Origin of the sequence: Sphingomonas crocodyli, assembly GCF_004005865.1 — a bacterium.
Taxonomy (GTDB): Bacteria; Pseudomonadota; Alphaproteobacteria; order Sphingomonadales; family Sphingomonadaceae; genus Rhizorhabdus; species Rhizorhabdus crocodyli.
On the sequence record NZ_SACN01000005.1, the window covers coordinates 167,318 to 222,246 of the forward strand.

56 protein-coding genes and 2 tRNA genes (2 of these 58 running past the window's edge) are annotated in these 54,929 nt (G+C 65.8%); 31 read left to right on the plus strand and 27 right to left on the minus strand.

Annotated features, from left to right (window positions below):
* Positions 1-595, minus strand: the beginning of a protein-coding gene (locus tag EOD43_RS22150) for a methyl-accepting chemotaxis protein (RefSeq protein WP_127746552.1). It extends 965 nt beyond the left edge of the window; 595 of the gene's 1,560 nt are visible here — the first part of the coding sequence; the start codon lies at positions 593-595; its stop codon lies off the left edge, out of view.
* A 4-nt stretch (positions 596-599) separates the two neighbouring features.
* Positions 600-923 (minus strand): hypothetical protein, encoded by a 324-nt coding sequence (locus EOD43_RS22155; protein ID WP_127746554.1) that lies wholly within the window; start codon positions 921-923, stop codon positions 600-602.
* A 188-nt stretch (positions 924-1,111) separates the two neighbouring features.
* Between EOD43_RS22155 and EOD43_RS22160 the strand changes: the two genes are divergently transcribed.
* Genes EOD43_RS22160 through EOD43_RS22175 form a run of 4 tightly spaced genes read left to right on the plus strand, consistent with a single transcriptional unit; the run spans position 1,112 to position 3,349 of the window.
* Positions 1,112-1,411, plus strand: a complete 300-nt coding sequence (locus tag EOD43_RS22160) for a hypothetical protein (protein WP_127746556.1) — start codon at positions 1,112-1,114, stop codon at positions 1,409-1,411.
* 48 nt (positions 1,412-1,459) lie between these two features.
* Positions 1,460-1,912, plus strand: a complete 453-nt coding sequence (locus EOD43_RS22165; RefSeq protein ID WP_127746558.1) for a TlpA family protein disulfide reductase — start codon at positions 1,460-1,462, stop codon at positions 1,910-1,912.
* The gene (locus EOD43_RS22170; RefSeq protein WP_240653470.1) at positions 1,888-2,622 is read left to right on the plus strand and encodes an extensin-like domain-containing protein; all 735 of its coding nucleotides are present in this window, start codon (positions 1,888-1,890) and stop codon (positions 2,620-2,622) included. Before EOD43_RS22165 ends, EOD43_RS22170 begins: the two co-directional genes overlap by 25 nt.
* A gap of 31 nt (positions 2,623-2,653) precedes the next feature.
* A complete protein-coding gene (locus tag EOD43_RS22175) occupies positions 2,654-3,349 on the plus strand; it encodes a glutathione S-transferase (protein WP_127746560.1) in 696 nt (231 codons plus the stop codon).
* Here the strand turns inward: EOD43_RS22175 and EOD43_RS22180 are convergent.
* Both EOD43_RS22180 and EOD43_RS22185 read right to left on the minus strand, forming a co-directional pair.
* Positions 3,346-4,056, minus strand: coding sequence for a hypothetical protein (locus EOD43_RS22180; RefSeq protein WP_127746562.1), 711 nt, complete (start codon positions 4,054-4,056; stop codon positions 3,346-3,348). The genes EOD43_RS22175 and EOD43_RS22180 overlap by 4 nt on opposite strands.
* Positions 4,057-4,067: 11 nt before the next feature.
* A complete protein-coding gene (locus tag EOD43_RS22185; RefSeq protein ID WP_127746564.1) occupies positions 4,068-5,276 on the minus strand; it encodes a toxic anion resistance protein in 1,209 nt (402 codons plus the stop codon).
* Between the two features lie 346 nt (positions 5,277-5,622).
* Between EOD43_RS22185 and typA the strand changes: the two genes are divergently transcribed.
* Complete coding sequence (typA, locus tag EOD43_RS22190) at positions 5,623-7,443, plus strand: translational GTPase TypA (RefSeq protein WP_127746566.1); 1,821 nt, start codon at positions 5,623-5,625, stop codon at positions 7,441-7,443.
* 223 nt (positions 7,444-7,666) lie between these two features.
* The gene (locus tag EOD43_RS22195) at positions 7,667-9,145 is read left to right on the plus strand and encodes a hypothetical protein (protein ID WP_164857399.1); all 1,479 of its coding nucleotides are present in this window, start codon (positions 7,667-7,669) and stop codon (positions 9,143-9,145) included.
* A gap of 63 nt (positions 9,146-9,208) precedes the next feature.
* Here EOD43_RS22195 and EOD43_RS22200 read toward each other — a convergent pair whose 3' ends face one another.
* Together EOD43_RS22200 and EOD43_RS22205 are read right to left on the minus strand one after the other, a co-directional pair.
* The gene (locus EOD43_RS22200) at positions 9,209-11,122 is read right to left on the minus strand and encodes a flavin-containing monooxygenase (RefSeq protein ID WP_127746570.1); all 1,914 of its coding nucleotides are present in this window, start codon (positions 11,120-11,122) and stop codon (positions 9,209-9,211) included.
* Positions 11,123-11,315: 193 nt separating this feature from the next.
* A tRNA-Gln gene (locus EOD43_RS22205) sits at positions 11,316-11,389 on the minus strand.
* Positions 11,390-11,535: 146 nt separating this feature from the next.
* On the opposite strand from EOD43_RS22205, the gene EOD43_RS22210 reads away from it, so the two are divergent.
* Genes EOD43_RS22210 through EOD43_RS22225 form a run of 4 tightly spaced genes read left to right on the plus strand, consistent with a single transcriptional unit; the run spans position 11,536 to position 14,232 of the window.
* A complete protein-coding gene (locus EOD43_RS22210) occupies positions 11,536-12,585 on the plus strand; it encodes a Ppx/GppA phosphatase family protein (RefSeq protein WP_127746572.1) in 1,050 nt (349 codons plus the stop codon).
* Positions 12,582-13,268 (plus strand): RlmE family RNA methyltransferase, encoded by a 687-nt coding sequence (locus EOD43_RS22215; RefSeq protein ID WP_127746574.1) that lies wholly within the window; start codon positions 12,582-12,584, stop codon positions 13,266-13,268. Before EOD43_RS22210 ends, EOD43_RS22215 begins: the two co-directional genes overlap by 4 nt.
* Positions 13,261-13,557, plus strand: a complete 297-nt coding sequence (locus EOD43_RS22220; protein ID WP_127746576.1) for an alkylphosphonate utilization protein — start codon at positions 13,261-13,263, stop codon at positions 13,555-13,557. The genes EOD43_RS22215 and EOD43_RS22220 overlap by 8 nt, the downstream gene beginning before the upstream one ends.
* A complete protein-coding gene (locus EOD43_RS22225; protein ID WP_127746578.1) occupies positions 13,558-14,232 on the plus strand; it encodes a spermidine synthase in 675 nt (224 codons plus the stop codon). It begins immediately after the preceding gene.
* Positions 14,233-14,420: 188 nt separating this feature from the next.
* Here the strand turns inward: EOD43_RS22225 and EOD43_RS22230 are convergent, their stop codons facing one another.
* Positions 14,421-15,224 carry a hypothetical protein gene (locus EOD43_RS22230; protein WP_127746580.1) on the minus strand — a complete coding sequence of 268 codons (804 nt, stop codon included), beginning with the start codon at positions 15,222-15,224 and terminating at the stop codon, positions 14,421-14,423.
* A gap of 318 nt (positions 15,225-15,542) precedes the next feature.
* Here EOD43_RS22230 and EOD43_RS22235 point away from each other — a divergent pair, with 318 nt between their 5' ends.
* Positions 15,543-16,463, plus strand: a complete 921-nt coding sequence (locus EOD43_RS22235; RefSeq protein ID WP_127746582.1) for a DUF481 domain-containing protein — start codon at positions 15,543-15,545, stop codon at positions 16,461-16,463.
* Between the two features lie 6 nt (positions 16,464-16,469).
* Here EOD43_RS22235 and EOD43_RS22240 read toward each other — a convergent pair whose 3' ends face one another.
* Together EOD43_RS22240 and radA are read right to left on the minus strand one after the other, a co-directional pair.
* Positions 16,470-17,018, minus strand: a complete 549-nt coding sequence (locus EOD43_RS22240; protein WP_127746584.1) for a CvpA family protein — start codon at positions 17,016-17,018, stop codon at positions 16,470-16,472.
* A 205-nt stretch (positions 17,019-17,223) separates the two neighbouring features.
* Complete coding sequence (gene radA, locus EOD43_RS22245; RefSeq protein WP_127746586.1) at positions 17,224-18,588, minus strand: DNA repair protein RadA; 1,365 nt, start codon at positions 18,586-18,588, stop codon at positions 17,224-17,226.
* Between the two features lie 78 nt (positions 18,589-18,666).
* On the opposite strand from radA, the gene EOD43_RS22250 reads away from it, so the two are divergent.
* The 8 genes from EOD43_RS22250 to EOD43_RS22280 all read left to right on the plus strand — a co-directional run bounded on the left by EOD43_RS22250 (position 18,667) and on the right by EOD43_RS22280 (position 28,542).
* Positions 18,667-20,946, plus strand: a complete 2,280-nt coding sequence (locus tag EOD43_RS22250; RefSeq protein ID WP_127746588.1) for a patatin-like protein — start codon at positions 18,667-18,669, stop codon at positions 20,944-20,946.
* A gap of 57 nt (positions 20,947-21,003) precedes the next feature.
* Positions 21,004-21,315, plus strand: coding sequence for a DUF1049 domain-containing protein (locus EOD43_RS22255; RefSeq protein ID WP_127746590.1), 312 nt, complete (start codon positions 21,004-21,006; stop codon positions 21,313-21,315).
* A gap of 2 nt (positions 21,316-21,317) precedes the next feature.
* Positions 21,318-21,995 (plus strand): orotidine-5'-phosphate decarboxylase, encoded by a 678-nt coding sequence (gene pyrF, locus EOD43_RS22260; protein ID WP_127746592.1) that lies wholly within the window; start codon positions 21,318-21,320, stop codon positions 21,993-21,995.
* Positions 21,996-22,018: 23 nt separating this feature from the next.
* Positions 22,019-22,186, plus strand: coding sequence for a DUF5818 domain-containing protein (locus EOD43_RS23850; protein ID WP_164857400.1), 168 nt, complete (start codon positions 22,019-22,021; stop codon positions 22,184-22,186).
* 241 nt (positions 22,187-22,427) lie between these two features.
* Positions 22,428-24,902, plus strand: a complete 2,475-nt coding sequence (locus EOD43_RS22265) for a TonB-dependent receptor (protein WP_127746594.1) — start codon at positions 22,428-22,430, stop codon at positions 24,900-24,902.
* Between the two features lie 90 nt (positions 24,903-24,992).
* A complete protein-coding gene (locus EOD43_RS22270) occupies positions 24,993-25,781 on the plus strand; it encodes a sulfite exporter TauE/SafE family protein (protein ID WP_127746596.1) in 789 nt (262 codons plus the stop codon).
* 214 nt (positions 25,782-25,995) lie between these two features.
* On the plus strand, positions 25,996-26,883 hold the full coding sequence (gene rarD / locus EOD43_RS22275) for an EamA family transporter RarD (RefSeq protein WP_127746599.1): 888 nt from the start codon (positions 25,996-25,998) through the stop codon (positions 26,881-26,883).
* 36 nt (positions 26,884-26,919) lie between these two features.
* Positions 26,920-28,542: a helicase HerA-like domain-containing protein gene (locus EOD43_RS22280; protein WP_127746601.1), complete on the plus strand. Its 1,623-nt coding sequence runs from the start codon at positions 26,920-26,922 to the stop codon at positions 28,540-28,542.
* 133 nt (positions 28,543-28,675) lie between these two features.
* Here the strand turns inward: EOD43_RS22280 and EOD43_RS22285 are convergent, their stop codons facing one another.
* Positions 28,676-29,557, minus strand: coding sequence for a branched-chain amino acid aminotransferase (locus tag EOD43_RS22285; RefSeq protein ID WP_127746603.1), 882 nt, complete (start codon positions 29,555-29,557; stop codon positions 28,676-28,678).
* Between the two features lie 64 nt (positions 29,558-29,621).
* Between EOD43_RS22285 and EOD43_RS22290 the strand changes: the two genes are divergently transcribed.
* From EOD43_RS22290 to EOD43_RS22300, 3 genes are all read left to right on the plus strand, one after another.
* Positions 29,622-30,122, plus strand: a complete 501-nt coding sequence (locus EOD43_RS22290) for a MarR family winged helix-turn-helix transcriptional regulator (RefSeq protein ID WP_127746605.1) — start codon at positions 29,622-29,624, stop codon at positions 30,120-30,122.
* A gap of 40 nt (positions 30,123-30,162) precedes the next feature.
* Positions 30,163-30,642, plus strand: coding sequence for a glutathione peroxidase (locus tag EOD43_RS22295; RefSeq protein WP_127746607.1), 480 nt, complete (start codon positions 30,163-30,165; stop codon positions 30,640-30,642).
* 83 nt (positions 30,643-30,725) lie between these two features.
* Positions 30,726-31,226: a nuclear transport factor 2 family protein gene (locus EOD43_RS22300; RefSeq protein ID WP_127746609.1), complete on the plus strand. Its 501-nt coding sequence runs from the start codon at positions 30,726-30,728 to the stop codon at positions 31,224-31,226.
* A 37-nt stretch (positions 31,227-31,263) separates the two neighbouring features.
* Here EOD43_RS22300 and EOD43_RS22305 read toward each other — a convergent pair whose 3' ends face one another.
* From EOD43_RS22305 to EOD43_RS22325, 5 genes are all read right to left on the minus strand, one after another.
* Positions 31,264-33,285, minus strand: a complete 2,022-nt coding sequence (locus EOD43_RS22305) for a dipeptidyl-peptidase 5 (protein WP_127746611.1) — start codon at positions 33,283-33,285, stop codon at positions 31,264-31,266.
* A gap of 78 nt (positions 33,286-33,363) precedes the next feature.
* Positions 33,364-33,960, minus strand: a complete 597-nt coding sequence (locus EOD43_RS22310; RefSeq protein ID WP_127746613.1) for a DUF2497 domain-containing protein — start codon at positions 33,958-33,960, stop codon at positions 33,364-33,366.
* A 15-nt stretch (positions 33,961-33,975) separates the two neighbouring features.
* Positions 33,976-35,454 carry a TolC family outer membrane protein gene (locus EOD43_RS22315; RefSeq protein WP_240653471.1) on the minus strand — a complete coding sequence of 493 codons (1,479 nt, stop codon included), beginning with the start codon at positions 35,452-35,454 and terminating at the stop codon, positions 33,976-33,978.
* Between the two features lie 20 nt (positions 35,455-35,474).
* The gene (locus tag EOD43_RS22320; RefSeq protein WP_240653472.1) at positions 35,475-36,119 is read right to left on the minus strand and encodes a protein-L-isoaspartate O-methyltransferase family protein; all 645 of its coding nucleotides are present in this window, start codon (positions 36,117-36,119) and stop codon (positions 35,475-35,477) included.
* A gap of 207 nt (positions 36,120-36,326) precedes the next feature.
* A tRNA-Cys gene (locus tag EOD43_RS22325) sits at positions 36,327-36,400 on the minus strand.
* 201 nt (positions 36,401-36,601) lie between these two features.
* Between EOD43_RS22325 and arr the strand changes: the two genes are divergently transcribed.
* Together arr and EOD43_RS22335 are read left to right on the plus strand one after the other, a co-directional pair.
* On the plus strand, positions 36,602-36,997 hold the full coding sequence (arr, locus tag EOD43_RS22330; protein ID WP_127746615.1) for an NAD(+)--rifampin ADP-ribosyltransferase: 396 nt from the start codon (positions 36,602-36,604) through the stop codon (positions 36,995-36,997).
* 37 nt (positions 36,998-37,034) lie between these two features.
* Entirely contained in the window at positions 37,035-38,027 is a 993-nt protein-coding gene (locus tag EOD43_RS22335; protein WP_127746617.1) for an alpha/beta fold hydrolase, read from the plus strand.
* A gap of 162 nt (positions 38,028-38,189) precedes the next feature.
* Here the strand turns inward: EOD43_RS22335 and EOD43_RS22340 are convergent, their stop codons facing one another.
* Positions 38,190-38,864 (minus strand): OmpA family protein, encoded by a 675-nt coding sequence (locus EOD43_RS22340; RefSeq protein ID WP_127746619.1) that lies wholly within the window; start codon positions 38,862-38,864, stop codon positions 38,190-38,192.
* Positions 38,865-39,207: 343 nt separating this feature from the next.
* Here EOD43_RS22340 and tagH point away from each other — a divergent pair, with 343 nt between their 5' ends.
* A complete protein-coding gene (gene tagH / locus EOD43_RS22345; RefSeq protein WP_127746621.1) occupies positions 39,208-40,494 on the plus strand; it encodes a type VI secretion system-associated FHA domain protein TagH in 1,287 nt (428 codons plus the stop codon).
* A 3-nt stretch (positions 40,495-40,497) separates the two neighbouring features.
* Here tagH and EOD43_RS22350 read toward each other — a convergent pair whose 3' ends face one another.
* The 5 genes from EOD43_RS22350 to EOD43_RS22375 form a co-directional block, all read right to left on the minus strand.
* Positions 40,498-41,589, minus strand: a complete 1,092-nt coding sequence (locus tag EOD43_RS22350; RefSeq protein WP_127746623.1) for an NAD(P)/FAD-dependent oxidoreductase — start codon at positions 41,587-41,589, stop codon at positions 40,498-40,500.
* Positions 41,568-42,251, minus strand: a complete 684-nt coding sequence (locus EOD43_RS22355) for a methyltransferase domain-containing protein (RefSeq protein ID WP_127746625.1) — start codon at positions 42,249-42,251, stop codon at positions 41,568-41,570. Before EOD43_RS22355 ends, EOD43_RS22350 begins: the two co-directional genes overlap by 22 nt.
* Positions 42,248-43,282 carry a type III polyketide synthase gene (locus EOD43_RS22360; RefSeq protein ID WP_127746627.1) on the minus strand — a complete coding sequence of 345 codons (1,035 nt, stop codon included), beginning with the start codon at positions 43,280-43,282 and terminating at the stop codon, positions 42,248-42,250. The genes EOD43_RS22355 and EOD43_RS22360 overlap by 4 nt, the downstream gene beginning before the upstream one ends.
* 105 nt (positions 43,283-43,387) lie before the next feature.
* Positions 43,388-45,376: a DNA topoisomerase IV subunit B gene (gene parE, locus EOD43_RS22370; protein ID WP_127746629.1), complete on the minus strand. Its 1,989-nt coding sequence runs from the start codon at positions 45,374-45,376 to the stop codon at positions 43,388-43,390.
* A gap of 158 nt (positions 45,377-45,534) precedes the next feature.
* Positions 45,535-46,464, minus strand: a complete 930-nt coding sequence (locus EOD43_RS22375) for a DMT family transporter (RefSeq protein ID WP_206363625.1) — start codon at positions 46,462-46,464, stop codon at positions 45,535-45,537.
* A gap of 74 nt (positions 46,465-46,538) precedes the next feature.
* On the opposite strand from EOD43_RS22375, the gene EOD43_RS22380 reads away from it, so the two are divergent.
* Positions 46,539-47,027 (plus strand): Lrp/AsnC family transcriptional regulator, encoded by a 489-nt coding sequence (locus tag EOD43_RS22380; RefSeq protein ID WP_127746631.1) that lies wholly within the window; start codon positions 46,539-46,541, stop codon positions 47,025-47,027.
* Positions 47,028-47,042: 15 nt separating this feature from the next.
* Here the strand turns inward: EOD43_RS22380 and EOD43_RS22385 are convergent, their stop codons facing one another.
* Together EOD43_RS22385 and EOD43_RS22390 are read right to left on the minus strand one after the other, a co-directional pair.
* On the minus strand, positions 47,043-47,405 hold the full coding sequence (locus tag EOD43_RS22385; RefSeq protein ID WP_127746633.1) for an I78 family peptidase inhibitor: 363 nt from the start codon (positions 47,403-47,405) through the stop codon (positions 47,043-47,045).
* A gap of 2 nt (positions 47,406-47,407) precedes the next feature.
* Complete coding sequence (locus EOD43_RS22390) at positions 47,408-48,082, minus strand: GcrA family cell cycle regulator (RefSeq protein WP_127746635.1); 675 nt, start codon at positions 48,080-48,082, stop codon at positions 47,408-47,410.
* 74 nt (positions 48,083-48,156) lie between these two features.
* On the opposite strand from EOD43_RS22390, the gene EOD43_RS22395 reads away from it, so the two are divergent.
* Positions 48,157-48,984 (plus strand): ABC transporter permease, encoded by an 828-nt coding sequence (locus tag EOD43_RS22395; protein WP_206363626.1) that lies wholly within the window; start codon positions 48,157-48,159, stop codon positions 48,982-48,984.
* 140 nt (positions 48,985-49,124) lie between these two features.
* Here the strand turns inward: EOD43_RS22395 and EOD43_RS22400 are convergent, their stop codons facing one another.
* Complete coding sequence (locus EOD43_RS22400; RefSeq protein WP_127746639.1) at positions 49,125-50,132, minus strand: hypothetical protein; 1,008 nt, start codon at positions 50,130-50,132, stop codon at positions 49,125-49,127.
* Positions 50,133-50,340: 208 nt separating this feature from the next.
* Here EOD43_RS22400 and EOD43_RS22405 point away from each other — a divergent pair, with 208 nt between their 5' ends.
* The 4 genes from EOD43_RS22405 to EOD43_RS22420 all read left to right on the plus strand — a co-directional run bounded on the left by EOD43_RS22405 (position 50,341) and on the right by EOD43_RS22420 (position 54,106).
* Positions 50,341-51,531 (plus strand): aspartate aminotransferase family protein, encoded by a 1,191-nt coding sequence (locus EOD43_RS22405; RefSeq protein WP_127746641.1) that lies wholly within the window; start codon positions 50,341-50,343, stop codon positions 51,529-51,531.
* Complete coding sequence (gene argF, locus EOD43_RS22410) at positions 51,480-52,457, plus strand: ornithine carbamoyltransferase (RefSeq protein WP_127746642.1); 978 nt, start codon at positions 51,480-51,482, stop codon at positions 52,455-52,457. Before EOD43_RS22405 ends, argF begins: the two co-directional genes overlap by 52 nt.
* A 178-nt stretch (positions 52,458-52,635) precedes the next feature.
* Positions 52,636-53,535 (plus strand): Hsp33 family molecular chaperone HslO, encoded by a 900-nt coding sequence (gene hslO, locus EOD43_RS22415; RefSeq protein ID WP_127746643.1) that lies wholly within the window; start codon positions 52,636-52,638, stop codon positions 53,533-53,535.
* 154 nt (positions 53,536-53,689) lie between these two features.
* A complete protein-coding gene (locus EOD43_RS22420) occupies positions 53,690-54,106 on the plus strand; it encodes a hypothetical protein (protein ID WP_164857401.1) in 417 nt (138 codons plus the stop codon).
* Positions 54,107-54,244: 138 nt separating this feature from the next.
* On the opposite strand, the gene EOD43_RS22425 is transcribed toward EOD43_RS22420, so the two are convergent.
* The 3 genes in view from EOD43_RS22425 to EOD43_RS22435 are tightly spaced (at most 42 nt apart) and all read right to left on the minus strand, a layout consistent with a single transcriptional unit that may run on beyond the window.
* Positions 54,245-54,517, minus strand: coding sequence for an HNH endonuclease (locus tag EOD43_RS22425; RefSeq protein ID WP_127746645.1), 273 nt, complete (start codon positions 54,515-54,517; stop codon positions 54,245-54,247).
* A complete protein-coding gene (locus EOD43_RS22430; protein ID WP_127746646.1) occupies positions 54,514-54,711 on the minus strand; it encodes a hypervirulence associated TUDOR domain-containing protein in 198 nt (65 codons plus the stop codon). Before EOD43_RS22430 ends, EOD43_RS22425 begins: the two co-directional genes overlap by 4 nt.
* 42 nt (positions 54,712-54,753) lie before the next feature.
* Positions 54,754-54,929: the 3' portion of a peptidylprolyl isomerase gene (locus EOD43_RS22435; protein WP_127746647.1), read on the minus strand. 502 nt of this gene lie beyond the right edge of the window; 176 of the gene's 678 nt are visible here — the last part of the coding sequence; the start codon falls outside the window, past its right edge; its stop codon occupies positions 54,754-54,756.

Genomic DNA, 54,929 nt, shown 5'->3' on the forward strand with positions numbered 1-54,929 from the left:
CGGCGGCGCGGGCGGCTTCGGTTTCGGCGCGCGCATCCTCCGCGGCGATCAGCTTTTCGCGCTGCGCCGCGATCGTGTTGATCAGGCGCGCCAGCCGCACCGCCAGCACCATCAGCGCGCCCGATTCGATCAGCACGATCACCGCGTGGAGCATCACGCGGCGGATATCGCCTTCGCTGTCGAACACGAAGCGCGGCATCACGAAGCTGAGCACCAGATGGTGGAGCGCGGTGGCGAGCGTCGCGATCAGGATCGGGCGCCAGTCGCACAGCAGCATCAGCGCGGCGATCCCGGCGAAGAAGATCATGTGCATGTCCATCTGCCACAGATGGCCGCGCATCACGAACAGCATGATCGCCGGGAAGGCCGGCACCGCAAAGCCGAAGGTGGCGCGCGCGAACATGTCGTGCCGCCCGCTCCACGCCAGCAGCACCGGCAGCGCGAACAGGCCGGCCGAAAGCCCGGCGACCAGCGGCACATCGCCCCGGCCCATCACCCAGGCCGTCAGCACGGCGACGATGCCCGCCAGGCCCAGCCCCGCACCGAGCACGCGGACGCCGATACGGCGGAGTTGATCAAGGGAGAGAATGGGCATGATGTCAGCTCGCTTGGGCTAGTCGCGTGGTGCACAACGTGGGTGACGCCGGCAGCAAAAGGGCGCCATGCGCGATCGCATCGCCCAACAGGGCGTCACGATCGGCGATGACGATGATCGAACCCGGCAGACGGCCGAGCCCCGAAAAACGGATGTCGCTGCGCTGGTCGAGCCAGGGCTTGGCCGGAATGCCGGTCACGGGAACCACCAGCATCGCGCCGCTCCGCGCGGGAAGCGCCAGGACGAGGCCAAGACCGACGACCGTGAGCGCGCATTGCGCCACGACCGCCGCCGCCCCACCGGCCCTTTTTCCTGCAAAGCCACGCATCGACACCTCACACAGAGGCATCGGCTTAGTCGCAAAGGTTTTCGGAATGCTTAAAGTTACAGTTATTCAAGATTCCCGAAAAGTATAATCAGCTTTATCGGGATCGTTTCAGCAAAGCACATGACCCATATCACATCGCGACCCACGGCCCGGTCTTAATCCGGGCTGTACGACAGGGGAGTAAGACGATGGCCTTTCAGGATTTCGGGATCGCGCCGCCCTCCGACGCTCCCAACACAAATACCCGCCCGGTTGCCGCCCCGGCCGCAACCCCCGCGCCCGCCCGCCGCCGGATTACAGCGCGCAAGCGCCGCATCGACACGGGCAAGCTGATGGCCGCGATCTTCGTCGGCCTCGTGATCGCGGCGATCGGCATCCGCGCCGGCCACGCGACGGAATCGCTCGCGATCGGCATCCTCGCCGCCGACATCGCCTTCCTCCTCGTCGCGGCCGGCTGGTCCGCCGTCGCGAACAACAAGGCGCGCTGAACGCCCCTCCCCCCTGTTCGCACCGCTCGGATTTGCTAGAGCGGCGCGATGGCGATCCGCAGAACGCTCCGCTTCCTCCTGATCGGCCTCGCGCTGACCGCTGCGGCACTGCCTTCACCTCGCCTGATCGATGGCACGGACGCCCCTGCTACTCTCCCCAAACCCGCGATCGTGCTGTTCTGGGCAGCGTGGTGCGCGCCGTGCCGCGCCGAGGTGCGCGACTATGCGATGCTCGAAAAGGCGGCGGGTGATGTGCCGCTGATCGTGCTGTCGGCCGAAGGCGGCACGCGGGCGCAGAACCTGTTGTCCAATGTGCCGCCGACGCACCGACGCTTCCCCGCCGATGCGAAGAGCGACATCCTCGCGGCCTATCCCGCCACGCGCGGCGCATTACCTTTCGCAATGGCGGTGGATCGCAAGGGGCGGATCTGTGCGCGCCACGCCGCGGCCGCCATCGACGCCGGCACGATCGCCATATGGCGGGAACGCTGCGGCCGATGAGCCTGCGCAAGATCGGGCCCCGTCTGCTGATCGCGGTGCTGGGCGTCGCGCTGGCGCTCGGGATTTGGGAATATGGCAAGCGCAATCCGGCGACCGTGCCGTGGGGGCCACTGAACCTCGCCGATCCGGTGGGCCGATTCACCAGCTTCAAGCTGGACAAATTGCGCGAGGATTTTCCGGGGTGCCGCGCACTGCTCGACAGTGCCGGGCAGCGATATCAGGTGCTGCCGCCGATCGATGGCGGTTTCTATTGCGGCTATCGTGACGGGGTGCGGCTGGGGCCGGGAGGCGGGGCGCCCTTTTCCCCGGCGGCGACCACATCGTGCACCGTCGCGGTGGCGTTGTTCCTGTGGCAGAAGCAGGTGATCGATCCCGCCGCCGAGGAGCATCTGGGCGCGCGCGTCACCCGGATCGACAGTTTCGGCAGCTACAATTGTCGCGGCATTCGCGGCGGGCGTGAGGGGCGGTGGAGCGAACATGCCACCGCCAATGCGATCGACATTGCCGGCTTCCGCCTGTCCGATGGCCGCCGCATCACGATCGCCGGCGACTGGAACCGCGACGATGCGCGCGGCCGCTTCCTCCACGCGGTGCGCGACGGGGCGTGCCGGATCTTTTCGACCACGCTGTCCCCCGATTATAACGACCTGCACCGCGACCACCTCCACCTCGATCGCGGGCGGCGCGGCGGATGGACCTATTGCCGGTGAGCTTGGTTCTCCTCATCGAGAGGAGCGCGCGATGGCTTATCAGCTCTGGTATTGGACCGGGATTCCCGGACGCGGCGAGTTCGTGCGGATCGCGCTGGAGGCGGGCGGGATCGGCTATGTCGATTGCGCACGCGAGCAGGGCGACGCGGCGCTGGTGAAGGACATGTCGAAGCGCCGGCCCGAGCCGTTCGCCCCGCCCTATCTGGTCACCGGCAATCTGGTGATCGCGCAGACCGCCAACATCCTCGACTGGCTGGGCCGCAAACATGGCCTCGCCCCGAAGGACGAGGCGGGCCGGCGCGCCTGCGCGCAATATCAGCTGACGATCGCGGATATGGTCGCCGAGGCGCACGACGCGCACCATCCGGTCGCGTCGGGCCTCTATTATGAGGATCAGAAGAAGGAAGCGAAGCGGCGGGCGGAGGATTTCCGGACGAACCGCATGCCCAAATTCCTGGACTATTTCGCCCGTGCGCTGGGCAAGGCCGACTGGCTGGTCGGCGATCGCTGGACCTATGCCGATATGTCATTGTTCGTGCTGGTCGACGGGCTGCGCTTCGCCTTTCCGAAGCGGATGAAGACGATCGAGGCCGATCACCCCGCGCTACACGCCCACCTCAAGCGCGTGGCGCATCTGCCCGAATTGTCCGATTATCTCGCGAGCGACCGGCGGCTTCCTTATGGCGAGGGCATCTTCCGCCATTATCCCGAGCTGGACGCGGATTAAGCCTCGCTGCTGTCGCCGCGATATTTGAGTTCGAGGTAGCGGCCCTGGGTTGCGAGCTTGTTGAGGTCGCCTGATGCCAGCTGTTCGCTCATCCGCGACAATTCCTCGTCGACGACCTTGAGGCCTTCGACCAGTTGCTTGTCGGGGGAGAGGCCGCCGTTGCGGCTGTCGCGGCGTAGCCCTTCGGGGAGCTTGCGATAGCCGTCGACCAGTTCGGGCAGTTCCTCGGCGATCAGCTTGCGAAACTCGAACGCGGCGGGTTCGCGCGGATCGAGCGTGGCGAGTTGGGGGCCGATCGCCTCCAGCTTGATCCCGATTTCGTCGGCGAGGCGCTGCGCAGGCGCGGGAAGCGCGGGGCGCTGCGCCTCCAGCCAACGCTCGGTCTTGGACGGGAGCGCGGGCAGGTCGCTCTTGGCGATCTGTTCGGGCGTGGGTTCGGCGGCGCTTGGCCAGCCCATGACGGTGAAGAACACCAGTGCCATGCCGACGAGCATGGCGAGGAAGCCCCACACGCCGATTGGCATCATGCTGCCGATCACGCCGGTCGCCAGCATCACCGCGAGGATGCCGAGAATCGCGATCTTGAGGCGACGGAAGAAGCCGATCACGCGGCGGCGATGCGCCTTGATCGCGCGCGGCGATGTCTGCGCGCGGACGCGGTTCAGCACCTCCTCGGCGCGGTCATAGGTGCCGCGAGTGTCGACCATCAGCCCCTCTATCAGCCTTCCAGAGCCGCCAGCGGATCGCTGCCGCGCCCCTGCGACTGGGCCTGCGCAGCGCCCTCGGCCCGCGCGATATAGCCCTTCGACTTTTCGACCTCGGCGGTGAGCGTGCCGACGGTCTGCTTCATCGACGACAGCGCCTCGACCTTGAAGCGATCGATCGCGTCCATCGTGTCGTAGATATTCTGGAAGGCGCGCTGGAGCGTTTCGACGGGGATCGTCGACGATGCGGCCTGCTTGTGGATCTCGCCGGTCTGATTCTTGAGCATCGAACCGGTGCTCTCGATCATGTTGGCGGTCGTCGTGTTGAGCGCAGTGATCTGTTCGAGGACCAGCTTCTGGTTGCCCAGCGCCTGCGCGACCGTAACGGCGGTGCGCAAAGCCGCGACCGTCGTGGTCGATGCGCGATCGACGCCCTTCACCAGTTCGACATTGTTCTTCTTGACCAGATCGAGCGCCAGATAGCCCTGCACCGTCACCGCCATCTGGGTCAGCAGATCCTGGCTGCGCTGACGCACGTAGAACAATGCGGTCTCGCGGATCGCCTTGGCCTTTTCCGGATCGGTCGAATCGAGTTCGAGCGCCTTGGCCTCCAGCCGCTCATCGAGCGTCTTCGACAGGTGGATCATCTGTTCGAGCCGGCCCATCGCCGCCCACAGATTCTGCCGCTCGACATCGATCGCGGCATTGTCCTTGATCAGTTCGTCCTTGCCCGAGGCTAGGCTGCGCAGGATCGAGGCGATGTGGCTCTGCGCGCTCTTATAGCTGTCGAAATAGTCGCGCATCTTGTTGCCGAACGGGATGATCCCGAACAATTTCTTGCGCTGGAACAGATCGCCGCGCGCGCCGGGATCGAGATCCTCGATCGTGCGGCGCAGCTGGGCCAGATCGGCGCCGACGCCGGTATCGGCATCGATCGCGCGCACAGGCCGATCGAGGAAGCGATTCGACTGGCCGGCCGCATCGGCGATTTCCTTGCGGCCCATATTGCTGATGGAATCGACCTGCTTGCCGAATTCGGGGCTGTTCACATCCTGCGAAACGAGCGCCTCGATGAAGCCGTCGACCTTCTCGTCGAGCTTCGAACGCTGTTCGTCCTTCAGGGGCACCAGCCCCGCCGCCTTTTCGGGGGCGAGCACTTTGACCGGCGCGGGCGCCTGGAGGACCAGATCGGCTTCCTCGGTGGCGGTGCTGGTCGTGGCCATTCGCTGCGTCTCCCTATTCCGGCGCGCAAGATGGCGGGCCGAGGTGCATTATTCAAGCGATACGGTCCTTACGACTTAAGTTGCATAAATTGAAATCGCCGAAAGTTGCACGAAACGCAATCGCACTTGCTGCATCAACATTTGTCGAATCATCCGCTGCACCGCAAAAGGGACGGGCCTTTCAGGCATCCTCTCCTAAAAACTTTCGGGCCGGTTCCCTCGGGAGCCGGCCCATTTTTTCGTCTGGCGCCTATCCGTACGATCGTGACGGCGCTCGCCCTTGTTGCAACGCGCCAAATCCGATATGGGCGCCGCCAACTTCTCCATCTTCAGGATTTTCGAGACCATGAGCCTGCGCAACGTGGCCATCATCGCGCACGTCGACCACGGCAAGACCACGCTGGTCGACCAGCTGTTCCGCCAGTCCGGCACCTTCCGCGACAATCAGCGCGTCGAGGAACGCGCGATGGACTCGAACGATCTGGAAAAGGAACGCGGGATCACCATCCTTGCCAAGCCGACCTCGATCGAATGGGAAGGCACCCGCATCAACATCGTCGACACGCCCGGCCACGCCGACTTCGGTGGCGAGGTGGAGCGCATCCTGAGCATGGTCGACGGCGTGATCCTGCTGGTCGACAGCTCCGAAGGCGCGATGCCGCAGACCAAGTTCGTGACCGGCAAGGCGCTGGCGCTGGGGCTTCGCCCGATCGTCGTCGTCAACAAGGTCGACCGTCCCGATCAGCGCATCCAGGAAGTGCTGGACGAAGTGTTCGACCTGTTCGTTACGCTTGAGGCGACCGACGAGCAGCTCGACTTCCCGGTCCTCTATGCATCGGGCCGCAACGGCTATGCGTCGGACGATCACAATGCGCGTTCGGGCACGCTGACCCCGCTGTTCCAGAAGATCGTCGATCACGTGCCGCCGCCGTCGCTCGACGTCGATGCGCCGTTCAGCTTCCTCGTGACCCTGCTCGATCGCGACAACTTCCTGGGTCGTATCCTCACCGGCCGCGTCCAGTCGGGCGTGGTGAAGGTCAACCAGCCGATCCACGCGCTCGACGCCGACGGCAACGTCATCGAATCGGGCCGCGCGTCGAAGCTGATGACCTTCCGTGGTCTGGAGCGCGTTCCGGTCGACGAAGCCAAGGCGGGCGACATCATCTCGCTGGCCGGCCTGACCGTCGCGACCGTGGCGAACACGATCGCCGACACCTCGGTCTCGGTGCCGATCAAGGCGCAGCCGATCGATCCGCCGACGCTGTCGATGCGCTTTGCCGTGAACGATTCGCCGATGGCGGGCCGTGAAGGTTCGAAGGTGACGTCGCGCATGATCCGCGATCGTCTGGAGCGCGAAGCCGAATCGAACGTCGCGATCAAGGTGACCGAGAGCGCCGACAAGGACAGCTTCGAAGTCGCCGGCCGCGGCGAGCTTCAGCTGGGCGTGCTGATCGAAACGATGCGCCGCGAAGGCTTCGAGCTGGGCATCAGCCGCCCGCGCGTGCTGTTCGGCGAGGATGAGGACGGCAAGAAGACCGAGCCGTACGAAACCGTCGTGATCGACGTGGACGACGAATTTTCGGGCACGGTCGTCGACAAGATGAACCAGCGCAAGGCCGAGATGACCGACATGCGTCCGTCGGGTGGCGGCAAGACCCGCATCACCTTCTCGGCGCCGTCGCGCGGCCTGATCGGCTATCATGGCGAGTTCCTGTCGGACACGCGCGGCACCGGCATCATGAATCGGCTGTTCGAGAAGTACGGTCCCCACAAGGGCAATATCGAAGGCCGCAAGAATGGCGTGCTGATTTCGAACGGCGCCGGCGAAGCCCAGGGCTATGCGCTCGGCCCGCTCGAAGAGCGCGGCATCCTGTTCGTCGGTCACGGTGAAGCCCTCTACGAGGGCATGATCATCGGCGAGAACGCCAAGACGGACGACCTTGAAGTCAACCCGATGAAGGCGAAGCAGCTGACCAACTTCCGCGCTTCGGGCGGCAAGGACGACGCCATCCGCTTGACCCCGCCGAAGAAGATGACGCTGGAACAGGCGATCGCCTATATCGACGATGACGAAATGGTCGAAGTCACGCCCAAGTCGATCCGACTGCGCAAGCGCTTCCTCGATCCGCACGAGCGCAAGCGCCAGGCGCGCGCCAAGGCGGCCTGATCCCTAATCGGGGCGACCTGATCCTGAAAAAGCCCTCGGGAAGCTTGCTTCTCGGGGGCTTTTTCTATCTACAATGACACGACGATAGTCCTCGGGGGAGGCCGGCGTGGTGAGCGGAAGCGGGACTTCAAAAACGTCGCTTTTCTACCAAGTCGTTCCGGCCCTAATTCTTATCCTCATCATCGCCGGCACCGCCCAACGCGCGCTTTGGGTCGATGAGGTTATGGCGATGGTCAATTATCCGATGCGCAGCATCGTAGGATTGTTCGATCCGCTGCCTTATTATTCGCAGGCCGCGCCCCCATTGTTCAATCTGCTCTGCTCCGCCGCCGCCTTGCTCCCCCCGGTCGCGGGGCGGCTGCTGCTGGCGCTGTTCGTGATGGCCGGGCTGTTCTGGGCGGTGGCGCGCGCTTATGGGCCGCGACTGGCGTTGCCCGCGATCGCACTGCTCAGCGGGCTCGTCCCGGCGCTCACCATCTATGCGACCGAGCTGAAATTTTACGGGCTGGAGATGGCGGGGGTCGCCATCATCATCGCCTGGTTCCTCACCAAATCGCGCCGCGCGCCGTTCGGCGGCGTCGACGTGCTGATTCTGGCAGGCGCAATGATCTGCGGCCTGTCGAGCGTGCTGATCGCGGGCATCACGGTCGCCTTGTGGGCCGGCCTGGCCTTCGCCCGTCGTCGTCGCCTTGCGCCCTCCGAACTGGCATGGGCTGCGCTGCTCGCTCTGCTCGCTGTCGGCTATTATGCGCTGATCCAGCGCGGCACGACGATCCAGATGCACAATTTCCCCAACGCCTACGGGCTGGAGGGGATCGACGTCGCCAAGCTCTTTTCGCTGAGCATCTATCGCCTGTTCGGCAATCGCACGATCCTGATCGCGATCGTCCTGCTGATCAATCTGGCCGACTATCGATCGGCGGGCACACAGAAGCTGTTCGCCATTATCGCCGCCGTGCTGCTCGTCTGCGCGATTCTGGCGGCGGTCGGCCTCTATCCGGCGATCGCGCCACGCCATGTCGCCTGGGCTAACGCCTTTGCCCTGATGCTCGTCGCCAATGCCTTGCGCTTCCTGATCGGCGCCCTGCCACGCCTCGACCGCACAAAGCGGATCGCGGTGATGCTGCCGCTGGCCGGGATCGCGGTCGCCGCGACCGGCGTGACGGCGATCAAGGCGACGACGATGCACTTCACGACCGAAGACAATGGCCGTCTCGTCGCATGGCTGGCCAAGCCCCGGACCGAACCGATCGGCCTCTGGGCGGGGACGCAGCCGGTGATCGAATATTACAGCGCCTATGAGCCGGCGATTAAGCGCAACCGCTATTTCGGGACCACCAACCGCCGCTCGGCGCGCATACCCAACGAGTTCCTGACCGAGGATTTCCTCGACGAGCCGCATGACGAGATTGGCGACGTGATCGAAGCCCGGCGCGACGATCCCGGCGGCTATGATCTGCGCGTAATCTACCTGATGGTTCAGAACGACCGGCCGCCGGCCGACGCCCTGATCGCCGAGGCGCCGCGCGATACGCCCTTCTTCATCGCAACCAGCCATGCCGATTGGGAATCGCCCCTCTCCTTCTCGCGGCAATCGCGGACCGCTCTGGTCGGCGCGCTCGACGCGGCCGATTGCAGCCATGCGCTCGAACTCCAGGGCAAAGAGATTTTCGTGCTCAAGGCCACCTGCCCCGCCAGCTAGCGCAAACGAAAAAGGCTCCCGCGGCTTACCGCAGGAGCCTTTCTTTCTGACCGACGCCGGAGCTTATTCGGCGGCTTCGGGCACCTTCAGATCGCCGGTGATCTCCAGCTCGTCCCACACCGGCTTGCTGCACAGCTTGTGGTAATAGGGGCTGTAGAAGGGCGAGTTCACCTGCAGGCGCATGTGTTCGGTATTGACGTAGTAATTCTTGCCGACGCCGCCGACCTCGTTCATCGAAATCAACTTGTGCGCTTCGGCGTCCAGTTCCGCATTGTAGCGATCATAGGCGTCCTGCTTGACGTCGACCTGCGCATGGCCGGTCTCCAACATCTTTATGATGCACTGGGTCGCATAACCGCACCAGATCGCGAACCACACCGGCTGGGCGGGGCCGCCCGACACCGGCTGCGAGTTCGGGCCGTAGAGCGTCCACAGGTTCGGGAAGCCCGGATGCATCATTCCGACATAAGCGCGCGGGCCATCGCCTTCGTCCCACTTCTGATGAAGGTCGACGCCATCCTTGCCGGTATATTGGGCCGGCCACAGATATTTCACCACGTCGAAGCCGGTGGCCGTCACGAACACGTCGGCTTCATAGACCTTGCCGTCGACGGTCTCGACGCCTTCGGGCACCAGCCGCTTGATCTGGGTCGTGACCAGTTCGACATTGTCGTTGGTCAGCGCCTTGTACCAGCCATTGTCGACGATCGGACGACGCGAGAACGGCGCGTAATCGGGCATCACCTTGTCGATCAGATCCTGCCGACCGCCGAGCTGATAGGTCATATAGGCGGTCAGATCCTTGCGGATCTGGTCGTTCGCCTCGCTGACGATGCCGCCCTTGGCCTGCCATTCGGGATCGACCTGCATCAGGCCGTGCGTTTCGAACAGGCCCGAGGTCGCGCTGTAGCGCCACCAGTTCCAGTAGCCCGGCAGATTGTGGACTAGCCACTGCACTTCGGGCTCCATCGCCTCGCCATATTTCTCGCGCGGCATCATCCACTGCGCGGTGCGCTGGAACACCGTCACTTCGCTGCCTTCGCGCGATAGCGCGCCCAGCATCTGGATGCCGGTCGAACCCTGGCCGATCGTCGCGATCTTCTTGCCCTTCAGATCGATATCGTCGTTCCACAGCGCGGTGTGGACGATCTCGCCCTTGAAGTTCTCCTGCCCTTCCCATTCGACGACCTTGGGGGTCGCGAACAGGCCAGCGCACGAGATGATCGCGTTGGCCTCTTCCTTCAGGATGCCGTTGGGCGTCTCAAACTCCAGCTTCCAGACGTTGCGCGCCTCGTCCCACGTCGCCTGCTTCAGGTCATGTTCGAAGCGGGTCTTGTCGAAGACGCCGCGCTTCTTCGAAACCTTGCGCAGATATTCGCGCACCTCGGCGCCGCGGCCGAAATATTCGGACCATTCGTGGTCGCGCTCGAACAGGAATTCGTAGGTGATCGAGATCGTGTCGACGCGGACGTCGGGATAGCGATTGATGTTCCACACCCCGCCCGGATCGGCGCGCCGCTCATAGACGGTGTAGGGGATGCCGAGATTGTCGAGCTGCACGCCGGTGCCGATGCCCGCGAAACCGCTGCCGATCACCGCGACCTTGAAGCCTTCGGGGATCTCCGGCTTCCCGTTGGTCCAATCGACCATGTACGGGAATTCCTTGAACCCGGTCAGGTCGCGGCGGAGGTTGAACTCCATCTCGCCGTTCGGGATGCCGGTGACCATATCCATCATGCGGCGCAGATCGGCCTCTTCGGGCTCGGCCAGATCGGCGGGGCCGGCATTCTGCTCCAGCCAGGCGGCCGTCTTGTCGATCAGCCACGCCTTCTGATCGGCGTCCATCTTCGGGCCGACGGGGAGAGCCGCGAACGCTTCGTCGCGGGTGATGTGGAACATCGCCAGCTTGACCGCATTCAGATCCGCCAGCTCCACGGCGCGCCGAATATAGGCGGCGTCCTTCTTCGCTTCACTCACAACCCACTCTCCCGCTCCGTCGTCCCTCTCACCGGGTCCGACTCCGTGATCGCATGGCTATGCCAGCGCCGAACCACAGTCAAGTTATCGCAAAATCAATATTGCAATGTCGAAAACATAGCGGGCAGGCACACGAAAAGGCCCGCATGGGCGATGCAGGCCGCAAAAAGAGATCGCGATGTCAGGAAACGGCTGGATGCCCCGTGAGGATTCGAACCTCAATTGACGGAGTCAGAGTCCGTAGTCTTACCTTTAGACGACGGGGCATCACGCCGGAGCGCGCGCACTAAGCGGGGAGGACGATCAGGTCAAGGGGGTTTGGCCCCTGCCCTTGCCGGAACGCGCTTTCGCGACTAGGCTCGTCTCCAAGTTCCGCCGGGAAATGTCCCGCGGCGATAGAGCAGAGAATTGATATGGCGCACGGCCCCCGACCGGCCGCGCCGCGCCCCGACGGTGCCAGACGGGGCAGAGCGCAATCCGCGCCGCATCCCCGCGGCGGACCAAGGCACAGCTATGCCGCGCTGGACCTCGGCACCAACAATTGCCGCCTGCTGATCGCACGGCCGAGCGAGGACGGCTTCGTCGTCGTGGACGCCTTTTCGCGCATCGTGCGGCTGGGTGAAGGGCTGGCGGCGACAGGCATGCTGTCCGAAGCCGCGATGGACCGCGCCGTCAGCGCGCTTTCGGTCTGCGCCGACAAATTGCGCCGCCGCCACGTCGCGCTGGTCCGTTCGGTCGCGACCGAGGCATGCCGCCGCGCCAGCAACGGGCGCGAGTTCATCCAGCGCGTCTATCGCGAAACCGGTATCCTGCTGGAGATCATCAGCGCGGAGACCGAGGCGAAGCTGGCGGTGCTGGGCTGCCACACGTTGCTGGAGCCCGGCGAAGGCAAGGCGCTGATCTTCGACATTGGCGGCGGATCGACCGAGCTGGTGCTGGTCGACACCGAAACCCCGCAGCCGCGCATCATCGACTGGTATTCGGCGCCGTGGGGCGTCGTATCGCTGACCGAGAGCGAACCGCATGTCGGCGACACGGCCGACGAACTCGTCACCAGCTATGCGCGGATGCGCGCGCGGGTGGCGGAGAGCTTTGCGGGCTTCGCGGCCAAGCTGAACGGCAATGGCGCGGTCGGCGGGCGGCTGCTGGGCACCAGCGGCACGGTAACGACGCTGGCGAGCGTGCATCTGGATCTGCCGAGCTATGATCGCCGCGCGATCGACGGGCTGATCGTGCCCGCCGAAGCGATGCGCCGGATCAGCGCCGATCTGTCCGCTATGAGCGTGCCCGAACGCGCCAAGCTGCCCTGCATCGGGCCGGAGCGCGCCGATCTGGTGGTCGCGGGCTGCGCGATCCTCGACGCCATTCTCGATATCTGGCCGGCCGAACGGCTCGGCATCGCCGATCGCGGTATCCGCGAGGGCATATTGCGCTCCTTGATGGCGCGGGAGCATTCACGATGAGGGGTGAGGGTACTCGCCAGCGGATCAAGACCGCGAAGGGCCGCAGCAACAGTTCGATCAAGTGGATCCAGCGCCAGTTGAACGATCCCTATGTCCGCAAGGCCAAGGCCGAGGGATACCGGTCGCGCGCGGCATATAAGCTGATCGAGCTGGACGAGCGGTTCAAGTTCCTGCGCGGGGCCAAGCGCGTGATCGATCTGGGCATCGCGCCGGGCGGCTGGACCCAGGTGGTGCGCCGCGTCTGCCCGCATGCGCAGGTGGTGGGGATCGATCTGCTGCCGACCGACCCGATCGACGGCGCGATCATCCTGCAGATGGACTTCATGGACGATGCGGCCCCTGCCCTGCTAACCGAGGCGCTGGGCGGGCCGGCGGATATCGTCCTGTCCGACATGGCCGCCAACACCGTCGGCCACCCGCAGACCGACCATCTGCGCACGATGGCGCTGGTCGAGGCGGGCGGGCTGTTCGCCAGCGAGATCCTGCGCCCCGGCGGCACCTATGTCGCCAAGGTGCTGGCGGGCGGCGCGGACAATGATCTGGTCGCCGAACTCAAGCGCCAGTTCACCACCGTCAAGCACGCCAAGCCGCCGGCAAGCCGCAAGGATTCGTCCGAATGGTATGTCATCGCCCAAGGCTTTAAGGGCCGCCCCGAACCTGCAGTGGAGGACGGCGATGAGTGACGAGGATTTCGTCTATGACGAAGCGACCGGCGAATGGGTCCCGGGCGGATCGGCCGCGCCCGTCGCGTCGAGCGATGTCGAGGTGCGCGACGCGGTCGGCAACCTGCTGGCCGACGGCGATCAGGTGACGTTGATCAAGGATCTGAAGGTCAAGGGCGCGGGGCAGACGCTGAAGCGCGGCACTTTGATCAAATCGATCCGGCTGACCGGCGACGAGCAGGAGATCGATTGCCGCTATGACGGCATCAAGGGCCTGGTCCTGCGCGCCGAATTCGTGCGGAAGCGCTAAATGGTCCCCCGCGTCCTGATCGACACCGCGAAGGTGCCCGGCGGCGAAGGCGAGCTGCGGCTGATGAAGCGCGGCGCCGACTTCCTGATCTCGCTGTGGGGCAATGAGCTGATGAACAGCCGGCTCAGCGGCTCCGAAAAGGCGCTGGCGACGCTCGCCTGCGAACGGCTGCGCGGGCGGCACAATATCCGCATGCTGATCGGTGGCCTGGGCATGGGCTTCACCCTGCGCGCGGCGCTGGCCGAACTGCCGAAGGATGCGCGCATCACCGTGGTCGAACTGGTGCCCGAAGTCGTCCAGTGGGCGCGCGGGCCGATGGCCGAACTGTTCGGCGACTGCCTGGACGATCCGCGCGTCACCATCGTCGAACGCGATGTCGGCGAGGTGATCGACGAGACGCCGGGCCAGTGGGACGCGATCCTGATGGACGTCGACAACGGCCCCGACGGCGTCGTCCGCAAATCGAACGACCGGCTCTACGCGCGCTCCGGCCTCGACATGGCGCGCCGCGCGGTGGCGCCGGGCGGGGTGCTCGCCTACTGGTCCGCCGCGTCCGACCCCGCCTTCGCGCGGCGATTGGCAGGCAACAAGGGCTGGCATACCGACGAGATCGTCAGCCGCGCGAACGGCGCCAAGGGCGCACGCCACGTCATCTGGGTGACGACGAAACTCTGAGCGGGCGGCCGATCGATTCGGTGCGTGGGCCGAATTCGAAATACGAAACTTGTCAAAGTTGTCACTACGTCTGCTTCGGAATCGCTTCCCCGAACGCTTTTGCGAGCAAAGCGAACGACGAGGTGAGAGAGTAGGCATGCAGGCAGCGTAATGGGGCGGCGCTGTGTAGGACAGCGCGGGCGGCAAAATCAGGCGTCAGCGCTCGCGTTTGTGGCGCACGCCAAACCATCCACGATCGATAAAAACAGCTGATCGCTTACTTTGCGATAATCCTCTTGGTCATCACCGTCGAACCACACATCGTTCCAAGAACCCATACCGCCAAAAACCCAAGCTTTCGCAGCAGCGGAGAATAGCTGAAGGTCGCTCAGTGACAGTAGTCCCTCAGGAACGATATCGGCGTGATAAAAGCCGCTCAAAGGAGATTCATCGTTCAGTGCTCGCCGTGCTGCTTCGAAAGTGTAACCGAAGCCCATGCCGTGCGATTCACTAAAGCTTATTGCATCTTGCAGTGCACTAGCGAGAGCCTCGCGCGCCGCCGAAGGCGACCGCTGCTCAACCAAACCAACCGCATTCGGCAAATTACGATAGGTGACCGACCATATGCGCCGATCGGGCGCTCCTTGGTTCGTCACTTGCCATTCGCTATACCATGCCTCTGGGGTTGAACCGACGATCTGCACAAGAAACATGGGACCGCCGTTGGCAAAGCCGACGCTTTCTCGATCAGAAATGCTCGCGTCACTCCTCGACAAGACCGATAACCGCGCACATGTCATGTCACTCGGCAATGTGTCGAGCCAAGCGTTGGGATCGGCTATTTCAAGCTTCGTCGAAAGGCCGAAAAGCCTGGATCGTTTTCGACCAACGAAACGAACCTCTTTGCAGAATTGATAAATCGACGAGCCTGGCCATTCCGGACAGTTGATCTTGCGACGGCGTGCGTTGGCCGCAAAGACGAGCCCGATAGTCTGCGCAATCCCGCCCTGCACTTAACCCTCCTAGAGCTATGTGCTGCTTTTGGCGCTCTCTCCACCTGTCATCAAGGGCAGGCGACAGGGTACTGTTTGAACTAACCCTTCTCGTTCCGCCGATCTCGTGCGGTGCCTCACCTTTGACAAAAGAAGCGCCCCCCCCGGATCAAGTCCGGGGTGACGGGTGGGGATCGAGCGTCAGACGACGGTGCAAGGCGGCCGCCCGGTGTGTCGCCGGGGCGAGTTGTGGGGCGGCGGGTTCTCGTGGCGCCGTCCATCGCACATTCAGGCGGATGCTGGGATGGCAGTGTGCCTTCCCACCGTCTGGAGTGATGCGTGAAACGAACGATCGGCCTATTCGTGCTTGCCGGATCCGCCAGCCCGCTGGCCGCCGCCCCCCTGCCCGATGCGGTGCGTGCGATGATCGAGGATGCGATCCAGTCGGGCGATCCGCAGACGACATCCGCCGTGATCGGCGTCGCCAAGCGGACCAATCCCGAGAGCATCGCCGAGATCGATGCGATGACGAACAGCTATAATCGCGAGGTGGCGGCGCAGGCCAAGGCGAAGGCCGATGCCGAGCGCGAACGGCTGGCGTCGGCGGGCATATTGTCGCTTTGGAAGGGGCAGGTCGAGCTGGGCGGAAGCTGGTCCACCGGCAACACCCGCACGCTGGGCCTCTATGGTGCGACCAATCTGAAGCGCAGCGGGCTGAACTGGGAGCATCTGTTCACCGCGCGGATCGATTATCAGGAGACCGACAAGGTTCCGACGACCGAGCGCGCCGTCGCCGCGTGGCAGCCGCGCTACAAGATCAGCCCGAGCTATTACGCCTTCGGGCTATCGCAATATGAGCATGACCGTTTCCTGGGCTATGATCACCGTTTCACCGGGGGTGCCGGTCTGGGTGTGGTCGCGGTCAATAGCCCCAAGCTGCGCATCGAAGTCGATGCCGGTCCGGTGGTGCGATATACGCGCTTCCGCGATCCGGCCGAACCCGACGAAACCCGCATTGCGGGCCGCGGCAGCATCGATGCGAAGTGGACGCCGTGGTCGCAAGTCACGCTGGCGCAGCAGCTCGCCATCTATGGGCCGGGCGCGCATACGACGGTGACGTCGACATCGTCGCTGGAAACGATCCTGTTCGGGCCGGTGAAGGGGCGGCTTTCGTACAATATCCAGTATGAACGCGATGCACCGATCGACCAGAAAAGCACCGACACGGTTTCGCGCGCGTCGCTGGTCTATAATTTCTGAGGTCGCCTAGCTGGCCGGCGCGGCCGTGTTGCCGTCGCCGATCAGGCCGCCGGCGGCGCGGCGCTTGCCGACCCAGTCGACGATCGCGCGGCCGGTGGCGTTGAGCAGCGGATGGGTGCGACTGTCGCGCATCCATTGCGGCCGTTCGGAGCGCACGCCGTAGATCGTGTCATAACCGAGATTGAACAGCAGATAGGCGAGCGTCACGATCAGCAGCCCCTTGATCGCGCCGAAGCCGAAGCCGAGCGCGCGATCGAGCGGGCCGAGGACCGAGGATCGCGTGCGGCTGCCCAATGCGCCCGCGATCATCTTCCCGCCCGCAAAGACGATGATGAAGATGAGCGCGAAGGCGAGGACGCTCGCGCCGCTGCGGGTGCCGACAATGCCGCTCAGCACGCCCGTCGCCGGGCCATGCAGCAGCTTGAGCGCAAAGATGCCCGCAACCCAGGCAAACAGCGACAGAAGCTCGGTCACGAACCCACGCAGCAACCCCATCGCCGCGCCCCCGAAGATCGCGATCAGAACGACGATGTCGAGGGCGGTCAGGCTGTGCATGCGGGAGGGCTACTCGGGATGAAGCGGCAGGGGAAGATGCGGGCGTGCGGATGAATGGGGTGTGAAGTGCGGTGCTCAATCCTCCCCCGCCAGGGGGAGGTGTCAGCGCAGCTGACGGAGGGGAGGACACGGAACGCCAACTGATCGCCGCCCTCCCCCTCCGTCGCCTTCGGCGCCACCTCCCCCCTGGCGGGGGAGGATTGGATTAGTCCCGCTGGAGGATATGATCGACCAGCGCCGCGAGGGTGGCGAAGCGGCTGGCGGTGATGAGGGGTTGGGCTTCGGCCGAGGCGGGTTGCCAGGCGCGGGTGAAGCCGAGCTTGGCGGCTTCCTTCAGGCGCAGGGGCGCGTGGGCGACGGGGCGGATTTCGCCCGAGAGCGCGACTTCGCCGAAGGCGACGCAATCGGTGGGCACCGGGCGTTCGGCGAGCGCGGAAACCAGAGCAGCGGCGACCGCGAGATCGGCGGCGGGATCGGCGACGCGATAGCCGCCGGCGATGTTGAGATAGACTTCGCAGGTCGAAAAGCTGAGCCCGCAGCGCGCCTCCAGCACCGCGAGGATCATCGCGAGGCGACCCGAATCCCAGCCGACCACCGCGCGCCTGGGCGTCGCACCACTCGCAAGACGGACAACGAGTGCCTGGATTTCGACGAGCAGAGGCCGGGTGCCCTCCATCGCGGGAAACACCGTCGCGCCCGCCATCGCCTCGCCCCGGTTGGTGAGAAAGAGAGCGGACGGATTGCCGACCTCGTCGAGGCCGCCTTCGGCCATTGCGAAGACGCCGATCTCGTCGGTGCCGCCGAAGCGGTTCTTGACCGCGCGCAGGATGCGATATTGGTGGCTGCGCTCGCCTTCGAAGCTCAACACCGTATCGACCATATGTTCGAGGACGCGCGGGCCGGCGATCGCGCCGTCCTTCGTGACATGGCCGACGAGGACGAGCGCGGTGCCGCGTTCCTTGGCGAAGCGGATGAGTTCCTGCGCCGAGGCGCGCACCTGGCTGACCGTGCCCGGCGCGCCTTCGATCAGATCGCTGTGCATCGTCTGGATCGAATCGATCACGAGCAGAGCGGGCGGCGCGGATTCGAGCGTGGTCAGGATGTCGCGCACCGACGTAGCCGAGGCCAGCCGCACCGGCGCCTGCCCGAGGCCGAGGCGGCGCGCGCGCAGGCGGACCTGATCGGCGGCTTCTTCGCCCGAAATATAGGCGACCGACTGGCCGGCCATCGCGATCTTGGCGGCGGCCTGCAAAAGGAGCGTCGACTTGCCGATGCCCGGATCGCCGCCGATCAGGGTCGCCGAACCGGGAACGAGTCCGCCGCCCAGTGCGCGATCAAACTCCGCGATGCCGGTCGACGCACGCTTGGGGAGCGGGATTTCGGCGTCGAGGCCGACCAGATCGATCCGCTGCCCGCCGGCGCGCAGATGGTGCTTGGCGGCGAAGACGGTGACGTTGGTGGTTTCCTCCACCAGCGAATTCCATTCGCCGCAATCGGCGCACTGCCCCTGCCAGCGGCTCGCGACGCTGCCGCAGGCCTGACAGGTGTAGCGTTTCTGCGGCTTGGCCATCCCGATCCCCGTTGCGAACGTATGGGGAACATAGTCCACGGCTTGAAAAGCGCAACCGCAGATGTGACATGCCCTTGCATGAGGGAGAAGGAGCTGCGGCTCGCGCTGGTCTGCTATGGCGGGATCAGCCTGGCCGTTTACATGCACGGGATCACCAAGGAGCTGTGGCGGCTGGCGCGGGCCAGCCGGGCGTTCCATGCAGGCGAACCGGCGCCCGCCGCGATCGCGGGCAGCGAGGCGGTCTATCACGGCCTGCTCCAGCGGATCGCCGCCGAGGGCGACCTGAAGCTGATGGTGCTGATCGACGTGATCGCAGGCGCGAGCGCGGGCGGGCTGAACGGCCTGTTCCTGGGGCAGGCGATCGCGACCGGGCAGTCGCTGGAGCCGCTGACCAAACTGTGGCTCGAAAATGCCGATGTCGAGCAGTTGATCGATCCCGATGCGCGCCCGCTGACGCGCTTCACGCGGGCGTGGGCGCTGCCGATCGCGTGGATGCTGACGCGACGGCGTGGCGGCACCGTGGAGCGCACCGTCGCGCCCGAGACGCGGGCCGAGGTGCGGCGCAAGCTGTCTTTGTTCGTCCGGGCGCGCTGGTTCCACCCGCCCTTTGGCGGCAAGACCTTCACCCGCCTGATCCTCGATGCGTTCGAGGCGATGGCGCGGCAGCCGGCGGGGCGGCCCTTGCTGCCCAAGCGCCAGCCGATCGATCTCAGCGTCACCGCCACCGATTTCCACGGCCACCGCCAGCATCTGGCGCTGCACAGCCCCACCATCGCCGAGGAGCGCGAGCATCGGCTGACGATCGGTTTTTCGGATCATGGCCGCGCCGATCGCGTGCTGGGCGATATCGCCGCGCTGACCTTCGCAGGTCGCGCGACCGCCAGCTTCCCCGGCGCCTTCCCGCCCTTCACGGTGAAGGAGGTGGACGATGTGCTGGCCGAGCGGAAGCGGACATGGCCGACGCGCGCCGAATTCCTGACCAACCTGCTCGAGGTGGGCGAGACGCGCGCGCCGGAGGACGTGGTGCTGATCGACGGATCGGTGCTGGCCAACGCGCCCTTCCGCCCCGCAATCGACGCGCTGCGCAACCGCCCGGCGCGGCGCGAGGTCGACCGGCGCTTCGTCTATATCGATCCGACGTTGGGCAACCCGATCATCGCGGGGAAGATGAGCGGAGAGAAGCCGGGATTCCTGGCCACCATCTTCGGCGCGCTTTCCACCATTCCGCGCGAACAGCCGATCCACGACAATCTGGAGGCGATCGAGGCGCGATCGCGGCGGATCGAGCAGACCAAGCATATCATCGCGGCGATCCGCGGCGAGGTGAACGAAGCGGTCGAGGGCGCGATGGGCAATATCCTGCTGCTCTACCGCCCCAGCACCGAACGGGTGCGCAGCTGGCGCCTCAAATCGCACGAACTGGCGGCGAAACAAGCGGGCTTTGCCTATGCGGGCTATATCCACCTGAAGCTGGCGACGATCGGCGACGAGCTGACCGAGACGATCGTGCAGCTGGGCGGGCATGACGAGCCGGCCGAGCTGCGCATGATCCGCGCGGCGGTGGGCGCGCATATCCGCGCGTTGGGTGACGATACCGGCGCCGAGCCGGTGATCGAGTTCCTCAAGACCCACGACCTTGGCTATCGCATCCGGCGGCTGCGCTTCCTGGCCGATCGGCTGACCGAGATCGAGGCGGGGGGCGAGAGCGATCCACAAGCGATCGAGGCGGCGCGCACCGCGATCTACGAATCGCTGGCGCCCTATCTCGATATGCAGATGCGCGATCATTATCCGAGCCCCGTCGCGGGCGCGGCGCGCGGCGCGATTGGCGACATCGCGACCGCCATCGCCGCGATCGGATCGTTCCGCGCGATCGAGACGATCGACGAGGCGACCGACCAGCGGATCGCCGCCGTCCTGCCCCGCCTGTCGCGCGGCGACCGCAAGACGCTGCTGCTCGCCTATCTGGGCTTCACCTTCTACGATCTGGCGACGCTATCGCTGCTGCGGCCGCAGGGGGCGCAGGAATTCCACGCGATCAAGGTCGACCGCATTTCGCCCGACGATGCCGGATCGATCCGCAAGGGCGGTGCCGCGGCGACATTGCGCGGCGTGGAGTTCAACTGCTTCGGCGCCTTCTTCTCGCGCGCCTATCGCGAGAATGACTATCTGTGGGGGCGGCTGCACGGGGCGGAGCGGATGATCGACCTGATCATGTCCACCCTGCCCGATGCATCGATCATCCCCGGCGACGAGATCGCGGACATCAAGCGCACCCTGTTCCACGCGATCATCACCGAGGAGCGCGGGCGACTGGCCGATCCGCTGCTCGACGCGCTGGCGGCGGAGATCGGGTGACGGAGCGCGGATGACGAGCCGGTGGCAATCCGCGACCAAGCGCCATAAGGTGGGCGGATGCAGTTCCTGAAGATCCTGTTCTGGGCGATATTGGCGGTGGTTCTGGCCGCCTTTGCGCGCGCCAATTGGGGCGCTGTGACGATCCGGCTGTGGGCCGACATCGTGATGGACATCAAGCTGCCCGTGCTGCTGGTGATCGCGGTGCTGGTCGGTTTCCTACCCACCTATGCGCTGCTGCGCACCGAACGGTGGCGTTCCAAGCGGCGGATCGCGTCGATGGAACGCAATGCCGAGCAGATGGGGTTGACGAACGGGGCGGTCGCGGACGAAAGCCCGACGCCAGTTCCCGCCACCCCGATCCTGGATTGACGATGCGAAGCCCGATCTACGTTGCCATCGACACGCCCGACATCGCCCGCGCCAAGGCGATCGCCGCCAAGGTGAAGAATCATGTCGGCGGGCTGAAGCTGGGCCTCGAATTCTTTTCCGCCCACGGTCAGGCGGGCGTGCGCGAAATCGCCGCGATCGGCCTGCCGATCTTCCTCGACCTCAAGCTCCACGACATTCCGAACACCGTCGCCAAGGCGGTGCAGGCGCTGGGCGGGCTGAACCCCGCCATCCTGACCGTGCACGCCGCCGGCGGCCGCGCGATGATGGAGGATGCCAAGGCAGCCGCACCGGTGGGCACCAAGGTGGTTGCCGTCACCGTCCTCACCAGCCTGGACGGCGACGATCTGAACGCGATCGGCGTGACCGACGGCGATCCGCACGCGCAGGTCGAACGCCTCACGCGGCTGGCGATGGAGGCCGGCGTGGACGGCGTCGTCTGTTCGGGCAACGAGGTCGCCGCCGCCAAGAAGATCTGGCCGAAGGGCTTCTTCGTCGTGCCCGGCATCCGCCCGGCCGAGGGGCATCATGGCGACCAGAAGCGGGTGATGACCCCGCGCAAGGCGCTCGATGCCGGCGCCTCCATCCTCGTCATCGGCCGCCCGATCACCCAGGCCGAAGACCCCGACGCCGCCGCCCGCGTGATCGAGGCCACGCTCTGAACACGCCAGTAGATGAGACGGGGATGCTGCTGCGCGACGGCGGCGGCTTCGTGCTGAAGCGCGATTCGGGCGGCACCTACAGCCTGGAATTGCATCGCACGCCGGTCGATCTAGTCGAAAAGCGCGTACGGCTGGTCGGCGTCGAAACCGCGCCGGGCCATGTCGAAGCGGACGGCGTTCAGCCCGCCTGACGGGCGTTTCATCACCAAAACTCATAGGAACGACCAAGGCCGCCCGCGCGTTCGCGCAGCGCGCGAAATGGCTGTCGTCAAACCATCTCTACTCAAATGATAGATTTTCTTTCTTCTCTCTCGATCCAGTAGAGATAAGTAGGGGTCGACAGGGAGATGAAGGGGTTCGGATCCCTGCTGGTGCCGCCCGTCCGGGCGCATCGAGGATAGTGACAGTCTAAAGAGACTTCTTTCGGGGAGAATGAATATGCGCGCCTTGCTTCTGGCAGGAGTGGCAACCCTTGTGCTTGCGACATCGGCCCATGCCGAACAGGCAGCGATCCAGCAGACGGCGCCGGCCGCGGATCAATCCGACACGCCCGAGGCGCGCTCGCTGTCCGGCGACGTGATCGTCGTCACCGCGCGCCGCAAGAACGAAGCCGCGCAGGAAGTGCCGCTGGCGATCTCCGTCATCAAGGGCGACAGCATCGAGGCGACCGGCAATTTCAACGTCGTGAAGCTGCAGCAGCTGGCCCCCACGCTGCAGGTCTATACGACCAACCCGCGCAACACGTCGGTCAACATTCGCGGTCTGGGCGTTCCGTTCGGCCTGACCAGCGACGGTTTCGAACAGGGCGTCGGCATCTATGTCGACGACGTTTATAATTCGCGCGTCGCCGCCGCGGTATTCGACTTCCTCGACGTGTCGCAGGTCGAAGTGCTGCGCGGCCCGCAGGGCACGCTGTACGGCAAGAACACCACTGCCGGCGCGATCAACATCACCACCAACCAGCCGACCTTCGATTTCGAAGGCAGCGCCGAGCTGACCGCCGGCAACCTGAACTACAAGCAGGCGAAGGGCGCGGTTTCCGGCCCGATCACCGACACGCTGGCGGCGCGCATCGCCGTGGCCAACACCACGCGCCGCGGCACGATCTACAATGTCCGAACGCAGCGCTGGATCAACGAACAGGACAATCTTGGCCTGCGCGGCACCCTGTTGTTCAAGCCCAGCGAAGATCTGAGCATCACGCTGACGGGCGATTACAGCAAGCAGGATCCCGAAGGCTTCGGCACCACCTTCGTCCGCGTCGGCCGCACGCAGCGCGCGCTCAACCGCCAGTATGACGCGCTGGTCGCGGCCTATAACGCCGCCAACCCGACCCGCCCCTACTCGGTGCCGAGCCGCAATCCCTATGACCGCCTGACCGACATCGACGCGAACCTGAACGCGGGCAACAAGATCGGCGGCGCATCGCTGAAGGTGAAGTGGGATGTCGGCGCCGGCACCTTCCAGTCGATCACCGCATGGCGCTTCTGGGACTGGAAGCCCGAGAACGACCGCGATTTCACCGGCCTTTCGATCGTGTCCAAGTCGCAGAACCCGTCGCAGCAGGACCAGTATAGCCAGGAGTTCCGCTACAATCAGGAAGGCGAGAAGATCGACTTCGTCGTCGGCCTGTTCGGCTTCAAGCAGCGCATCGACACGCAGGGCACCGAACAGCAGGGGCCGGACGCGAGCCGCTGGAGCCTGACCGGCGCACAGGCGAACGATCCGAGCATCCTGAACGGCCTGACCGCGACCAACACCCAGTTCCTGAAGGCGACCAGCGGCGCACTGTTCGGCCAGCTGAGCTACAAGGTGACCGACAAGCTGACGATCCAGCCGGGCGCTCGCGTCAATTACGACAAGAAATCGGGCTTCTATCAGCGCATCGTCACCACCGGCGCGGGCGCGGTGATCAACTGCACCCCGGCGCCGGCCGCCGGCACCGTGCTGGCCGCGCAGTGCGGCGTCTATCAGCCGCAGAACACGTCGCCCTCGGTCAGCAAGTGGAACTTCAGCTACGACCTGAACGTGAACTATAAGTTCGCGCGCGACATCCTGGGCTACGCAACCTACGCCAAGAGCTTCAAGACCGTCGGCATCAACCAGAACGGCCTGCCGCTGACGGCGGCGAACGTGCCCGATCTGACGGCCAGCACGGTGAAGCCCGAATCGGTCAACCATTATGAAATCGGCCTGAAGACCCAGTTCTTCAACCGTCTGGCAACCTTCAACCTCACCGCCTTCCGCACCGACATCAAGAATTTCCAGGCGACGGTGAACGGCGGGCAGTTCGGCACGGTGCGCGGCTATCTGGCCAATGCGGGCAAGGTGCGGTCGCAGGGCGTCGAAGCGGATTTCAAGATTCGCACCAGCGACCGTTTCACCGCTTATGCCAACGGTGCCTATACCGACGCCAAGTATAAGAAGTTCGTCAACGCCCCCTGCCCGCCCGAACTGTCGGGCGGCACGCTGCAGGCGGCCAATGCGACGCCCGATTATTCGCAGCCGGGCGTGGCCGGTGCGCTGAGCCCCCGTCAGTGCGACATTTCGGGTCAGCAGCTGCCGGGTGTGTCGAAGTGGGCCTTCTCCTACGGGGCCGAGGTCAACACGCCGGTCACGCTGCTGGCGAAGGAAGGCCAGGTCTATTTCGGCGTCGACGGCAATTATCGTAACCGCTGGAACTCGAACGCGTCGCCGTCGATCTACACCGAGGTGAAGGGCTATGCGCTGACCAACTTCCGCGCCGGCTTCCGTGGCGAGGGCTTCGACGTCTTCGCCTGGGTCCGCAACGCCTTCGACGTCAACTATATCGAAAACCTGCAGGTGGCGCCGGGCAATGTCGGCCTGATCGCCGGCCAGACGGGCGATCCGCGCACCTGGGGCGGGACGATCAAGACGAAGTTCTGACCTGCGTCCGAACCTTCAACATAGCCTCTCTAGCGCCCGGCCAAGCCCTTCTGTCTTGGCCGGGCACCCTTTTACGGTAAGTGCCCGGATATGTTCTCCTTCTCGCTCCCCGAGCTGACATTCGCGCAACTCCAGGCGATCGCCCCCTTCATCGGGGTGGGCTTCGCCGCCCAGGTGGTCGACGGCGCACTGGGCATGGCGTTCGGCGTCATCACCAACACGATGCTGGTCAGCGTGCTGGGCCTGCCGCCCGCGCGCGCATCGGCCAGCGTGCATGTGGTGGAAACGTTCACGACGGCAGCGTCGGCGGTGAGCCATATCTTCCAGCGGAACGTCGACTGGCGGCTGTTCAGCCGACTGGTCGGGCCGGGGATCATCGGCGGCGTGACGGGCGCCTATCTGCTGTCCAACATCGACGGATCGATCACGCGGCCGTTCGTGATGGCCTATCTGGTCGGCATCGGCATCTATCTGCTGTGGAAGGCGTGGAAGCTGGATCATGGCGCGGCGCACCGGCCCGCGCGCGTCATCGCGCCGCTGGGCCTCGTCGGCGGCTTCCTCGACGCGGCGGGCGGCGGCGGCTGGGGACCGGTGGTGACGTCCAACCTGCTGGTGCAGGGCACCGAACCGCGCAAGACGATCGGCACGGTCAACACGGCCGAATTCTTCCTGACGAGCGCGATCTCCGCGACCTTCATCTTCAACCTGGGTCTGGGCGCCTTCACGATCGCCGCCGTCGGCCTGATCATCGGCGGCCTGTGCGCCGCGCCGATCGGCGCGCTGTTGGTGAAGCGCATCCCGGCCAAGCGCCTGCTGGCGCTGGTGGGCGTGATCCTGATCGCGACGAGCGTGTACAGCCTGTGGAAGGCGTTGAGTTGATGCTGGTTCAGCAAGGCTGAACCAGCGCCCGGCACCGGCCCGCTCCCCCACCCGACCTCCCAGCGGCAGTATCTTACGGGAGGTCGGGTGGGGGAGCGGGCCGGTGCCGCATCCAGCGTGAGCTGGATCAAAAAAGTCACCGCAATAAGCGGGAAGTCCGATAGGCAATAATGCGCCACTTCCCTTTCGCCGGTGAAACGACGATGGGGAATCCATGCCTGCCATGTCCTCCACACGATCGGGTATCGTCATGGGCGCGTCCGCCTATGCGATCTGGGGGCTGCTGCCGCTTTTCCTGAAGCAGCTCCAGCCGCTCGGCGCGGTCGAGATATTGTCGCACCGCGTGATCTGGTCGCTGGGGCTGTTGCTGCTGCTCGCGCTGGCGCTGCGGCGGGGCAAGGCGCTGATGCAGGTCATGCGCCAGCCCAAGCTGATCGGGGTTCTGGCCGTGTCGGCGGCGCTGATCGGCCTGAACTGGCTGGTCTATGTCCATGCGGTCAATGAAGGGCACACGCTGCAGGCGAGTCTGGGCTATTTCATCAATCCGCTGGTCAACGTGCTGCTGGGCATGGTCGTGCTGCGCGAACGGCTGGGCCGCGCCGAATGGGCGGCGGTGGTGCTGGCGGGTGCGGGCGTCGCCGTGCTGACGATCGGGCAAGGCGCGTTGCCGACCCTGTCGCTGATCCTGGCGATCAGCTTCGGGCTCTACGGCCTCGTACGGAAGATGGCGCCGGTCGAATCGCTCGAAGGGCTGCTGGTCGAGACCGCCTTGCTCACCCCGCTCGCACTCGGCTGGCTGCTGCTGCACGACGGCTTCGTGCTGCCGGCGGGCGGGCCTTCGTGGCCGCTGGTCATCTCCGCCGGCATCGTCACCGCGACGCCGCTGATGCTGTTCGCGGCCGCCGCCAAGAGGATGCGCTATTCGGAACTCGGCCTGCTCCAATATATCGCGCCGACGCTGCAGTTGATGTGCGCACTGGCCTTTGGCGAGCCGCTGCTGCCCGTCCACATGCTCGCCTTCGCGTTCATCTGGTCCGGCCTCGCGGTGTACGGAATTGCAACATGGCATAAAGGGCGCGTCCGCCCGATGGCGCCGGAATAACCCATCGGCTAGGTTCGTCGCCCAAGGAGACGGGACATGGCGGACGAAGGCGGCATCTTCATCGGCGCGGGGGCCGGCGGCACGGCGCCCCAATATCTGAACCTGCGCCGCGCGAACCGGCACGGACTGATCGCGGGCGCGACGGGCACCGGCAAGACCGTAACCCTGCAGGGGATTGCCGAGAGTTTCTCTAAGCTGGGCGTCCCCGTCTTCATGGCCGACGTGAAGGGCGATCTTTCGGGCATCGCGATGGCCGGATCGCCGACCGCGAAAAATGCCGACAAGCTGGTCGCGCGCGCCGCCGACATCGGGATGCAGAGCTTCGTCTGGGGCGACAATCCGGCGATCTTCTGGGATCTCTACGGCGAACAGGGCCACCCGATCCGCACGACGATCAGCGAGATGGGGCCGCTGCTCCTCGCCCGGCTGATGGGGCTGAACGAGGTGCAGGAGGGTGTGCTTTCGATCGCCTTCCGTATCGCCGACGAACAGGGTCTGCTGCTGCTCGACCTCGGCGATCTGCAGGCGATGCTCACCTATTGCGCGCAGAATGCCGACGAGCTGTCGACCAAGTATGGCAACGTCACCAAGCCGAGCGTCGGCGCAATCCAGCGACAGTTGCTCCAGCTGGAATCGCAGGGCGGCGACCATTTCTTCGGCGAGCCCGCGCTCGATATTCACGACATGCTGGGCGTCGACGATGAGGGGCGCGGCTTCGTCAACGTGCTGGCGGCCGACAAATTGATGCAGTCGCCGAAGCTCTACGCCACCTTCCTGCTGTGGCTGCTGAGCGAGCTGTTCCAGACGCTTCCAGAGGTGGGCGATCCCGACAAGCCCAAGCTCGTCTTCTTCTTCGACGAAGCGCATCTGCTGTTCGAGGATGCGCCCAAGGCGCTGGCCGACAAGATCGAGCAGGTGGTGCGGCTGATCCGGTCGAAGGGCGTAGGCGTCTATTTCGTCACCCAGAACCCGATCGACATTCCCGAGGATGTCGCGGCCCAGCTGGGCAACCGGGTGCAGCATGCATTGCGCGCCTTCACCCCGCGCGATCAGAAGGCGATCCAGGCGGCGGCGGACACGTTCCGGATCAATCCGGAGCTGAACGTCGTCACCGCGATCACCGAACTGAAGGTGGGCGAGGCACTCGTCTCGCTGCTGCAGGAGGATGGATCGCCGGGCGTCGTCCAGCGCAGCCTGATCGCGCCGCCGCGCTCGCGGCTCGGCCCGGTCGATGCGAAGGAACGCGGGGTGATCCAGTCGATCTCCCCCTGTTCGGGCAAATATGACGAGGCGATCGATCGCGAATCCGCCGAGGAGATATTGGCCGCGCGTGCGACCGCCGCTTCCGCTGCGGCCGATGCCGCCAAGGCGCAGGTCGCCGCCGACAAGGCCGCCGCCGAACAGGCCAAGGTCGAAGCCAAGCAGCGCGAGGCCGAACTGAAGGAGCAGGCCCGCCAGCAGGCCGCCGCCGCGCGCGAAGCCGCCAAGCCGACCGCGATGGACCGCGCGATCCAGTCCGCCACCCGCGCCGCCGCCTCGTCGGTCGGCCGTCAAGTCGCGAACGAATTGGGCAAGGCGGTGTTCGGGAGCAGCCGGAGCAAATCCGGCGGGATCGCCGGGCAACTGGTGCGCGGGATTTTGGGCGGGCTGTTCAAGTAGGCCAATTCCTCCCCAGCATGGGGAGGGGGACCATCCGCAGGATGGTGGAGGGGGCAGGAGGCTGGGCACATCGCTCGAGACGCGCCCCCTCCACCACGCTTCGCGCGGTCCCCCTCCACGTTCCGGGGAGGAATTACAAAGTCAGCTTGCCGCGGACCAGATCGGCATAGTCCTTCTGCATCTGGCGGGTCAGATCGCCGACTGCGAAGTTCCAGGGGCCGGCCGAGCCAACGGGAACGATCTCGGCCGCCGAGCCGGTCAGGAAGAACTGTTCGAAGCTTTCCAGCTCCTCCGGCCAGATCGCGCGTTCGATCACTTCGATGCCGCGCTTCTTCGCCAGCTTGATCACCGTCTGGCGGGTGATGCCGTTGAGGAAGCATTCGGGGGTCGGCGTGTGGAGCGCGCCGTCCTTCACGAAGAAGGCGTTCGCGCCGGTCGCCTCGGCCACCTGGCCGCGATAGTCGAACATCAGGGCGTCCTGATAACCGCGCGCCTCGGCATGATGCTTCGACATGGTCGCGATCATGTAGAGGCCCGCCGCCTTCGCCTGCACCGGCGCGGTGAAGGGCGCGGGGCGGCGCCACGGCGCGATGTCGAGCTTCAGGCCGTTCGAACCCGGATCGAGATACTGGCCCCAATACCAGCAAGCGATCGCCATGTGTGGCTTGGTCTTCTGCGCCGAAACGCCCATCTGTTCCGAGCCGCGCCACGCGACCGGACGGACATAGGCGTCCTTGAGGTTGTTCGCCTTCATCGTTTCGATGCAGGCGGCATCGATTTCCTCGACCGACCAGGGCAGATCGAAACCGAGCATCGCGGCCGAATTGCGCAGGCGCTGCGAATGCCAGCTGAGTTCGAAGATGTGCCCGTCATAGGCGCGCACCCCTTCGAACACCGAGGAGGCATAGTGCATCGCATGCGTCAGGACGTGGACATTGGCCTCGCGCCAGGGAACCAGCTTGCCATCAAGCCAGATCCAGCCATCGCGATCGTCATAAGTCGGTTCGTCAGCCATCGTCTCTCATCCGCCAAGAATCTTGCGTTGCGTTCGGTTAAGCCTGCTGGCAAATTACGTCAATATGGCTGTCCAAAATACCAATGAAGGCTATCGCGCCTCCCCGCTGTTCCTGCGCGAGCCGGAGATACGGCGCGGCATCGAACTGCTCTATTTCGGTTATTCGCATCTCTATCGCGGGATCGACGAGGGGCTGGCCAAGCAGGGGCTGGGCCGCGCGCATCACCGATCGCTCTATTTCATCGCGCGATCGCCCGACATCACGGTCAGCGAACTGCTGCGCGTGCTGGGCATCACCAAGCAGTCGCTGGGCCGCGTGCTCAACGAACTGACCCAGCGCGGGCTGGTCGAGACGCGGATGGGGCGCGAGGACCGGCGCCAGCGGCTGCTGCGCGTCACAGAGGCGGGCGCGGCGCTGGAGGCCGAATTATATGAGGCGCTGCGCGAAGGACTGTCGTCGGCCTATGCGCAAGCGGGCCAGGGCGCGGTCGCGGGCTTCTGGAACGTGCTGGAAGGGTTGATCCCGCCCGACGAGCGCCAGCGCGTCATGGACATACGTCGCTAGCCCGTTACACATCGTAACGAACACAGATTCGAGGGGCCGCATGACCACCGTCTATGATTTCAGCGCGCGGAGCATTTCGGGCGAGGAGGTGTCGCTCGACCAGTATCGCGGCAAGGTGCTGCTGATCGTCAACACCGCCAGCAAGTGCGGCTTCACGCCCCAATATGACGGGCTGGAGAAGCTGCACGAGGAATTGTCCGATCGCGGGCTGGTGGTGCTGGGTTTCCCCTGCAACCAGTTCGGCGCGCAGGAGCCGGGCGACGAGGCCGAAATCGCCAGCTTCTGCCGGCTGAGCTACGACGTGAAATTCCCGATGTTCGCCAAGATCGACGTCAATGGCGACGCGACCCACCCGCTCTACAAATGGCTCAAGACCGAGGCCAAGGGGCTTCTGGGCAGCGAGGGGATCAAGTGGAACTTCACCAAGTTCCTGATCGACCGCGCGGGCAATGTCGTCGATCGCTACGCGCCGACCACCAAGCCCGAGGCGATCCGCAAGGATATCGAGAAGCTGCTTTAGCGCAGGACCGGGTTGCTCCGCGCGCGCATCCCATTCGTCGGCGGGAATGATAGGCTGCCTCCCACACGATAAGGGAGGATGGGATGAACGCGACCGAACGGCTGGAGGCGATCGAGGCGATCAAGCGGCTGAAAGCCGCCTATTTCCGCACGATGGACATGAAGGATTGGGAGGGTTTCCGCGATCTCTTCATCACCGACTGCACGATCGACACCAGCGAAGCGTTCACGCCGATGGACGCTGCGGGCAAGCCGATCGAGGCCGATCGCCCTGCCCCGCCGCCCAACAATGATTTCATCATCCGCGGCATCGACACCTTCATCGCCGCGCAGCACTTCCACCTCGACGGCGTATCGACCGTCCATCACGGGCACATGCCCGAAATAGATCTGGTTTCGGATGACGAGGCGACCGGCCTTTGGGCGATGGAGGACAAATTGCGCTGGCCCGCCGACAGCGCCAATCCGATGCGCGAGATGCACGGCTATGGCCATTATCGCGAACGCTACGTCCGCGTCGACGGCCGCTGGAAGATCGCGTCGCTCAAGCTGACGCGGATACGGATCGATATGGTGATGAAGTAGCTGGCGGACGCCCCGGCTTTCGCCGGGGCGACGCTTTTTACTTCGTCCAGTGATCCATCCAGCCGAGCACCTCGTGATACCACTGGATGCTGTTCTTCGGCTTCAGAACCCAGTGGTTCTCATCCGGGAACATCAGCAGACGCGAAGGGATTTCGCGGCGCTGGGCGGCGGTGAAGGCCGCCAGACCTTGCGTATAGGGAATGCGGAAATCCTTTTCCCCGTGGATGATCAGGATCGGCGCCTTCCAGTCGGCGACGTGATTGACCGGGTTCCACTTTTCATATTCGGCCGCCTTTTCGAAATAGGGGCCGCCATGTTCCCATTCGTCGAACCATAGTTCTTCGGTTTCGTAGGCCATAGCGCGCGCATCGAAGACGCCGTCATGGTTGACGAGGCACTTGAAACCGTCGGGCCAGTTGCCCGCGATCCAGTTGATCATATAGCCGCCATAGGAGCCGCCGGCCGCGCAGGCCTTGGTCCCGTCGAGCCAGGCGAACTTGGTGGTCGCGGCCTTGAAGCCAGCCTTCAGATCCTCGAGCGGCTTGCCGCCCCAATCCTGGTTGATCGCATCGGTGAAGGCCTGGCCGTAGCCGGTGCTCCCATGAAAATCGACCATCACCGCGCCATAGCCATGCCCGGTCCACAGCGCCGGATTCCAGCGATAGGACCAGCCATTGCCGAAGCTGCCCTGCGGCCCGCCGTGGATCAGGAAGGCCATCGGCACCTTGGCGCCTTCGGGCGTGCCCGCAGGCTTGAGCGCATAGGCCCAGACGGTGTCGCCCTTCGCGCCCTTGAACGAGAAATGTTCGATCGTCGGCCAGTCGATCCCGTCCAGCTTGGCCGCATTCACGTGCGTCAACTGCATCGGCATCGCGCGGCCCTGAATGCGCCAGAAGTCGTTCGGCGCGGTCAGCGTGTTGAGCGTGTAGATGACGCCCTTGCCCGTCGGCACCACCGTGCCTGCGGTGCCGGCACCCGTCAGCCGCCACGGCTTGCCATCCGCGATGTCGATGCGGAACAGCGGATCATCGCCCGTATCCTGCGCGGTGACATAGAGCGAGCGCCCGTCCTTCGACCAGTCGATCGAGCCGGCCGAACGATCCCAGCTGTCGGTCAGCGCACGCACCTGCCCGGTCTGGAGATCGCGCAGCATGATGGTGAGCTTGTCGGATTCGTAGCCCGGCCGCTTCATCGCGGCCCAGGCGAGCCAGCGGCCGTCGGGCGAGACGGTGGGGCTGGTATCGGTCGCCTTGTTATCGGCGGTGAGGTTCACCGGCGCGGTCGAGCCATCGGCGGGTACCGAGAAGATATCGAGATTGGTCGAAAGCGATTCGATCCGCCCCGCCTCGCGCAGCGCGAAGTAGATCGTCTTGCCGTCGGGGCTCCACGCAATCTCACTGCCACCGCCGAAGGGCTTGGACGGGGTATCGCCAACCAGCGCGCCGACCAGTGGGGTGCCGTCACCCTGCGCCTTGCCGCCGACGATCGGAAGGACGAACAGTTGCGAACGCTGGCCATCGGCCCATGCATCCCAGTGGCGAACAAACAGCTGCTCATAGGTGCGGCCGCTGCCCGCATCGGCGGGATGGGCGGGCTTGGTATCGGTAAGCGACTTGGCGCCGACCGGGCGATCGGCCCAGACGAGCAGCTTGTCGCCGGTGGGGCTGAGCTTGAAGCCGCCAATATCGGCCTTCAGCACCTGGGTGGACACGCCGCCGCCGGCGGCCACGCGATAGACGCCGTCCTTGCCGGCGAAATAGACCCACTTGCCGTCGGGCGAGAAGGCGGGCGAATTCTCGCTGACCGCCGGATCGGCGATGAGCTTCGACGGCCCTGCGCCCGGCTTCGACATGTCGAGCCGCCAGATGTCGGTCGTTCCTTTGTTGGCCTTCAGATCGGTCTCACGCTGATCCCACACCAGCCAGCGCCCGTCGGGCGAAAGCGTGGCCGATCCGATGCGCGAGAGCGAGACGACGTCTTCGATGGTGAGCGGACGGGCTTCGGCAACCGCCGACAGCCCCGCGAGGAGGCTCATGGCCCCGAGCAGTGCTTTTTTCATGACGGGACGCTAGTCCAGCCGATGCGCGAAGGGAAGCGCCCTGCCTCCACAATACACCGTCATGGCGCGCGGGTAGGCTTAATCCTCGGCGTCGCGGATGCGGGCGATCTCTTCGCGGACGAGCTTTTCGGTGATCGCGGGCAGATGCGCCGCGAGCCAGTCGGCGACCAGTCCACGCACCAGACCTTCGACGGTTTCGCCCGAAAAATGGCCGGCGAGCGGCGCGACGGGCGCGGCCGGAGCCGGCGTCGTCGCGATCGTGGGCGCCGCAAGCGAGGGAATGACGCGCGGCGGCGCAACCGGAGCCGACGGCGCGGCAGGCATTGTTTCGACCGGCGCCGGACGCGGCGAGGCGGCGCCGACACGCGCGCTGGCCACTGTCTGACGGAAGCGATCGGCCGCGCGTTCGCCGGTGGGCGCGGGCTGCGGACGCGGCGGCGCGGGCGGCGGCACCAAAGTCGGCCCAGACGCCGATCCGGGCAACGGCGCCGGATTGGTCAGTTCCAGAATCGAATCGTCGAGCGCCGGATCGTTCAGCAGCGGCGGGCGCGGCGCGGGGATCGCAGGCGGTGGCGACAGGGAAGGACGCGGGACGCCGGGCGCATCATCGGCGATGATGCGTTTGATCGACGCGAGTATGTCTTCCATCGATGGTTCGGGACGGGCTTCGGCCATATCCCGGACGATGCCCTATTTCTGCGGGACTGTCACCTTCTCCGCCGGAACGACCGCGGAAACGCTGGGTTCGCCACGCGTCGAGGTCGCGATCGGCTTGGGACGATCGCGGCTGTCCCAATCGAAGAAGTTGCCGCGCGCCCGCTTGTAATTGACCACCGGGTCGTAGAGCGAGCCGCCGTCGAGGCCGAGATCCTTGGCCCCCGCATGCCCCATTGCCGCCAGCAAGGTGAAGCCCGCGACATAGGCATCGCGACGCGCGGTGACGAGCGTGGAACGCGAGTTGAGCAATTCCTGTTCGGCGTTCAGCACGTCGAGCAGGTTGCGCGTGCCCACACCCTGTTCGGCTTTCGATCCTTCGAGCGCGAGTTCGTTCGCCGACACCGCGACTTCGGACGACTTGATCACGCCCAGCGACGCTTCGTAGCGCGAATAAGCGACGCGGGTGTCCGCGATCACGCCGCGCTCCGTGGCCGTCAGATTTTCCAGTGCCTGGCTCTTGCGTGCCTTCGCCTGGCGCACGCGGGCGCCCGGCTCACCACCCTGATAGATGGGCAGGGTGCCGCGCAGGCCGATCGTGGCGGTCTTGTCATGCTGGCGGAAGGTGGTGCCGGTGATACCGTCGCCCAGCGTGCCGCGATAATCGATATATTGCCCTTCGGCGAAGCCTTCGAGCTTGGGCAGGCGCTGCGCCTGGGCGGTGCCGATATCGAAATCGGCGGCCTTGGCGGCTTCCTTGGCCGAAGCCAGCGCCGGATTGTCGGTCATCGCGACATCGACGGCCTCTTCGGTCGTCGCGGGCAGCGCCGGAAGCGGCGGCGGCGGCTCGAGCGCGTCGGGGAACTTGCCGACGACTTCAAGATAATTCTGACGGCTGGCATCGAGCTGCGCCTGCGCGGCCTGCAACTGGCTGCGCGCGAGTTCGAGGCGAGCCTGCGACTGGGCGACGTCGGTGCGGGTGAGGTCGCCCACCTCGAACCGATCCTTGCTGGCCTGCAGGTTGGTTTCGAGCACCTTCACGTTGCCGCCGTTCAAGTCGACGATCGCGGTGTCGCGGATCACGTCCATATAGGCCGCGACCGTGGAGGCGAAGACGTTGAGTTCGGTGGTCTGCAGGTCCGCACGGCCCGCCATCACGCGCGCATCGGCCGCCTTGATCGCGTTGCGCACCGCGCCGCCCTGATAGACCGGCATCGTCGCATTGGCGCCCGCGACCAGCGCCTTCTTCGGCGCAGCGAAGCTGTTCACCGAACGCTGAACGAAGCTGCTGTAACTCGCATTCGTGCTGACGTTCGGCAGGCCGCCGGCGCGCGCGATCGGCACGTTTTCGTCGATCGCCTGCAGATTGGCGCGCGCGCCCGTCAATGTCGGGTTGGTCGCATAAGCGCGGGTCAGCGCATCACGCAGCGTATCGGCCTGCGCCGCGCCTCCGCCCAGCGCCGCGGCCATTGCCGTCAGCGCCACCGCACTTTTCGTCACCCCCCTGACAGTCACGCTATGAGAACCTTTCTGGATCAGAACTGGAAGGCGGCCGGCCTGGCGAAGCCGGGCAGCACCACCGCATCGGCATCGGCAAAGGCGCGATAGCCGAAGCCCGCGCCGCCGCGCGCGCCCGACACCAGACGCACGACGCCATTTTCGACGATCGCGCCGACGAAGCGGCCGCCTTCGGCCAGCTGGTCGGTCAGCGACGCCGGGATCTGTTCGATCGCGCCGTCGACGACGATCACGTCATAAGGCGCCGAAGCGGACGCACCCGCCGTCAGCGATCCTTCGACCCATTCGGCGCCCGCCACATTGGCGCGGCCCTGCGCGACGAGCGCGGCGTCATCTTCAACCGCGACGACGCTGGCGCCCAGCGCGATCAGGAGGGCGGCGACATAGCCGGTCGCGGCACCAATCAGCAGCACGCGATCGCCCGGCTGAATCTGGGCCGCCGTCAGCAGCCGGCCGGTCACCATCGGCGGATTGAGCGCACGGCCACCGCCCAGCGGCACCGCAATGTCGAGATAGGCGAGCGGCGCCTTGTCCGCCGGCACGAAGCCTTCGCGCGCGACCCGGCCCATCGCCGCGACCACGGTCGCATCGCTGACCCCGGTGGTGCGAAGCTGGCTGACCACCATCGCGTGGCGCAATTGTTCGAAATTCTGCTCGGTCACTGCCTATCCCTGACTCGGGGCCTTCCCCGAAACTGGTGTATTGCCATTACAATACAGCGTGGGCCCGTTCAAGCCCCGGTGCGTGGGTTTCCTTGGACGAAGCGCCAGCGCCCCGCAAGATGGCTGCGGCAAAGCGGATGCAGTTGGCAGAACGGCAAAGACACTTGGTCGAAGTGCCAATTCTGCGAAAGCTTGCGGGAGTGGATTTGGAGGCCCGAGCCGGAATCGAACCGGCGTGCACGGATTTGCAGTCCGCTGCGTCACCACTCCGCCATCGGGCCGAGAGCGCGCGGGATGGCGATAGCCCGCGCGAATGTCAACGGGGATCAGGACGGAAGACCGTCGATAAAGCCGCCGCTGTCGGAATTGGGAAGGCGATCTTCCCACTATCATTGTCTAACCCGGAACCGGGATTGCGGCAAGCCGGGGTCCATGCGCCATGAAGACTGCCCTCGAATCACCTGCGAAGAGGAGCAATCCGGATGACATCCCCGATTTTCTATCATGGCACGCGCGCCGACCTGCAAACCGGTGATCTGCTGTCGCCCGGCTATGGTTCGAACTATGGCGCGCGAAAGCCGGCGTCGTGGATTTACCTGTCGGCCACACTCGACGCCGCGATCTGGGGTGCCGAACTGGCGGCGGGCGAGGCACGCGAACGCATCTATATCGTCGAGCCGACCGGCCCGATCGTCGATGATCCCAACCTGACCGACAAGAAATTCCCCGGCAATCCGACCCTATCCTATCGCTCGCGCGATCCGCTGCGCATCGTCGGCGAAGTCGCAAGCTGGGAGGGTCATAGTCCCGAGCGGCTGCAGGCGATGAAGGATGCGATCGAACGGCTGAGGGCGCAGGGCATCGAGGCGATCGACTGACCCACCGCGGGCCGGCGATCTTCCAGAAGGTCGGATCATGCGCGACTTCTGGTTCTTCGTCGGCCCGCTTGGCTATGCAGATCCCATGCACGCACCGATCGAACCCGAACGCCGCACCTATCCATCGAAGGGCCTCAACCTCAGCTATCTCGACTGGGGTAATGACGATGCGCCGCCGCTGATCCTGCTGCACGGCAATCGCGATCATGCGCGCAGCTGGGACTGGGTGGCGCGGGCGTTGCGCGACGATTGGCATGTCGTGGCGCTCGACCTGCGCGGGCATGGCGACAGCGACTGGTCGCCCGAGCGGCGCTATGATTTCGTCGGCTTCATCGTCGATCTGGTCGGGTTGATCGCGCATCTGGGCGCCGACAAGGTGACGATCCTGGCCCATTCGATGGGCGCGCACCTCGCGCTGCGCTTCGCCGCGGTCTTTCCCGAGCTGGTCGATCGGATGATGCTGGTCGAGCCGGTCGGCGCCCCGCCCGAGATCGAAGCGGTGATGAACCGGCAGAGCCCGGCCGACAAAATCCGCGAATGGGTGCGCGAGAGCTATGCTCTCGCCCGCAACTCTGCGCGCCGTTTCGCGACGCAGGAGGAGGCGCTGGCGCGGATGAAGGCGGCCAACAAGGCGCTGACCGACGAACAGGCGCACCACCTGACGATCCACGCGCTCGCGCCGTCGGGGGATGGCGGCTGGCGCTGGAAATATGATCCGGTCAACGTCCGCCCGCCCTTCCCCGATATCGGGCAGGCCGATGTCGACGCCTTGTGGAGCGCAATTCGATGCCCGGCGCGCTTCCTGTACGGCGCCGAAAGCTGGCCCTCATCGCTCCCCGCACGGATCGCGAGCCTGATGCCCGATGCGGAGCGGATCACGATCAAGGGCGCGGGACATTGGCCGCACCACGACCAGTTCGATCGCTTCATCGCCGAGGTGCGCGCGTTCCTAGGGTCTGAACCCAATTACGCCAATGGTCATGACGAGGTCGATTTGGCGCAGGAGGAGGCGCGAGGAGTGGAGCGATGAAGATTCATCGTGACTGACGAGCAACGCTCTCCTGCGCCAAATCGACCTCGCCGCTTCGCGGTCGGCGTTGTCGTAATTGGGTTCAGACCCCAGTCCCCTGAAACGAAAAGGGCGGCGCCGGATGGTCCGGCGCCGCCCCTTCGATACGGTGATCGCGATCGATCAGCCGGCCGAGCGGACCAGCTCGACGCGGCGGTTTTGCGCGGCATAGGGCGAAAGGCCGTCGATCGGACGATCGAAGCCGAAGCCCTTGGTACGCAGCAGCGAGGCCGAGACGCCCTTCGACGCCAGGAAATCCGCGACCGCCTGCGCACGCGCCTGCGACAGTTCGATATTGTAGCCGCGATCGCCGACGCGATCGGTATGGCCTTCGATCATCACGCCCTTGCCGGCGAGTTCGGGATGCTTGGCGAGCGCCAGCGCGAAGGCTTCCGCATTGCGGCGGCCATCGGCGGTCATCGTCGCCGAACCCGTGTCGAAGGTGATCGTCATGTCCAGCGCGCGCGAACCATCGGCGCGGCGCGTGACCATCGGGGTCGATCCGGCGCCTGCCGAACGCGACACCGTCTTGATCGAAGCGGCGCGCACAGGTGCCGCCTTCGCGGCGGCGGCCGGGGTCGCCGTCGGCTTGGAACGGCCGATGTTGAACGACGCTTCCTTGCCGGCCGGCGTCACATCGCTGTCGAGATCGGCGCTCGCCGCTTCGTCGCACGAGCCCGAAAGCTGGCAAACGACCTTGTCTTCGGTCCAGGTGGGCTTGCTCGCCGATTGCGCATTGGCAACGCCGGCGATGGCAAGGGCCAGAACGGAAGCTGCTGCCACAACTCCACTACGCATTTCGAAATCTCCCCAAAACGTCGAGTCGCCCACTCAGACGTGTCAAAGTTCCCTAACGCTTCATTCACTCTACACGCAAGATAATACGCGGCCAAAACCGAGTCGGTTGTGACGTGCGTCATAGTAAAATGACATTGTCGACTTGAGACTTTCAGGACGGACGCGGTAACCACACAAACACCGTAAGCCACAGTAAAAATTGCCGCCTGTTCGCGCTTGCTTTGCCGACGGGCGCTGATGCATGGACAGTTTGTGTGGAGTCCCGCGCCGGGACGACGTGGAACAAGAGACACTTCTTGCAGCCAATGGTAGATTGGCGGCGACGATCTTGGGGGCATCGATAATGTCGGAGAGCGGAACTCTGCTGCTGCGGATTCGGGACGCCGGGGCTGTGCCGGGGGGCACGCCGCGTTCGCTCCGCCTCGATCGGCACGGCGCGGTGATCGGCCGCGCGCCGGGGCTCGACTGGACCCTGCCCGATCCCGACATGTATATTTCGTCGCGCCATTGCGAGGTCGAATATGTCGGCGGCGGCATGTATCGCCTGGTCGACCTATCCACCAACGGCACCTATCTGAACGGCGCGCAGGATCGGATGGCGACCGCCAAGATGCTGACCGAGGGCGATGCCTTCCGCGTCGGCCGCTTCGACATCGACGTGCTGCCGGGCAATGCATCGGCCGAGGAAGAACCCGCGCCCGAACCCGCCGCCGCGCCATCGGCCGGCTGGGATGCCGCGCCGGCTCCCGCCGAACCCGCACCGCCGCCTCCCCCTCCGCCGCCGCCTGCTCCCGAGCCGGTGATCGAGGCGGCACCGCCAGCACCCGAACCCGTGCCTGCACCTGAGCCGGCCCCGGCGCCCGCGCCGATAGAGGCCGCGAAGGTCGAGGAAGCCTGGGTCGCGCCGACGCCCGTCGAAGAACCTGCTGCGCCGGCGCCTGTTGCCGAACCGGTTGCGGGCGACGCCAGCTGGGACACGATCGAGGACACCAACGCCGTCGATTGGAACCGCGGCTTTGGGGAGGAGAGCGCCGCCCCCGCGCCCGCGGGCGACGTGCTGGCGCAACTGCTCAAGGCCGCGGGCCTTTCGCGCGACGACGTGAAGGGCGGCGACGATGCGACGATCGAGGCGGCGGGTCTGCTGCTGCGCCAGCTGGTCGGCGGGCTTGTCGTGATGATGGAGGCGCGCGCCCGCGCCAAGGCGCAGATGGGCGCGCAGAACACGATCTTCAGCCGCGACGGCAACAATCCGATCAAGTTCGCGATGTCGCCCGCGCACGCGCTGGCGCAGATGCTCAGCCCGCCGGTCAGCGGCTTCATGGGTGCCGAGCGCGCGGTGGAGGACAGCTATCGCGACCTGCAGGCGCACCAGATCGCGACGTTGAAGGCGATGCAGGGCGCGCTGCGCGCCACGCTCGACCGCTTCTCGCCCGATGCGATCAAGAAGCGCGCCGACAGCAAGGGCCTGATCGCGCGCATCCTGCCGGGCGCGCGCGCCTCTGCGCTGTGGGAGGCCTATGAACGCGAGTTCGGCGGCGTCGCGCAGGGTTCGGACGAAGCCTTCATGGACATCTTCGCCAAGGAATTCCGCAAGGCGTACGAAGCCGAGGCGGCCAAGAGCGCAAAGTAATCCCTATTCGATCCGCGTGACCGCGCTCGCCAACCGGGTGAGCGCGGGGACATGGCGGAGCAGGCCGACCAGCGGCCCCGCGAGCATCGGCATCTCCCCCACCCGGCGCAGCAAAGATGCGGCGACCACCGGGCGTTCGGCGCGGCGCGCGAAGCCCGCCTGCCATTCGATTGCGCCTTCGGGTCCGTTATGGAGGAAGCAGTTGACCGCGCGCATCGCGCTGGCGAGTGCGATCGCGACGCCGTCCCCCGCGAGGCTGGCGATCACCGCCGCCTGATCGCCAAGGCGGAACAGGCCGGACTCGGTATCGTCGGCGCGCCAGCCATAGGGGACGCGCGCGACGCTCGCCCAGCCCGACAGACCGGTCGCCGCGCCAATCCGTTCGCCGAGCAGCGGCGCCTCTTCGGCCAGCCCGGCGAGCAGGCGATCGGGCGATCCGGCGGCGCGCACCCGGCTCTGCGCGACCGAGAGGCAGAGGTTCGCCCCACCATCTTCCTGCAGCAGCAGCCCGGCATAGCCATGATCGAACAGGTGCAGTTCGATCACGCCGTCGAGCGCGGCGCGCAAGGCGGGGGTTGGCTCCAGCCGCACGCGCAGGCCCAGCGCGGGATCGGCGTCGAGCGCCTCGGCGGGGCGCATGGACCCGCGCACATCATGCTTGCCGGTCGCAAGGAACAGCGCCTCGCCCTCGATCGCGTGGCCATCGGCCAGGTGGAGGCAGCGCCCCTCGACCCGGCGGATCGCGGTGCCGCGCTCAACGCACGCCCCTTCCGTAATCGCGCGATCGAGCAGGGCGGCATCGAGCGTACGGCGCGACAGGCCCGCCGCGACGAAGGGCAAGGCCGTTTCCGCCACCTGCCCGCGCGAAACCAGGCGGACAGTGTGGATTGCGGGCGCGCCGAGCGCGGCGGGATCAATCCCCAGCCGGCCGAGCAGCCTGATCGCGTCGCCCGCCAGGAAGCCGCCACACACCACGTCCTGCGGGCCGCGCGCACGCTCGATCAGCACCGGCATCGCCCCGGCATGCGCGAGCAGGATCGCGGCGGTCGCCCCCGCCGGCCCGCCGCCCGCGATCAGCGCAGGCGCGCGACGCATAAGCGAAACGGGAAAAAGGGGAGGATCGAGACGGCGGCAGGATCGAGCCCCGCCGCATCGATCATCGCGCGCCATTCGCGGGCGACAAATCCGCGCGCGATCGACAAAGTCCCATCCTCACGCACGATCCGGTGCCAGCCCATCAGCCGGGCAAGGATCGGAAAGCCGAGATACGGAAACCAGTGGCGGCGGATATCGTTGACGAACCAGCCGCGCCGCGCGGCGCGCTCCATCGTCTGCAGAAAATCGATCCGTTCGGCATCGTCCATATGATGCGTAACGAGGCTGCTGACGATCAGGTCCACGTCGCCCAGATGATCGCGATAATCGCCGGTGATGTAGCGGATCGGCATGTCGGCGGGCGTCGCGGCGCGAGCCACGTCTTCGCTGCGGGGATTGAGATCGACGCCGATCAGATCCGCCTCGATCCCCCGCTTCGCCGCCCAGCGCGCGATGGCGCGGAGCATGTCGCCATCGCCGAAGCCGACGTCGAGCAGGGTGAAGCGCCGCCGATCGGCCACCGCGCGATCGAGAAAGGTGAGCGTCGGCCGCGTGGCCATCGTCCACCAGTTGACCTTGGCGAGATCGGTCAGGACACGGGCATATTCGGCCGGATCGATATCGGCCGCATCCATCTGCTCATCCTGCGTCGCGCGCTTCATAGCAGCCGGAAGTCGAAGCCCTCGGCGGCGAGACCGGGGCCGAAGGCGAGCGCGACGCCGCCGCCTTTGCCCGTCCCGCCCAGCATCGCGGCCAGCACGAACATCAGGGTCGACGAGGACATATTGCCGAACCGCGCCAGCACGTCGCGCGATGCCGCGAGCGCCCCTTGCGGGAGGTGCAGCGCGGACTGGACCGCATCGAGGATCGATCGCCCGCCGGCATGGACGGCCCAATGCGCGACGTCCTCGGCTGTGCGATCGCCGAGCAGGCGCTGCCGGAACGCGGGTTCTTCAAGCGCGGCGCCGATCCGCCCCGGCACCTCGCCGGATAATTCCATCGCAAAGCCGGTGTCGCCGATCGTCCAGGTGATCAGCGGCGCGCTGTCGGGCAGGGTCGCAGCGAAGAAGCGATCGAGCGCGATGCCGCCCTCTTCCGCCGTGACCAAGGCGGCCGCCGCGCCATCGGCGAACTGGAGCATCGCAAGCAGCCGGGGCACATCGCCCGTATCTTGAAGATGAAGCGAACAGAGTTCGACCGTGACGACCAGGATGCGCGCCGCCGGATCGGAGCGCGCGATATGGTGCGCGACCCGCAAAGCTGCGACCGCCGCATAGCAGCCCATGAAGCCGACGAGCGTGCGCTCGACCGATCCGTCGAGGCCCAATTCGGCGGCGATGATCTGATCGATCCCCGGCGCCACGAAGCCGGTGCAGCTGGCGACGACGAGATGCGTCACCCCGTCGATCGATGCGCGCTCCCGCAGATCGCGGATCGCCGCGAGCGCGAGGCGCGGCGCATGATCGGCATAGGCGGCCATCCGCACCGATGTCGGCTCGCTCGCCGCATCTTTGGGGGCGAGCGGCAGCACCGACCAGCGGTGCTCGATCCCCGACCTCGTCGCCATCCGCGCGAATAGCGCGCGCTCGCGGCCGTCGTCGATCCGCGCAGTCGCCCAATCGATGAAGGCGCTGTGCACGTCCCGGTCGGGAATGGCAGTGCCGATCGCGTGGATATGGGCGGTCAATTCCATGCCTTTCCCACGTCCGTCATCCCGGCGGAGGCCGGGATCTCAGGAGGCTCTTGCGACCAACTCTTCCCACCTCTCCCGAGATCCCGGCCTCCGCCGGGATGACGGTTAAGCGTCGATCACCTCATCATCCACCATCGCCGCATTCGCCTGAATGAAAGCGAAGCGATGCTCGGGATTCTTGCCCATCAGCCGGTCGACCAGATCGCGGGTGCCCGCGCGCTCCTCATATTCCTGCGGCAGGACGACGCGCAGCAGGGTGCGCGTCTTGGGGTCCATCGTGGTTTCGCGCAACTGCATCGGGTTCATTTCGCCCAAGCCTTTGAAACGCGCGACTTCGACCTTCTTGCCCTTGAACTCCTTCGCCTCGATCTCGGCGCGGTGGGCGTCGTCCATCGCGTAGAGGCTCTTGCTGCCCGCGGTCAGGCGGTAGAGCGGCGGCTGCGCCAGATAGAGGTGCCCGCGCCGGACCAGTTCGGGCATCTCCTGGAAGAAGAAGGTCATCAGCAGGGTCGCGATATGCGCGCCGTCGACGTCGGCGTCGGTCATGATGACGATGCGTTCGTAGCGCAGCAGATCGGGGTTGCACTTGTCGCGCAGGCCACAGCCCAGCGCCTGCCCCAGATCCTGAATCTCCTGATTCGCGCCGATCTTCGCGGCGTTCGCCGACGCGACGTTCAGGATCTTGCCGCGGATCGGCAGCACCGCCTGCGTCTTGCGATCGCGCGCCTGCTTGGCCGAGCCGCCCGCCGAATCGCCTTCGACGATGAAGATTTCGGTGCCCGACGGGTCGTCGTTCGCGCAGTCGGTGAGCTTGCCCGGAAGGCGCAGCTTGCGTCCCGACGTCGCCGTCTTGCGCTTCACATCGCGTTCGGCCTTGCGGCGGAGGCGATCGTCCATCTTGTCGAGGACGAAGCCGAGCAGCGCCTTTCCGCGCTCCATATTGTCGGCAAGGAAATGATCGAAATGGTCGCGGATCGCGGTTTCGACGAGGCGCGCGGCGTCGGGCGAGGTCAGCCGGTCCTTGGTCTGGCTCTGAAACTGCGGATCGCGGATGAACACCGACAGCATCTGTTCGGAGCCGACCATGATGTCGTCGGCGGTGATATCCTTGCCGCGCTTCTGCCCCACCAGATCGGCGAACGCGCGGATACCCTTGGTCAGCGCGGCGCGCAGCCCCGCCTCATGCGTGCCGCCATCGGGGGTCGGGATGGTGTTGCAGTAATAGGAATAGCTGCCGTCCGAATAGAGCGGCCATGCGACCGCCCATTCGACCGAACCCTGATTATCGCCCGGAAACGCCTGTTTGCCGGTGAAGAACTGGCTGGTCGCGCATTCGCGCGCGCCGACCTGTTCGGCCAGATGATCGGCGAGGCCGCCGGGGAACTGGAACACCGCCTCGGTCGGCACCTCATCCCCCGCGACGGCGGGGTCGCAGCGCCAGCGTATCTCGACGCCCGCATAGAGATAGGCCTTCGACCGCGCGAGCCGCATGAGGCGCGCGGGGCGGAAGCGGGCGCTGTCGCCGAAGATTTCGGGATCGGGGGTGAAGGAAACGGCGGTCCCGCGCCGATTGGGCGCCGCGCCCACCGAGACGAGGCCCGACGTCGGATGCCCGCGCGAGAAGGACTGGCGGAACAGCTCCTTGTTGCGCGCAACCTCGACCACCGTGTCGGTCGACAAGGCGTTGACCACCGACACGCCGACGCCGTGCAGGCCGCCCGACGTGGCATAAGCCTTAGCGCTGAACTTGCCGCCCGAATGGAGCATCGTCATGATGACTTCGAGCGCGGATTTGCCCGGATATTTGGGATGCGGATCGACCGGCATGCCGCGGCCATTGTCGGTGATGGTCAGCCGGTTGCCGGTGCCCAGCGCGACTTCGATCCGGTTCGCATGGCCCGCAACCGCCTCGTCCATCGCATTGTCGAGGATTTCGGCGGCGAGGTGATGATAAGCGCGCTCGTCCGTCCCGCCGATATACATGCCCGGACGGCGGCGGACAGGCTCCAGCCCCTCCAGCACCTCGATCGACGAGGCGTCATAATTGCCGGAGCTGGTGGACGGGGCGGAGGCGAAGAGATCGTCGTTCGACATGTGGGGGCGACTATATGTCGTGCGACGAAAGGAAGGAAGGGGCCGATGTAACGGTGAAAGCCACTCGGTTTGTGGGTTTTGTGGCTTTCGAAATTGACATGGTGTCGGCCCGGCCCTTGCTCATCGACTGATGTCGATAGAACAAAATGGGAACATTATCAAGATATCGTCAGCGCCGCATGCCGCCGATGCGCAGCGATGCACGAAAGGACGCTGGCCACCACCAGCCCGAACGCCGCGCATTCGAGCGGGTGCGGCAGGCGCGCTTCCCAGACGAAGCCGTAGATCAGCGCGAACAGGGTTTCGAACAGGATCATCTGCCCCACCATCGTCAGCGGCAGCAGGCGGCTCATCCGGTTCCACAGCGCATTGCCGATGATCGACGCGAAGATCGCGACACCGATCGAAACCGTGCCGAAGCGCAGCCACTGTTCGGGCGCATAGCTCGTCGGATCGATCGTGAGGCTCAACGGGATCAGCAGCACCGCCTGCGCGCCGGTGACGATGCCGAGCAGCAGGTTCCAGTCATGCGCCGAGACATGATCGAGCCGCGCCAGCGCCCGCGCATTGCCCACCGCGAACGCCGTCCACGATGCCAGCGCACCGATCGCGCAGAGCAGGCCGATGAGCGAGGACTTGCCCTCCCCCGCCAGCGCCTGCCAGCCGATACACACCGCACCCGCCGTGCACAGCAACAGCGACGGCGCGAGCATGCGCAGCGGCACAGCGCCATGATCACGACTGCCGATGATCGTGACCGCGACGGGTAGGAAGCCGATGACTAGCGAGGTCATCGCGATCCCGCCGGTCTGCACCGCGCCCGACAGCAGGATATAATAGAGCGTGTTCCCGCCCAGCGCGAGCCATCCGAGTGCGCGCCAGTCGCGCGCGCCGATGTGCCCGGCGAGCGCCTTCCAGCGCGGCACGATCAGGCCCAGCGCGATCAGGCCATAAGCAAGGTAGCGCCCGATCGCGAGCTGCAGCGGGGTGAAATCGCGCACCAGTTCGGGCGCGAGGAAGACGAGGCCCCATAGCGCCCCCGCCCCCATCCCGCACGCTACGCCCGCATATCGCCGTCCATCGTCCATGATGGGAGTGATATCATCATGGAGGCGAGCGGTGTGCTCTTGATCGGGGCGCCAAATGCAACAAAAACCCACATATGCCCCGCAAAACCCCGCTCGACAGCTTCGACCGCGCGATCCTGCGCATCGTCCAGCGCGACGCCAAGACGCCGCAGCGCCAGATCGCCGAGGCGGTCAACCTGTCCGCCGCCGCCGTCCAGCGTCGGATCGCCGCGATGGAGGCGGCCGGGATCATCGAGCGCAACGTGGCGATCGTCGATGCCCGCGCGGTCGCGATGGGCATCACCGCCATCGTCGAGGTGACGTTGATCAACGAACGCACTCACACGGTCGATCACGCCAAGGCGCTGTTCGAGGCCGCGCCCGAAGTCCAGCAATGCTATTATGTGACCGGCGGAATCAGCTTCGTTCTGGTGATCGTCTCCGCCGACATGGCGACCTACGAAGCGACCACCCGCCGCCTCTTCTCCACCAACGAAAGCGTCGCCAGCTTCCGCAGCCTGATCGCACTCGACCGGGTCAAAACGGGCGCGGAGATCGAGATTCCCTTCCTCCCCACTCCCTGAAAAGTAGGGGAAAAGTTAGCCGCAGCTGACGTCCTTCACCACGCCCGCATCGTCGGTCTTCAGGTTCAGCCGGTCGGGGCGGAAGTCCATCGTCACCATCGTGTCGGGCTTGATCACGCGGACCGAGCGGGCGCCAGCGGCGGCGCGGGCTTCGTCGGCGATCTGGGCGCCCGGCTTGCCGATGAAGGCGCGGGCGGCGTCGAGGTTGCAGGCAGTGCCCTCCGCGGGGTCCGCGGGCGTGTCAGTCGGCGGGGCGAGCGCGGTGCCGCGTTCGCCGAACGGACCCTTGTCCTTATATTTGCCCGCATCGGCTTTCGGAGCCGCCGCGCAGGCCGACAGGGCGATCGCCGCCGTCAGCAGGATCGCCCTCTTCGACATGTTTAGCGAACCCGCGGGCCGCCGAAGGGCAGCGGCGGCGGCGGACGGCGGTCACGGCGCGGCAACTGCGCCTGATAGGCAACCGAGCAGTGATCGAGGCAGTACGGGAAGCCCGGATTGATCGGCTGGCCGCAGAAGTGGAAGTCGGGCTCGCCCGGATGGCCGAGCGGCCACTTGCAGATACGGTCGTTCAGATCGAGCAGGCTCGTCTTGTCCGCCATATCCGCCGAAGGCTTTGCGGGGACGAGGCGGCGCGGCGGCGCGGGCGTGATCGGCGCCGATTGTTCGCCGGGTGCCTGACGCTGGAAACCGCCGGGGCCGATCGAGCGGACCATCGGCTGCGGCGCGGGCGTGGGCGCCGGGGTCGCTGCGACAGGCGCGGGCGCCGGGGCCGGTGCGGGCGCAGGCTTGGGCGCGGCCACGACGGGCGCGGGTTTCTCGACGACCGGTTTCTCGGGTGGCGGCGCGGCGGGTGCAGCCGCCGCCGGGGCGGCCGCAGCAGCGGCATCGCCACCGCCCTTCACCGGGGACGGGCGCGCCTCGAGGCCAAGGCGGTGCGCCTTGCCGATCACGGCGTTGCGGCTGACGCCGCCCAGTTCCTCGGCGATCTGGCTCGCGGTCATGCCCTGACCCCAGAGCCGCTTCAGCTGATCGATCCGTTCGTCCGTCCAGGCCATCTTAGCAACTTGATCCTTAAGCCCCCGCCAGCACGGCTTGCGGGCGGGCCGGCGAGCCGATAGGCGATATGCCCATGACCGACCAGCCCCAAAACACCAGCTTCCCCCCGCCCGGCGTGTCGGTGCTCCCGATGGTGAACTGGGGGGGATTGCGCGCCCTATATGTGAAGGAGGTGCGCCGTTTCTTCAAGGTGCAGCTGCAAACGGTGTGGGCGCCGGCCATAACGACGCTGCTTTATCTGGTGATTTTCACGGTCGCGCTGGGCCGCGGCGGGCGCGAAGTGATGGGTCATCCCTTCGCCAGCTTCATCGCACCCGGCCTGATCGTGATGGGCATGATGCAGAATGCCTTCGCCAATGCCAGTTTCTCGCTGCTCGCCGGCAAGATGCAGGGGACGATCATCGATTATCTGATGCCGCCGCTGTCGACCGGCGAAGTCATCGCCGCGCTTGTCGGCGCATCGATCAGCCGCGCGATCCTCGTCGGCTTCGCGGTGTGGCTGGTGATGATCGCGTGGCCGGGGGTGAATGTGATCCCGGTGCATTTCTGGGCGGTCGCCTGGTTCGGCGTGATGGGCGCGGCGTTGCTCAGCTTCCTCGGCCTGCTCACCTCGATCTGGGCCGACAAGTTCGATCATGCGGCGGCCGTCACCAACTTCGTGGTGGCGCCACTCTCGCTCCTGTCGGGCACCTTCTATTCGGTCGATTCGCTCCACGCCGGCTTCCAGGCGGCGAGCCACGCCAACCCGTTCTTCTACGTCATCTCCGGCTTCCGCTACGGCTTCCTGGGTGACGCCGACTCGCCGATCCTGACCGGCGCGATCGTCCTGCTCGCGGTGAACATCGCGCTCGGATGGCTCAGCTATGTGCTGCTGGCCAAGGGCTGGAAGGTGAAGAGCTGACGCCCTGAACTCCTCCCCGGCACGGGGAGGTGGCATGCCGCAGGCATGACGGAGGGGGATAGTTACAAGCGCTGCGCCTGGCCTCTCGCCCCCTCCACCGCTTCGCGGTCCCCCTCCCCGTTCCGGGGAGGATAAAGAAGTCAGAAAATCAGCCCCAGCGACACGCGCATGTCCTGCAGCGACTGCTGGCTGTCGATCGGGCGGAAGTTCGAGAAGCGAGCGCCCAGGTTCACGCGCCCCATCGTCGCGGTGGTCGACAGGTTGACCTCGTCGCCATTCTTGAACGCGATGCCGTTGGCGGCAAAGCGGCGATAATTGGTCTGCGTCGCCGACAGATCGTTCAGGTCGTAGGTGCTGCCGATCAGCCAATAGGTCGGCGCGATCGTGGCGCCGTTGGTCAGCGCGCCGTCCTGCCGGTTATAGCCGATCGCATAATCGAGCCGCGTGCCGGTCGCGAGCTTGCGCGTACCCGTGAAGCGCGCGCCATAGACCTGGTTCATCAGGCGGAAGTCGCTGTGCGCGGCATGCCGCTGATCGACCTGATAGGCATAGGTGCTGAGCGTGCCGAGCCGGCTCTGCCAGTCGAGCTTGGCGAAGATATTCTGCCCGCCCACCGTTTCGGGGATCAGTGCATCGCCCTCACGCGCCCAGAGACTCCGGCTCGACCAGGCATAGGCCAGATCGGCGTGCAGCCCCGGCAGAGCTGCAAACGTCACGCGCGCGGCATCGAAGGTCTGCTCGCCATCGCGATCGCCAGCATAATTGGCGGCGAGCCCGATCTGCTGGCGCCCGACCGCGAAGGTCGTGCCCGGCACCCCGGTATAGCGCAGCGCGAACTGGTTGAGCTGGAGCGAATCGGGGCGGCTGGCGGTCGACGCGGTCGTCTCGCTGGTTTCCTCGCCCGTCGGATCGATCGTCCGGCGCACCACGACCGCCGCGTCGCTCTGCGCGGTCAGCGACCAGCTACCGTCGTCGATCGTCACACCGGGCCGCGCTCGCATCACGAAGGCGTCGTTGGTGCCCAGCAACCTGTCACCCACCGTCTGTTCGTAGCGGAACTGCGTACCGAAGGTCGGCGACAGCTCGATCCCCTGCGCAAGCGCGGGAACGGCGGTGGAGGCCAACAGGGCAAAGCACAGGAAACGCATAAGCGACCCAGTCGTAAACCAGCGATTCTCTCGGAATTGAGGGCTTTTTACCAAAACCAGCGCGCCCGCGCACCCGCTTTGCGACGGATCGTTGACGCGCTGCGCCATGCCCCTCTATATGCGCGCTCCAATCGGCGGCCTGGATGGCCGCCTTTTGCGTTTTCGGAGCATTTCCACGTCGATTTCTTGAAGGAAGGGAGTTCTTGCCATGACCATCACTCCGCTCATGCCGGTTTATCCGCGGTGCGGCGTGCGTCCGGTCCGAGGCGAGGGCTGCTACCTGATCGGCGAGCGCGGTGAGCGTTATCTCGATTTCGCGAGCGGCATCGCGGTCAACATGCTGGGCCACGGCCATCCCGCGCTGGTGAAGGCGATCGCGGATCAGGCGGCGACGCTGATGCACGTGTCGAACCTCTACGGATCGCCGCAGGGTGAGGCGTTCGCGCAGAAGCTGGTCGACAAGACCTTCGCCGACACGGTGTTCTTCACCAATTCGGGCGCCGAGGCGGTCGAGTGCGCGATCAAGACCGCGCGTCGTTACCATTATGCCAACGGCAATCCGCAGCGGACCAAGATCATCACTTTCGCCAACGCCTTCCACGGGCGAACGCTGGGCACGATCTCCGCCACCAACCAGCCCAAGATGCGCGACGGTTTCGAGCCGCTCCTGCAGGGGTTCGAAGTGGTGCCGTTCAACGACCTCGCCGCCGCCACGGCCGCGGTCGATGACAATACTGCGGGCTTCATGGTGGAGCCGGTGCAGGGCGAAGGCGGCATGACCCCGTCGAGCCAGGAGTTCCTTCGGGGTCTGCGCAAGATCTGCGACGAGCAGGGGCTGTTGCTGATCCTCGACGAGGTTCAGTGCGGTTATTGCCGCACCGGCACCTTCTTCGCGCATGAGCAGTACGGCATCACGCCGGACATCATGGCGGTGGCCAAGGGCATTGGCGGCGGCTTCCCGCTGGGCGCGTGCCTGGCGACCGAGGAAGCGGCCAAAGGCATGGTGATCGGCACCCACGGTTCCACCTATGGCGGCAATCCGCTGGCGATGGCGGCGGCCGAGGCGGTGTTCGAAGTCGCGGTGAACGACGCCTTCCTGGCGAACGTCCGCGCGATGGGCGATCGGCTCCGTCAGGCGATCGAGCAGATGATCCCGAACCATGACGACGTGTTCGACAGCGTGCGCGGCATGGGCCTGATGATCGGCATCAAGCTGAAGGACGCGGTCGAGGCGCGGGCGATGGTCGCGCATCTGCGCGACAATCACGGGCTGCTGAGCGTGGCGGCGGGCGAGAATGTCGTCCGCATCCTGCCCCCGCTGGTGATCAACGAGAGCCACATCGCCGAATGCGTCGAAAAGCTGTCGGCGGGCGCGCGGACGATTGGCGGTGCATCGTGACGATCCGGCATTTCACCGACCTCGCAGATGCGGGCACCGACGGGCTGAAGGCGATGCTGGCAGCGGCGAAGGCGCGCAAGGAAGCGCGCGCCGGAAGCCCCAAGGGCACCGCCGACAAGGACGCACCGCTGGCCGGCTTCACGCTGGCGATGATCTTCGAGAAGAACTCGACGCGGACGCGCGTGTCGTTCGACATGGCGATGCGCCAGTTGGGCGGCACGACGATCGTGATGGACGCGGGCAGCATGCAGCTGGGCCGTGGCGAGACCGTCGCGGACACCGCGCGCGTGCTCAGCCGCTATGTCGACGCGATCATGATCCGCACCGACGATCATCAGAAGCTGATCGATCTGGCGAAGCATGCGACCGTGCCGGTGATCAATGGCCTGACCGACGCATCGCATCCGTGCCAGATCATGGCCGACCTGCTGACCATCCTTGAGCATAAGGGCACGGTCGAAGGGCTGCGCTGGGCGTGGCTGGGCGACGGCAACAACGTCCTCCATTCGATCGTCGAGGCGGGGAGCCTGCTCGGCTTCACGGTCGCGGTGGGATGCCCCGAGGGTTACGATCCCGATCCGGCGGTGATCGACGCGGCCAAGGCGCGCGGCGGCGATGTCCGCATCACTCGCGACGCGGGCGACGCGGCGGCGGGGGCGGACGTGATCGTCACCGACACGTGGATCTCGATGGGGCAGACCGACGGCGCGGAAAAGCTCGCCGCCATGATGCCCTTCCAGGTCGACGAGGCGCTGATGGCGAAGGCCGCCAGCGACGCCGCTTTCCTCCACTGCCTGCCCGCGCATCGCGGCGAGGAAGTGACCGACGCGGTGATCGATGGCCCGCAATCGCTGATCTGGGACGAGGCGGAAAACCGCCTCCACGCCCAGAAGGCGGTGCTGCTGTGGTGCCTGGGTAAACTCTGACCAACTCTTCCTCCCCCGCCAGGGGGAGGTGGCGCCGAAGGCGACGGAGGGGGAGGATGCGATGAACCTCGATTTGGTCGCCGCCCTCTCCCTCCGTCAGCTGCGCTGACACCTCCCCCTGGCGGGGGAGGATAAGGCCGCTCTTGAAATCCTCTCCTCTCACCATGACCTTGCAGCCATGACCACCGCCTCGCTCGACACCGCCATCGGCTTCACCATTCCGCACCGCCATGCGCGCGGGCGGGTGGTACGGCTTGGGCCGGCGCTCGACACGATCCTGTCGAAGCATGCTTATCCGCCCGTCGTCGCGACGTTGCTGGCGGAGGCGCTGACGCTCTCCGCGCTGCTCGGATCGACGCTCAAGCATGACGGCAGCCGCCTGACCCTGCAGGCGCAGGCGGAGGGCGGCGCGGTCGACCTGCTGGTCGTCGATTATGTGGACGGCGTGCTGCGCGGCTATGTCCGCCACGATGCCGATCGGATCGCGCAGATGCCGGTCGATCCGTCGCTGTTCGCTTTGTTCGGCAAGGGCTATCTGGCGATCACCTTCGATCTGCCGGCGATCGGCGAACGTTATCAGGGGATCGTCCCGCTGGAAGGCGCATCGCTGGCGGAAGCCGCCGAAAGCTATTTCGCGCAGTCCGAACAGCTGCCCAGCATCATCCGGCTGAGCGCCGGGCGCGGGGCCGACGGCCGTCATGTCGCGGGCGGCATGCTGATCCAGCACCTGCCCGAGGGCGAGGAGGGGCGCGATCGCATCCACACGCGGCTGGACCATCCCGAATGGGACCATGTCCGCGCGCTGGCCGAGACGGTGAAGCCCGACGAACTGACCGACGCCGATCTGCCGCTGGAAAACCTGCTGTGGCGGCTGTTCAACGAGGAGGAGGTTCGCACCCTGCCCGCGCTGGCGCTGTCGCAGAGTTGCCGATGCGACCTCGAACATTTCCGATCGGTCCTCGCCCGCTTCCCGGCGGATGAGCGCGCGGAGATGGCGGACGAAAATGGCGAGATCCATGTCGACTGCGAGTTTTGTTCGACGCGATACTCGATCTCGCTCGAATCGCTCGCCGCCTGAAATATTTCGCGTGTTGTGCGTCACAGCATAACCACAGTTGAACTTTAGTCTGTTCCTTCGAATCGACAGTTCGTCGAAAGTTTCTCGCCGAGGTCGCGCAGGCGGGACAGGGCGAGCGCCGGTGAAGACTGGGGAAGATATGATGAAACGGGCGATGATCGGCGTTTTGGCTTTGGGCGCGATACTGGCGACGATCGGCGGTATCGCGATCGCCGAACCCTATCAGCCGAAACTGGCCGCGCTGGCGACGATCCAGCCCGGCCAGTGGGATTTGGACAGCGATGCCGCGCACAGCAAATCGATGTGCGTGACCGATCCGGCCGCGCTGCTCCAGATCGCGCATCAGGGGCCGGTGTGCAGCCGCTTCATCATCGCCAACGACGCCAAGACCGCGACCGTCAGCTATAGCTGCAAGACCGGCGGCTATGGCCAGACCAACCTGCGCGTGGGCGAGGACGGGAGCGTCCACATCCGCACGCAGGGCATCCTGAACAATGCGCCGTTCGACTATTCGGCGACCGCCAAGCGTGCGGGCGCCTGCACGGTGGCGGCCAGCGCGCCGCGGCGCTGACGATCCGATCCTCCCCCGGAGGGGGAGGGGGACCGGCGTAGCCGATGGAGGGGTAGTTCCCCACAAGGGCATCGCTGCCGGCCAATACCTCTCCACCACGCCTTCGGCGCGGTCCCCCTCTCCCTCCGGGAGAGGATCTTACTTTCCTCCCCGCCGTGTGGGGGCGTTGAAGTCGGCATCCTTGCCCGCGACCCACGCGACGAATTTCGCGATCGCCGGATGGGCCAGCACATCGTCGCGCGACAGCCGCGCCAGTTCGGCGTTGGAGAAGGTCGCGTGGATCGTGCGGTGGCAGATCGGGTGAACGGGGACCGTTTCGCGCCCGCCCCGGCTTTTGGGCAGCGGGTGATGCCATTCGGTGCGGACGCCCAGCGGACGGCCGCATAGCCAGCAGGGAAGCGCGTCGTTCAACCCTTTCTGAGCGCCGAAGGCTTGTGCGCGGCGCGCTTCCCCTCATCGGTTTCGACGAGATATTCGGGATTGCCCTTCGACGCCGCGACCTTGTGGCCCTTGATCGTCATCGGGCTGGTCACCTTCTTCACGACCCTGCCATGCGCCTCGCCGCCGTGGCTGTTCCAGCTAACCTTGTCGCCTGCCTTCATCATCCGTCTCCTTGGCGGGAAGAACGGACAAGCGGCAGGCGGGGTTCAACCCGCGCGGCGGGCCGTGACGATCTTCACCGGCTTGACCAGAAACTGCCCCTTCATCCCCGGCGGGCCATCGGTGGGGGATACGGGGGAGGCGAGGATCTTCTTCACATTATCCAGCCCCGCGACGACATGGCCGAAGGCGGCATAGCCCTGATTGTCGCCGGGCTGCGACG

Excerpts from the sequence above, each read along its gene's own strand:
- EOD43_RS22350 (WP_127746623.1), bottom strand. The coding sequence starts at position 41,589 with ATGCGTCGCGCGCCTGCGCTGATCGCGGGCGGCGGGCCGGCGGGGGCG.
- EOD43_RS22155 (WP_127746554.1), bottom strand. The coding sequence starts at position 923 with ATGCGTGGCTTTGCAGGAAAAAGGGCCGGTGGGGCGGCGGCGGTCGTG.
- EOD43_RS22290 (WP_127746605.1), top strand. The coding sequence starts at position 29,622 with ATGGCTGTCCAAAATACCAATGAAGGCTATCGCGCCTCCCCGCTGTTC.
- EOD43_RS22300 (WP_127746609.1), top strand. The coding sequence starts at position 30,726 with ATGAACGCGACCGAACGGCTGGAGGCGATCGAGGCGATCAAGCGGCTG.
- EOD43_RS22225 (WP_127746578.1), top strand. The coding sequence starts at position 13,558 with ATGGTCCCCCGCGTCCTGATCGACACCGCGAAGGTGCCCGGCGGCGAA.
- EOD43_RS22400 (WP_127746639.1), bottom strand. The coding sequence starts at position 50,132 with ATGCGTTTCCTGTGCTTTGCCCTGTTGGCCTCCACCGCCGTTCCCGCG.
- EOD43_RS22210 (WP_127746572.1), top strand. The coding sequence starts at position 11,536 with ATGGCGCACGGCCCCCGACCGGCCGCGCCGCGCCCCGACGGTGCCAGA.
- typA (WP_127746566.1), top strand. The coding sequence starts at position 5,623 with ATGAGCCTGCGCAACGTGGCCATCATCGCGCACGTCGACCACGGCAAG.
- EOD43_RS22405 (WP_127746641.1), top strand. The coding sequence starts at position 50,341 with ATGACCATCACTCCGCTCATGCCGGTTTATCCGCGGTGCGGCGTGCGT.
- EOD43_RS22180 (WP_127746562.1), bottom strand. The coding sequence starts at position 4,056 with ATGGTCGACACTCGCGGCACCTATGACCGCGCCGAGGAGGTGCTGAAC.
- EOD43_RS22185 (WP_127746564.1), bottom strand. The coding sequence starts at position 5,276 with ATGGCCACGACCAGCACCGCCACCGAGGAAGCCGATCTGGTCCTCCAG.
- EOD43_RS22295 (WP_127746607.1), top strand. The coding sequence starts at position 30,163 with ATGACCACCGTCTATGATTTCAGCGCGCGGAGCATTTCGGGCGAGGAG.
- EOD43_RS22270 (WP_127746596.1), top strand. The coding sequence starts at position 24,993 with ATGTTCTCCTTCTCGCTCCCCGAGCTGACATTCGCGCAACTCCAGGCG.
- EOD43_RS22395 (WP_206363626.1), top strand. The coding sequence starts at position 48,157 with ATGACCGACCAGCCCCAAAACACCAGCTTCCCCCCGCCCGGCGTGTCG.
- radA (WP_127746586.1), bottom strand. The coding sequence starts at position 18,588 with ATGGCCAAGCCGCAGAAACGCTACACCTGTCAGGCCTGCGGCAGCGTC.
- arr (WP_127746615.1), top strand. The coding sequence starts at position 36,602 with ATGACATCCCCGATTTTCTATCATGGCACGCGCGCCGACCTGCAAACC.
- EOD43_RS22250 (WP_127746588.1), top strand. The coding sequence starts at position 18,667 with ATGAGGGAGAAGGAGCTGCGGCTCGCGCTGGTCTGCTATGGCGGGATC.
- EOD43_RS22430 (WP_127746646.1), bottom strand. The coding sequence starts at position 54,711 with ATGATGAAGGCAGGCGACAAGGTTAGCTGGAACAGCCACGGCGGCGAG.
- EOD43_RS22160 (WP_127746556.1), top strand. The coding sequence starts at position 1,112 with ATGGCCTTTCAGGATTTCGGGATCGCGCCGCCCTCCGACGCTCCCAAC.
- EOD43_RS22220 (WP_127746576.1), top strand. The coding sequence starts at position 13,261 with ATGAGTGACGAGGATTTCGTCTATGACGAAGCGACCGGCGAATGGGTC.
- EOD43_RS22305 (WP_127746611.1), bottom strand. The coding sequence starts at position 33,285 with ATGAAAAAAGCACTGCTCGGGGCCATGAGCCTCCTCGCGGGGCTGTCG.
- EOD43_RS22340 (WP_127746619.1), bottom strand. The coding sequence starts at position 38,864 with ATGCGTAGTGGAGTTGTGGCAGCAGCTTCCGTTCTGGCCCTTGCCATC.
- EOD43_RS22360 (WP_127746627.1), bottom strand. The coding sequence starts at position 43,282 with ATGGAATTGACCGCCCATATCCACGCGATCGGCACTGCCATTCCCGAC.
- EOD43_RS22195 (WP_164857399.1), top strand. The coding sequence starts at position 7,667 with ATGGCGATGGTCAATTATCCGATGCGCAGCATCGTAGGATTGTTCGAT.
- EOD43_RS22215 (WP_127746574.1), top strand. The coding sequence starts at position 12,582 with ATGAGGGGTGAGGGTACTCGCCAGCGGATCAAGACCGCGAAGGGCCGC.
- EOD43_RS22240 (WP_127746584.1), bottom strand. The coding sequence starts at position 17,018 with ATGCACAGCCTGACCGCCCTCGACATCGTCGTTCTGATCGCGATCTTC.
- hslO (WP_127746643.1), top strand. The coding sequence starts at position 52,636 with ATGACCACCGCCTCGCTCGACACCGCCATCGGCTTCACCATTCCGCAC.
- EOD43_RS23850 (WP_164857400.1), top strand. The coding sequence starts at position 22,019 with ATGCTGCTGCGCGACGGCGGCGGCTTCGTGCTGAAGCGCGATTCGGGC.
- EOD43_RS22175 (WP_127746560.1), top strand. The coding sequence starts at position 2,654 with ATGGCTTATCAGCTCTGGTATTGGACCGGGATTCCCGGACGCGGCGAG.
- pyrF (WP_127746592.1), top strand. The coding sequence starts at position 21,318 with ATGCGAAGCCCGATCTACGTTGCCATCGACACGCCCGACATCGCCCGC.
- EOD43_RS22385 (WP_127746633.1), bottom strand. The coding sequence starts at position 47,405 with ATGTCGAAGAGGGCGATCCTGCTGACGGCGGCGATCGCCCTGTCGGCC.
- EOD43_RS22255 (WP_127746590.1), top strand. The coding sequence starts at position 21,004 with ATGCAGTTCCTGAAGATCCTGTTCTGGGCGATATTGGCGGTGGTTCTG.
- EOD43_RS22380 (WP_127746631.1), top strand. The coding sequence starts at position 46,539 with ATGCCCCGCAAAACCCCGCTCGACAGCTTCGACCGCGCGATCCTGCGC.
- EOD43_RS22280 (WP_127746601.1), top strand. The coding sequence starts at position 26,920 with ATGGCGGACGAAGGCGGCATCTTCATCGGCGCGGGGGCCGGCGGCACG.
- EOD43_RS22265 (WP_127746594.1), top strand. The coding sequence starts at position 22,428 with ATGAATATGCGCGCCTTGCTTCTGGCAGGAGTGGCAACCCTTGTGCTT.
- EOD43_RS22390 (WP_127746635.1), bottom strand. The coding sequence starts at position 48,082 with ATGGCCTGGACGGACGAACGGATCGATCAGCTGAAGCGGCTCTGGGGT.
- EOD43_RS22335 (WP_127746617.1), top strand. The coding sequence starts at position 37,035 with ATGCGCGACTTCTGGTTCTTCGTCGGCCCGCTTGGCTATGCAGATCCC.
- EOD43_RS22375 (WP_206363625.1), bottom strand. The coding sequence starts at position 46,464 with ATGGACGATGGACGGCGATATGCGGGCGTAGCGTGCGGGATGGGGGCG.
- rarD (WP_127746599.1), top strand. The coding sequence starts at position 25,996 with ATGCCTGCCATGTCCTCCACACGATCGGGTATCGTCATGGGCGCGTCC.
- EOD43_RS22165 (WP_127746558.1), top strand. The coding sequence starts at position 1,460 with ATGGCGATCCGCAGAACGCTCCGCTTCCTCCTGATCGGCCTCGCGCTG.
- EOD43_RS22420 (WP_164857401.1), top strand. The coding sequence starts at position 53,690 with ATGATCGGCGTTTTGGCTTTGGGCGCGATACTGGCGACGATCGGCGGT.
- EOD43_RS22170 (WP_240653470.1), top strand. The coding sequence starts at position 1,888 with ATGGCGGGAACGCTGCGGCCGATGAGCCTGCGCAAGATCGGGCCCCGT.
- EOD43_RS22355 (WP_127746625.1), bottom strand. The coding sequence starts at position 42,251 with ATGAAGCGCGCGACGCAGGATGAGCAGATGGATGCGGCCGATATCGAT.
- argF (WP_127746642.1), top strand. The coding sequence starts at position 51,480 with ATGCGTCGAAAAGCTGTCGGCGGGCGCGCGGACGATTGGCGGTGCATC.
- EOD43_RS22285 (WP_127746603.1), bottom strand. The coding sequence starts at position 29,557 with ATGGCTGACGAACCGACTTATGACGATCGCGATGGCTGGATCTGGCTT.
- parE (WP_127746629.1), bottom strand. The coding sequence starts at position 45,376 with ATGTCGAACGACGATCTCTTCGCCTCCGCCCCGTCCACCAGCTCCGGC.
- EOD43_RS22310 (WP_127746613.1), bottom strand. The coding sequence starts at position 33,960 with ATGGCCGAAGCCCGTCCCGAACCATCGATGGAAGACATACTCGCGTCG.
- tagH (WP_127746621.1), top strand. The coding sequence starts at position 39,208 with ATGTCGGAGAGCGGAACTCTGCTGCTGCGGATTCGGGACGCCGGGGCT.